At 36.4% G+C, this 57,671-nt stretch carries 60 protein-coding genes and 5 pseudogenes (1 of these 65 cut by a window edge); 48 read left to right on the plus strand and 17 right to left on the minus strand.

The window, feature by feature from the left end; all coding sequences use genetic code 11:
* The first annotated feature begins 23 nt into the window (after positions 1 to 23).
* Positions 24 to 1,097: a tartrate dehydrogenase gene (locus MHH87_RS07555; RefSeq protein WP_340748704.1), complete on the plus strand. Its 1,074-nt coding sequence runs from the start codon at positions 24 to 26 to the stop codon at positions 1,095 to 1,097.
* Positions 1,098 to 1,466: 369 nt separating this feature from the next.
* Complete coding sequence (locus MHH87_RS07560) at positions 1,467 to 2,549, plus strand: mechanosensitive ion channel family protein (protein ID WP_340748705.1); 1,083 nt, start codon at positions 1,467 to 1,469, stop codon at positions 2,547 to 2,549.
* Between the two features lie 74 nt (positions 2,550 to 2,623).
* On the opposite strand, the gene trhA is transcribed toward MHH87_RS07560, so the two are convergent.
* Positions 2,624 to 3,265 carry a PAQR family membrane homeostasis protein TrhA gene (gene trhA, locus MHH87_RS07565; protein WP_340748706.1) on the minus strand — a complete coding sequence of 214 codons (642 nt, stop codon included), beginning with the start codon at positions 3,263 to 3,265 and terminating at the stop codon, positions 2,624 to 2,626.
* 199 nt (positions 3,266 to 3,464) lie between these two features.
* Here trhA and MHH87_RS07570 point away from each other — a divergent pair, with 199 nt between their 5' ends.
* From MHH87_RS07570 to msrB, 5 genes are all read left to right on the plus strand, one after another.
* On the plus strand, positions 3,465 to 4,307 hold the full coding sequence (locus MHH87_RS07570) for a DegV family protein (RefSeq protein ID WP_340748707.1): 843 nt from the start codon (positions 3,465 to 3,467) through the stop codon (positions 4,305 to 4,307).
* Between the two features lie 171 nt (positions 4,308 to 4,478).
* A complete protein-coding gene (locus MHH87_RS07575; RefSeq protein ID WP_340748708.1) occupies positions 4,479 to 5,387 on the plus strand; it encodes a GDSL-type esterase/lipase family protein in 909 nt (302 codons plus the stop codon).
* 5 nt (positions 5,388 to 5,392) lie between these two features.
* Complete coding sequence (locus MHH87_RS07580; RefSeq protein ID WP_340748709.1) at positions 5,393 to 5,965, plus strand: YpmS family protein; 573 nt, start codon at positions 5,393 to 5,395, stop codon at positions 5,963 to 5,965.
* Positions 5,966 to 5,977: 12 nt separating this feature from the next.
* Entirely contained in the window at positions 5,978 to 6,508 is a 531-nt protein-coding gene (msrA, locus tag MHH87_RS07585) for a peptide-methionine (S)-S-oxide reductase MsrA (RefSeq protein WP_340748710.1), read from the plus strand.
* The gene (msrB, locus tag MHH87_RS07590; RefSeq protein WP_340748711.1) at positions 6,505 to 6,936 is read left to right on the plus strand and encodes a peptide-methionine (R)-S-oxide reductase MsrB; all 432 of its coding nucleotides are present in this window, start codon (positions 6,505 to 6,507) and stop codon (positions 6,934 to 6,936) included. The genes msrA and msrB overlap by 4 nt, the downstream gene beginning before the upstream one ends.
* 94 nt (positions 6,937 to 7,030) lie before the next feature.
* On the opposite strand, the pseudogene MHH87_RS18880 reads toward msrB, so the two are convergent.
* Together MHH87_RS18880 and MHH87_RS07595 are read right to left on the minus strand one after the other, a co-directional pair.
* Positions 7,031 to 7,228 (minus strand): annotated as a pseudogene (locus tag MHH87_RS18880) (hypothetical protein); the annotation flags it as partial.
* Between the two features lie 96 nt (positions 7,229 to 7,324).
* The gene (locus tag MHH87_RS07595; RefSeq protein WP_340748712.1) at positions 7,325 to 9,115 is read right to left on the minus strand and encodes a methyl-accepting chemotaxis protein; all 1,791 of its coding nucleotides are present in this window, start codon (positions 9,113 to 9,115) and stop codon (positions 7,325 to 7,327) included.
* A gap of 116 nt (positions 9,116 to 9,231) precedes the next feature.
* Here MHH87_RS07595 and MHH87_RS07600 point away from each other — a divergent pair, with 116 nt between their 5' ends.
* Together MHH87_RS07600 and deoD are read left to right on the plus strand one after the other, a co-directional pair.
* Complete coding sequence (locus MHH87_RS07600; RefSeq protein ID WP_340748713.1) at positions 9,232 to 9,456, plus strand: YozE family protein; 225 nt, start codon at positions 9,232 to 9,234, stop codon at positions 9,454 to 9,456.
* Positions 9,457 to 9,590: 134 nt separating this feature from the next.
* The gene (gene deoD / locus MHH87_RS07605) at positions 9,591 to 10,298 is read left to right on the plus strand and encodes a purine-nucleoside phosphorylase (RefSeq protein ID WP_340748714.1); all 708 of its coding nucleotides are present in this window, start codon (positions 9,591 to 9,593) and stop codon (positions 10,296 to 10,298) included.
* Between the two features lie 102 nt (positions 10,299 to 10,400).
* Here the strand turns inward: deoD and MHH87_RS18885 are convergent.
* Together MHH87_RS18885 and MHH87_RS07610 are read right to left on the minus strand one after the other, a co-directional pair.
* Positions 10,401 to 10,673: pseudogene (locus MHH87_RS18885) on the minus strand (site-specific integrase); the annotation flags it as partial.
* Positions 10,674 to 10,729: 56 nt separating this feature from the next.
* Complete coding sequence (locus MHH87_RS07610; protein WP_340748715.1) at positions 10,730 to 11,131, minus strand: tyrosine-type recombinase/integrase; 402 nt, start codon at positions 11,129 to 11,131, stop codon at positions 10,730 to 10,732.
* Positions 11,132 to 11,308: 177 nt separating this feature from the next.
* Between MHH87_RS07610 and MHH87_RS07615 the strand changes: the two genes are divergently transcribed.
* From MHH87_RS07615 to MHH87_RS07650, 8 genes are all read left to right on the plus strand, one after another.
* Complete coding sequence (locus tag MHH87_RS07615) at positions 11,309 to 11,536, plus strand: HNH endonuclease (RefSeq protein WP_340748716.1); 228 nt, start codon at positions 11,309 to 11,311, stop codon at positions 11,534 to 11,536.
* 559 nt (positions 11,537 to 12,095) lie between these two features.
* Positions 12,096 to 12,245, plus strand: coding sequence for a hypothetical protein (locus MHH87_RS07620; RefSeq protein ID WP_340748717.1), 150 nt, complete (start codon positions 12,096 to 12,098; stop codon positions 12,243 to 12,245).
* A 1,441-nt stretch (positions 12,246 to 13,686) separates the two neighbouring features.
* The gene (locus MHH87_RS07625; protein WP_340748718.1) at positions 13,687 to 13,833 is read left to right on the plus strand and encodes a hypothetical protein; all 147 of its coding nucleotides are present in this window, start codon (positions 13,687 to 13,689) and stop codon (positions 13,831 to 13,833) included.
* 841 nt (positions 13,834 to 14,674) lie between these two features.
* On the plus strand, positions 14,675 to 15,457 hold the full coding sequence (locus tag MHH87_RS07630) for an ABC transporter ATP-binding protein (RefSeq protein ID WP_340748719.1): 783 nt from the start codon (positions 14,675 to 14,677) through the stop codon (positions 15,455 to 15,457).
* Positions 15,458 to 15,460: 3 nt separating this feature from the next.
* Positions 15,461 to 16,267 carry an ABC transporter permease gene (locus tag MHH87_RS07635; RefSeq protein ID WP_340748720.1) on the plus strand — a complete coding sequence of 269 codons (807 nt, stop codon included), beginning with the start codon at positions 15,461 to 15,463 and terminating at the stop codon, positions 16,265 to 16,267.
* Complete coding sequence (locus MHH87_RS07640; protein WP_340748721.1) at positions 16,268 to 17,158, plus strand: ABC transporter permease; 891 nt, start codon at positions 16,268 to 16,270, stop codon at positions 17,156 to 17,158.
* 87 nt (positions 17,159 to 17,245) lie between these two features.
* Positions 17,246 to 18,298 (plus strand): ABC transporter substrate-binding protein, encoded by a 1,053-nt coding sequence (locus tag MHH87_RS07645; RefSeq protein ID WP_340748722.1) that lies wholly within the window; start codon positions 17,246 to 17,248, stop codon positions 18,296 to 18,298.
* 229 nt (positions 18,299 to 18,527) lie between these two features.
* Complete coding sequence (locus tag MHH87_RS07650) at positions 18,528 to 20,876, plus strand: bifunctional 2',3'-cyclic-nucleotide 2'-phosphodiesterase/3'-nucleotidase (protein ID WP_340748723.1); 2,349 nt, start codon at positions 18,528 to 18,530, stop codon at positions 20,874 to 20,876.
* Positions 20,877 to 20,975: 99 nt separating this feature from the next.
* On the opposite strand, the gene MHH87_RS07655 is transcribed toward MHH87_RS07650, so the two are convergent.
* The 4 genes from MHH87_RS07655 to MHH87_RS07670 all read right to left on the minus strand — a co-directional run bounded on the left by MHH87_RS07655 (position 20,976) and on the right by MHH87_RS07670 (position 23,018).
* The gene (locus tag MHH87_RS07655; protein ID WP_340748724.1) at positions 20,976 to 21,629 is read right to left on the minus strand and encodes a hypothetical protein; all 654 of its coding nucleotides are present in this window, start codon (positions 21,627 to 21,629) and stop codon (positions 20,976 to 20,978) included.
* A gap of 177 nt (positions 21,630 to 21,806) precedes the next feature.
* On the minus strand, positions 21,807 to 22,034 hold the full coding sequence (locus tag MHH87_RS07660; protein WP_340748725.1) for a hypothetical protein: 228 nt from the start codon (positions 22,032 to 22,034) through the stop codon (positions 21,807 to 21,809).
* A gap of 223 nt (positions 22,035 to 22,257) precedes the next feature.
* Positions 22,258 to 22,527, minus strand: coding sequence for an RNA polymerase sigma factor (locus MHH87_RS07665; protein WP_340748726.1), 270 nt, complete (start codon positions 22,525 to 22,527; stop codon positions 22,258 to 22,260).
* Positions 22,528 to 22,568: 41 nt separating this feature from the next.
* Entirely contained in the window at positions 22,569 to 23,018 is a 450-nt protein-coding gene (locus tag MHH87_RS07670; RefSeq protein WP_340748727.1) for a CPBP family intramembrane glutamic endopeptidase, read from the minus strand.
* Positions 23,019 to 23,479: 461 nt separating this feature from the next.
* Here MHH87_RS07670 and MHH87_RS07675 point away from each other — a divergent pair, with 461 nt between their 5' ends.
* Together MHH87_RS07675 and MHH87_RS07680 are read left to right on the plus strand one after the other, a co-directional pair.
* On the plus strand, positions 23,480 to 24,073 hold the full coding sequence (locus MHH87_RS07675) for a transglutaminase-like domain-containing protein (protein WP_340750927.1): 594 nt from the start codon (positions 23,480 to 23,482) through the stop codon (positions 24,071 to 24,073).
* On the plus strand, positions 24,070 to 24,519 hold the full coding sequence (locus MHH87_RS07680) for a VOC family protein (RefSeq protein WP_340748728.1): 450 nt from the start codon (positions 24,070 to 24,072) through the stop codon (positions 24,517 to 24,519). Before MHH87_RS07675 ends, MHH87_RS07680 begins: the two co-directional genes overlap by 4 nt.
* A 148-nt stretch (positions 24,520 to 24,667) precedes the next feature.
* Here MHH87_RS07680 and MHH87_RS07685 read toward each other — a convergent pair whose 3' ends face one another.
* Entirely contained in the window at positions 24,668 to 25,300 is a 633-nt protein-coding gene (locus MHH87_RS07685; protein ID WP_340750929.1) for a LysE family transporter, read from the minus strand.
* A gap of 432 nt (positions 25,301 to 25,732) precedes the next feature.
* Here MHH87_RS07685 and MHH87_RS07690 point away from each other — a divergent pair, with 432 nt between their 5' ends.
* The 18 genes and pseudogenes from MHH87_RS07690 to MHH87_RS18895 all read left to right on the plus strand — a co-directional run bounded on the left by MHH87_RS07690 (position 25,733) and on the right by MHH87_RS18895 (position 42,295).
* Entirely contained in the window at positions 25,733 to 26,209 is a 477-nt protein-coding gene (locus MHH87_RS07690) for an HXXEE domain-containing protein (RefSeq protein ID WP_340748729.1), read from the plus strand.
* A gap of 49 nt (positions 26,210 to 26,258) precedes the next feature.
* A complete protein-coding gene (locus MHH87_RS07695) occupies positions 26,259 to 26,732 on the plus strand; it encodes a hypothetical protein (RefSeq protein ID WP_340748730.1) in 474 nt (157 codons plus the stop codon).
* Positions 26,733 to 26,751: 19 nt separating this feature from the next.
* Positions 26,752 to 27,261: a DUF4275 family protein gene (locus MHH87_RS07700; protein ID WP_340748731.1), complete on the plus strand. Its 510-nt coding sequence runs from the start codon at positions 26,752 to 26,754 to the stop codon at positions 27,259 to 27,261.
* Positions 27,262 to 27,763: 502 nt separating this feature from the next.
* Positions 27,764 to 29,317 (plus strand): spore germination protein, encoded by a 1,554-nt coding sequence (locus MHH87_RS07705; protein ID WP_340748732.1) that lies wholly within the window; start codon positions 27,764 to 27,766, stop codon positions 29,315 to 29,317.
* Positions 29,318 to 29,448: 131 nt separating this feature from the next.
* Positions 29,449 to 30,633: a Ger(x)C family spore germination protein gene (locus MHH87_RS07710; protein WP_340748733.1), complete on the plus strand. Its 1,185-nt coding sequence runs from the start codon at positions 29,449 to 29,451 to the stop codon at positions 30,631 to 30,633.
* A gap of 285 nt (positions 30,634 to 30,918) precedes the next feature.
* Positions 30,919 to 32,016, plus strand: coding sequence for a GerAB/ArcD/ProY family transporter (locus MHH87_RS07715; protein ID WP_340748734.1), 1,098 nt, complete (start codon positions 30,919 to 30,921; stop codon positions 32,014 to 32,016).
* A gap of 883 nt (positions 32,017 to 32,899) precedes the next feature.
* Positions 32,900 to 33,124 (plus strand): hypothetical protein, encoded by a 225-nt coding sequence (locus tag MHH87_RS07720; RefSeq protein ID WP_340748735.1) that lies wholly within the window; start codon positions 32,900 to 32,902, stop codon positions 33,122 to 33,124.
* A 388-nt stretch (positions 33,125 to 33,512) separates the two neighbouring features.
* Positions 33,513 to 33,989, plus strand: a complete 477-nt coding sequence (locus MHH87_RS07725; RefSeq protein ID WP_340748736.1) for a hypothetical protein — start codon at positions 33,513 to 33,515, stop codon at positions 33,987 to 33,989.
* 300 nt (positions 33,990 to 34,289) lie between these two features.
* Positions 34,290 to 34,964 (plus strand): serine/threonine protein kinase, encoded by a 675-nt coding sequence (locus tag MHH87_RS07730; RefSeq protein WP_340748737.1) that lies wholly within the window; start codon positions 34,290 to 34,292, stop codon positions 34,962 to 34,964.
* Positions 34,965 to 35,256: 292 nt separating this feature from the next.
* Positions 35,257 to 36,219, plus strand: a complete 963-nt coding sequence (gene corA / locus MHH87_RS07735) for a magnesium/cobalt transporter CorA (RefSeq protein ID WP_340748738.1) — start codon at positions 35,257 to 35,259, stop codon at positions 36,217 to 36,219.
* 57 nt (positions 36,220 to 36,276) lie between these two features.
* Positions 36,277 to 36,441, plus strand: a complete 165-nt coding sequence (locus tag MHH87_RS07740) for a hypothetical protein (protein ID WP_340748739.1) — start codon at positions 36,277 to 36,279, stop codon at positions 36,439 to 36,441.
* Between the two features lie 107 nt (positions 36,442 to 36,548).
* Positions 36,549 to 36,917, plus strand: coding sequence for a winged helix-turn-helix domain-containing protein (locus tag MHH87_RS07745; protein ID WP_340748740.1), 369 nt, complete (start codon positions 36,549 to 36,551; stop codon positions 36,915 to 36,917).
* 69 nt (positions 36,918 to 36,986) lie between these two features.
* Positions 36,987 to 37,309, plus strand: a pseudogene (locus MHH87_RS18890) (IS630 family transposase).
* 367 nt (positions 37,310 to 37,676) lie between these two features.
* Positions 37,677 to 39,278, plus strand: a complete 1,602-nt coding sequence (locus MHH87_RS07750) for a spore germination protein (protein WP_340748741.1) — start codon at positions 37,677 to 37,679, stop codon at positions 39,276 to 39,278.
* 22 nt (positions 39,279 to 39,300) lie between these two features.
* Positions 39,301 to 40,491, plus strand: coding sequence for a Ger(x)C family spore germination protein (locus MHH87_RS07755; protein WP_340748742.1), 1,191 nt, complete (start codon positions 39,301 to 39,303; stop codon positions 40,489 to 40,491).
* A gap of 2 nt (positions 40,492 to 40,493) precedes the next feature.
* A complete protein-coding gene (locus MHH87_RS07760) occupies positions 40,494 to 40,727 on the plus strand; it encodes a hypothetical protein (RefSeq protein WP_340748743.1) in 234 nt (77 codons plus the stop codon).
* Between the two features lie 33 nt (positions 40,728 to 40,760).
* A complete protein-coding gene (locus MHH87_RS07765) occupies positions 40,761 to 41,879 on the plus strand; it encodes a GerAB/ArcD/ProY family transporter (protein ID WP_340748744.1) in 1,119 nt (372 codons plus the stop codon).
* Positions 41,880 to 42,025: 146 nt separating this feature from the next.
* A complete protein-coding gene (locus MHH87_RS18895) occupies positions 42,026 to 42,295 on the plus strand; it encodes a GNAT family N-acetyltransferase (RefSeq protein ID WP_445683118.1) in 270 nt (89 codons plus the stop codon).
* A 908-nt stretch (positions 42,296 to 43,203) separates the two neighbouring features.
* On the opposite strand, the pseudogene tnpC reads toward MHH87_RS18895, so the two are convergent.
* The 4 genes and pseudogenes from tnpC to MHH87_RS07785 all read right to left on the minus strand — a co-directional run.
* Positions 43,204 to 43,797, minus strand: a pseudogene (gene tnpC / locus MHH87_RS07775) (IS66 family transposase); the annotation flags it as partial.
* Positions 43,798 to 43,844: 47 nt separating this feature from the next.
* A pseudogene (tnpA, locus tag MHH87_RS18900) lies at positions 43,845 to 44,108 on the minus strand (IS66 family insertion sequence element accessory protein TnpA); the annotation flags it as partial.
* Between the two features lie 103 nt (positions 44,109 to 44,211).
* Positions 44,212 to 45,432, minus strand: coding sequence for an ISL3 family transposase (locus tag MHH87_RS07780; protein WP_340747992.1), 1,221 nt, complete (start codon positions 45,430 to 45,432; stop codon positions 44,212 to 44,214).
* 695 nt (positions 45,433 to 46,127) lie between these two features.
* Positions 46,128 to 46,322, minus strand: a complete 195-nt coding sequence (locus MHH87_RS07785; RefSeq protein ID WP_340748745.1) for a hypothetical protein — start codon at positions 46,320 to 46,322, stop codon at positions 46,128 to 46,130.
* A gap of 265 nt (positions 46,323 to 46,587) precedes the next feature.
* Here MHH87_RS07785 and MHH87_RS07790 point away from each other — a divergent pair, with 265 nt between their 5' ends.
* On the plus strand, positions 46,588 to 46,932 hold the full coding sequence (locus MHH87_RS07790) for a hypothetical protein (RefSeq protein WP_340748746.1): 345 nt from the start codon (positions 46,588 to 46,590) through the stop codon (positions 46,930 to 46,932).
* 488 nt (positions 46,933 to 47,420) lie between these two features.
* Entirely contained in the window at positions 47,421 to 48,764 is a 1,344-nt protein-coding gene (locus MHH87_RS07795; protein ID WP_340748747.1) for a TraB/GumN family protein, read from the plus strand.
* A gap of 199 nt (positions 48,765 to 48,963) precedes the next feature.
* Here MHH87_RS07795 and MHH87_RS07800 read toward each other — a convergent pair whose 3' ends face one another.
* Entirely contained in the window at positions 48,964 to 49,545 is a 582-nt protein-coding gene (locus tag MHH87_RS07800; RefSeq protein WP_340748748.1) for a DJ-1/PfpI family protein, read from the minus strand.
* 144 nt (positions 49,546 to 49,689) lie between these two features.
* Between MHH87_RS07800 and MHH87_RS07805 the strand changes: the two genes are divergently transcribed.
* Positions 49,690 to 50,106: an Lrp/AsnC family transcriptional regulator gene (locus tag MHH87_RS07805; protein ID WP_340748749.1), complete on the plus strand. Its 417-nt coding sequence runs from the start codon at positions 49,690 to 49,692 to the stop codon at positions 50,104 to 50,106.
* 404 nt (positions 50,107 to 50,510) lie between these two features.
* A complete protein-coding gene (locus MHH87_RS07810) occupies positions 50,511 to 50,951 on the plus strand; it encodes a GNAT family N-acetyltransferase (RefSeq protein WP_340748750.1) in 441 nt (146 codons plus the stop codon).
* Between the two features lie 19 nt (positions 50,952 to 50,970).
* Here MHH87_RS07810 and MHH87_RS07815 read toward each other — a convergent pair whose 3' ends face one another.
* Both MHH87_RS07815 and MHH87_RS07820 read right to left on the minus strand, forming a co-directional pair.
* Positions 50,971 to 51,369, minus strand: a complete 399-nt coding sequence (locus MHH87_RS07815) for a hypothetical protein (RefSeq protein WP_340748751.1) — start codon at positions 51,367 to 51,369, stop codon at positions 50,971 to 50,973.
* A gap of 1 nt (position 51,370) precedes the next feature.
* Positions 51,371 to 51,568: a helix-turn-helix transcriptional regulator gene (locus tag MHH87_RS07820; protein WP_340748752.1), complete on the minus strand. Its 198-nt coding sequence runs from the start codon at positions 51,566 to 51,568 to the stop codon at positions 51,371 to 51,373.
* Positions 51,569 to 51,699: 131 nt separating this feature from the next.
* On the opposite strand from MHH87_RS07820, the gene MHH87_RS07825 reads away from it, so the two are divergent.
* The 7 genes from MHH87_RS07825 to MHH87_RS07855 form a co-directional block, all read left to right on the plus strand.
* Positions 51,700 to 52,410, plus strand: a complete 711-nt coding sequence (locus MHH87_RS07825) for a hypothetical protein (RefSeq protein WP_340748753.1) — start codon at positions 51,700 to 51,702, stop codon at positions 52,408 to 52,410.
* Between the two features lie 49 nt (positions 52,411 to 52,459).
* A complete protein-coding gene (locus MHH87_RS07830) occupies positions 52,460 to 54,307 on the plus strand; it encodes a serine hydrolase domain-containing protein (protein ID WP_340748754.1) in 1,848 nt (615 codons plus the stop codon).
* A 98-nt stretch (positions 54,308 to 54,405) separates the two neighbouring features.
* Positions 54,406 to 54,684 (plus strand): YesK family protein, encoded by a 279-nt coding sequence (locus MHH87_RS07835; RefSeq protein ID WP_340748755.1) that lies wholly within the window; start codon positions 54,406 to 54,408, stop codon positions 54,682 to 54,684.
* A 272-nt stretch (positions 54,685 to 54,956) separates the two neighbouring features.
* Positions 54,957 to 55,745 (plus strand): lipid II flippase Amj family protein, encoded by a 789-nt coding sequence (locus MHH87_RS07840; protein WP_445683119.1) that lies wholly within the window; start codon positions 54,957 to 54,959, stop codon positions 55,743 to 55,745.
* Positions 55,746 to 55,857: 112 nt separating this feature from the next.
* Positions 55,858 to 56,634 carry an SMI1/KNR4 family protein gene (locus tag MHH87_RS07845; RefSeq protein WP_340748757.1) on the plus strand — a complete coding sequence of 259 codons (777 nt, stop codon included), beginning with the start codon at positions 55,858 to 55,860 and terminating at the stop codon, positions 56,632 to 56,634.
* A gap of 264 nt (positions 56,635 to 56,898) precedes the next feature.
* Positions 56,899 to 57,609: an ABC transporter ATP-binding protein gene (locus MHH87_RS07850; protein ID WP_340748758.1), complete on the plus strand. Its 711-nt coding sequence runs from the start codon at positions 56,899 to 56,901 to the stop codon at positions 57,607 to 57,609.
* Positions 57,606 to 57,671 carry the beginning of an ABC transporter permease gene (locus MHH87_RS07855; protein WP_340748759.1) on the plus strand. Its footprint extends 690 nt past the window's final position, so the window shows 66 of its 756 coding nt (coding positions 1–66); it begins with the start codon at positions 57,606 to 57,608; its stop codon lies off the right edge, out of view. Before MHH87_RS07850 ends, MHH87_RS07855 begins: the two co-directional genes overlap by 4 nt.

The raw sequence follows: 57,671 nt of genomic DNA on the forward strand, positions 1-57,671 counted from the left end.
TCTTATTATAAAGGAGACCAACGATGCATACATATAAAATTGCCGTCATACCAGGGGACGGAATCGGGAAAGAGGTAGTACCAGCTGCGATCGAAGTACTAGATGCAGTTGCAAAAATGGACGGAACATTTCAGTTTGAATGGACGGAATTTCCATGGGGCTGTGACTACTATTCAACGCATGGGGAAATGATGCCAAAGAACGGCATAGATACATTGAAACAATTCGACCAAATTTTTCTTGGTGCAGTTGGCATGCCAGAGCTTGTTCCAGATCACATTTCTTTATGGGGTCTACTCATTAAAATTCGTCGTGAAATGAAACAGTCTATTAATGTTCGACCAGCTAAGCTATTAAAAGGGTTAGAATCGCCGCTGAAACACCCGAATAACTTTGATATTACAGTTGTTCGTGAAAATTCAGAAGGAGAGTATTCGGAAAGTGGCGGTCGAATTCATCAAGGCGATGATGAAATTGCGCTGCAAAATGCGATCTTCACACGTAAAGCAACAGAGCGTGCGATGCGCTATGCATTTGAACTGGCAAAAAATTCACACGGCCATGTAACGAGTGCGACGAAATCAAATGGGCTTACCTATTCAATGCCGTTTTGGGATGAAGTTTTTTCCGTGGTGAAGCAGGATTATCCGGATATTGATACAACGGTAAACCATATTGATGCCCTTGCTGCATTTTTTGTGATGAAGCCGGATACCTTTGATGTCATTGTCGCATCCAACTTGTTTGGGGATATTTTAACGGATCTTGGGGGTGCAATTATGGGTAGCATCGGGATAGCGCCAGCTGCAAACTTAAATATTGAGCGCGAGTATCCGTCAATGTTTGAACCGGTACATGGCTCAGCACCGGATCTTGCAGGACAAGGACTTGCAAACCCAATTGGTCAAATTTGGACAGGTAAAATGATGCTAGATTTCTTAGGCCATCATGAGGCAGGTGCCCGGGTTATGAATGCAATTGAAGCGACACTTGAGCGGGGCATTAAAACAGGTGATATCGGTGGCACAGCAACACTAGTAGATGTGAAAGTAGCAATTTTACAGTATCTTCAAACACATGAGGAAGTTACGCTATAATGTATAGAAAAAATCCACGAAATGAAGGCGGTCTCTCATGCGGGAGGCCACTGCCCGTGAAAAAGCGAGTGCCAGAGCACGAATGCCCTATCATTATTTAGCAGATATTTATTGGAATTCTTAGTAGAAATCCTCTTTTTCAGTGCCCTCGGAAAGACGCCGTCTAAGTCACCAATATTCGAAAATAAAATCATTATTGCTGAAGTTGTGGAACAATTTATCGAGTAATAATTTTATTTTAGATTCTCATTTAAGGTGAAACTTAAATGGTGTTTTTTTCGTTTATTTAGTAAATAATTGAGAATTTAGTGCTTTGGTGCTATGATTCAATTCGACAACTTTGAATAAACGAAGAAGGGAAGTAACTGTATGTTAGACTCAATTCGCTGGCTCATTCCGAATGTGAAGGAACCAACGATGATGGATGTTGCCATTTGCCTAGTTATTATTATTGTAGGCTGGTTAGTACAACACTATGTAATTAAAAAAATAATTAACTGGAACGTAAAGCATCTTGAAAAAAAAGCAAATCCTTTTTATGCGCGCGTTATAGAACAGTTTAGCCGTTCAATTCGCTATGCTTTTTTTATGGTTGTTATATTTTTTAGTCTGTCATTTTTAATTGAAGTATCACTGTTCTCTAGTCCGAAAACGCAAAACTTATTTATTTCGTTTATGGTATTTTACGTGTTTAAGGGTATTCATGATTTGCTGACGTATTATACGAAAAATCCGAGTAGCTTTTATAGCATTAGTAAAGATCAAGATCTGCTGACACCATTTTTCCTACGTATTTCAAAAGTAATCGTTATGCTCATTGCATTATTTACCATTGCCTCGTTATGGAACTTTAATCTAAATGGATTTTTGACGGGGATTGGGTTAACGGGTGTGGCATTAGCGTTTGGTATACGGGATACGCTTGGGCATGTATTTGGTGGGCTGAGTGTTGCCCTTGATAAGCCATTCCAAATAGGTGATTGGGTAGCAACGGAGGATTTTAAAATCGAAGGCTTTATTGAAGATATTAACCTGCGCAGTACGCTCATCCAAACAGGCGATAAAGGCTTAGTGTACGTGCCGAACTCGTATTTAGTGAACCGCCCGCTGTACAATTTAAGTAAGCGTACAAAACGTAAATGCGAACTGTTTTTTTATGTGTCAACGGAAAATAGTGAGGATGCTGTGCGAAAAATTTGCGAGGAGATTCGCGAGCAAATTTATTTACATAAGAAAACAGATAAAGACATAATCTACGTCAATATCGATGAAATGCGTCTGAGCTCATTTCGTATGTTAATTCGTTTTTACGTTGTAACAAATGATATGGGTGAAATGCTCGAAGTCAAACAAGATATTTTATTTGCGATGAATCAAATATTAGAGGATGCACAAATCTTAGTTGCTGAACACGAAAAAGAGCTTTGGGTTCATCAAGAAATTGTAAAGTAATAGGTAAAAAATGCTCGTAGTATAATGAGTGAAGGTATAAAAAATAGAGGCACCCAATATGGATGTCTCTATTTTCATAAGTAATTGACAACGCAGCCAACCATACAGCCGCAACCAGCAAGTACGAATAAGTGCCAAATCGCATGATTGTACGGCAGGCGTGTCCACGCATAAAAAATGGAACCAAATGTAAAGAATAGCCCACCAGCAAGTAATAGTGTAAAGCCATCAAACTGTAGGAAACTATACAAAGGCTTAATGGCAAGTATAATCAACCAGCCCATTACAATGTAAAGTATGAGTGAGAACGTTTCAAAGCGGTGAATAAATAAACATTTAAACACAATGCCAAATAGCGCAATAACCCAAATCAGGCATAGCAGTACAATTCCAAGCGTACCAGCAATTGCAATTAGTAGGAACGGCGTGTAAGTTCCTGCAATTAATATATAAATAGACGAGTGATCTAAAATCGAGAAAAAATTCTTATATTTAGCTGGCATACTATGTAGTAAAGTTGACATTAAAAATAATAAAATAAGTGAAGCACCGAAAATCGAGAACGATACGATTTGTATTGTAGATTCATTACGTACAGCCATAATAATCATTAATATGCAAACCGGAATACTTAGTAAAAAACCAATCCCGTGAGTAATCGCGTTCCATAATTCTTCTTTCCAATTTTTATAATCAAATGCTTCGTGATCAAACATGAGCATTCACTCCCTTCAATGTCTTAACTATACTAGAATATTAAAAATGCATATACTGTCATTTGTCATATTGTTGTACTACAATATGTCATATCGGTTTAAATGACATGAGAATGTACAGAGAATGACAATTGTCATATTGGTAAACGAATGTATTTTACTTATAATAAACAGAAGATATATAAAGGATGTGTCGACTTTGGGGCGAATTCATATTGTAACGGACTCAACTTGTGATTTAACAAAAGAAGAAATTGAAAAAAATAGTATCCATGTTGTTCCATTAACAATTCAAATTGATGGCAATACATATGTGGATGGTGTGGACGTTGAGCCAGATTCGTTTTTGGAATTAATGCGTGGGGCTAATGAACTACCAAAAAGCTCGCAACCAGCACCTGGGAAGTTTAAAGAGCTTTATGAGGAACTAGGGAAAGACGGCGACCAAATCATTTCGATCCATATGACAGGTGGCATGAGTGGTACTGTGCAATCCGCGCGTCAAGCTGCAGATATGGCGGATGCAAACGTAACGGTAATCGATTCTCGTTATATTGCATTTGCGCTAGCGTTCCAAATTCGTGAAGCGATTAAGCTTCGGGATGCAGGTGCAACAGTTGAAGATATCGTTGCTCGTCTCGATGAAGTTCGCGCAAACTCACGATTATTTGTTATTTTAGATACACTTGAAAATATGGTTAAAGGCGGACGAATCGGGAAAGGTAAAGCGATGTTTGGTTCTTTATTGAATATCAAACCGATTGGGAGCTTAGATACTGGGGCATATACACCAATAGCAAAAGTTCGTAGCCATAAGCAAGTAGTAAAGTATTTATTTAACCAATTTTTAGAAGACACAGCTGGTAAAACGGTGAAAGCTGTAGGAATTTCTCATGCAAATGGTCTAACTACAATGGGTAACCCATTAATAGAGCTGGTTCAAGAATCTGGCTTTGCCAATGTAGAAATTGCTTTCACATCACCGGTTATTAGTACACATACAGGTGAAGGTGCAATAGGCTTTATGTACTTTGCTGAATAAATAAACGGCTAGCCATCTGTTTCTCGGTAGCAAAAAAGTATGTTTCTCGACTTTTTCGACTACAATGAGAAATAGATGGTTTTTTCTGTTTAAAACGGGCGTAAGTGTCTTTTCTTTCACATCCATTAACTTTATAATTAATGTTAGATAAAATTCGAAGGAGAAAGTAATATGAAGCTTTATACAATATTCTTTATAAGCTGTTTATTACTTTTCGGATGTTCCATAACGGTTGATGAGCCACAAGCTCCAACAGAGAAACAGTTAGTTGGGCAAGAAGTAACCCCTTCATTATTGGTTGACGAGGAAACCGCTTCTGTTGAGGAAGAAAGCTCATCGATAGTACAAATACTTGAAACTATTTTTCAGCTGGAGTGGGCTTCGAAAAAGAGTGTAGATGCCAAAGAAGTTTCGTATTTAGCACTAGGGGATTCATTGACACGTGGAATTGGTGATGAAAAAAACAAGTACGGGTATACCAATCGTTTAGTCGAACAACTCGAAAAGTGGCCAAATGTTAAAGAAATAAATTTAGATAATCGTGGAAAACGTGGTCGCCGTAGTGACCAGTTACTTGCTTTGCTAGAGAAGGGGCATTATGATGAAGCACTTGCAAACGCGGATCTGATTACTATAACAATAGGTGGAAATGATGTCATGAAAGTTGTGAAATCCGACCTATTTGACTTGAAAAAAGAAATGTTTGATAAAGAGTTAATTTCCTTTCAAGCACGTTACTTAAAGATTTTCGAGGCAATCCGTTTTCGGAATCCGAATGTTCCAATAGTTGCGATAGGTTTTTACAACCCGTTTTCCATCATTGTCGATGAAGTGACGCCGTTTAAACCAATTATTCATGAGTGGAATATGGAAATACAAAAGCTTGCAGAAGCGGACGGCAATGCATGCTTTATCCCTATAGAAGATTTATTTGATTCAAATGCAGATATGGTCTATCATACAGATTTCTTCCACCCGAATAGTAATGGCTATGAACGGATGACAGAACGCATCGTTGAAACGATGAAAACATGCAAAATTGAAGAAATGTCAGCCGGTTTGATAGGATTTGAGGAGTGAAAAAAATGAATAAATGGAAAGTCGCCTTTTTTATACTAGCAGGTACGATTCTATTCGCGATTGCAGCGTTGCTTTACTTGGCGACTTCACCCGTACAGCAAGAGCCTTTGCAACAGCAAGTCGAAGCAGAAGGCAATGTGCTTACTGTTCAGACAACTGCACAAGAGTTTGAAGCAATTGCAAAACAATATCTAGGGGCCGCAATGAATAAAACGCCACTGCCTGTGGAAATCGAAGTAGAAGATAAAATTTATTTATATAGTGAATTAACGATTTTTTCGATAGATGTGCCGATTAAAATGGATTTTGATCCCATCGTCGATAATGGCAATATTCGATTAAAGCAAACAGCGGTCCATGTTGGGAAACTGAATATTCAACCGCAAACAGTTCTAAAATTAATGAATGATGCCATAGATTTCCCGAATTGGATTACGGTGCGGCCGAATGATGAAGAAATTTTCGTCGATTTATCTCGCATTAATATTGCATCGGGTTCTCGTGTTCGCGCCAAGGAAATTGATTTAGCAAACGACAATATTCTACTTGAAATCATCGTACCAGCAGACGCTAAATAAGGAGGTTTTACAATGACAAAGGAACGCGCAACATTTGCAGGAGGTTGCTTCTGGTGTATGGTGAAGCCCTTTGACGAGCAGCCAGGCATTGACAGTGTGCTTTCAGGCTACACAGGTGGTCATGTCGAAAATCCTACATACGAGCAAGTATGCAGTGAGACAACAGGTCATTTGGAAGCAGTGCAAATTATGTTTAATTCGGAAATTTACCCATATGAAAAGTTAGTCGAGCTGTACTGGACGTTAATTGACCCAACCGATGCGGGCGGACAGTTTTATGACCGCGGTGAATCATACACAGCGGCTATTTTTTATCACGATGAACAGCAACGTCTGACAGCGGAGGCTTCAAAGGAGAAGCTCAATGCAAGTGGGAAATTTAAATCCCCAGTTGCCGTTAAAATTTTACCTGCGAAGCCGTTTTATCCAGCGGAAGACTACCATCAGCATTACTATAAGAAAAATCCAGCACACTATAACCGCTATTCTATCGGTTCGGGACGCGCAGCATTTATTGAAAATCATTGGGGTGGTCAATCATGAACAAAGAAGAACGTTTAAAACAACTAACAGAAATGCAGTACTACGTAACACAGGAGAAGGGTACTGAGCCCCCGCATCGCAACGAGTTTGATCAGCATTTTGAAGAGGGCATTTACGTAGATATCGTATCGGGTAAGCCGTTATTTAGCTCGAAAGACAAATTTGATGCAGGATGCGGATGGCCAAGCTTTTCGAAGCCAATCGATGCACCGGAAGTAATGGAGCACTTTGATACGTCTCACGGCATGCGACGCGTTGAAGTTCGCAGTAAAACAGCCGACTCTCACCTTGGTCACGTATTCCCAGACGGTCCGCGTGAGTTAGGTGGCCTGCGCTACTGTATTAATTCAGCAGCGCTACGTTTTGTACCAGTCTCGAAACTTGATGAAGAAGGCTATGTAGACTATTTAGCGCAGTTCGAGGAATAGTATATTTAGTAGAACCTACTAATATGGGGGTACTGAAAAACTTACATTTTTATACTGACGAATCTTTTGCGGTTAAAAATTAGGCATTTCTTGTTCAAATTTGAACAGGTAGTGCCTTATTTCTGTTCTCTATTCCGTACTCTTTTTCATTTAGCAACTTCAATATTCGTTTCAGATTGACAGCGAATATCGTTGTAGCACTTTGAATTTCCATGCCAAATAGACTAGCGGCCGATGTCGTATCATCCCCGTGTCCGTTTTTCACTTCACTATTAATCGCTACTACTTTATGAACTTTTTCAGTGGCCTCCGTGTTTTTGCCCGATTTTTCTTATGGTGAGAACAAAAAAATACCGCCCTTCATAAGAAAGGCGGTTACAATCCATGACTAAATCTTAAACTCACTTACAACACTGCGTAAATCGTCAGCTTGTTTAGCAAGCTCAACAGCGGATGCGTTAATTTCTTGCATGGAAGCAGACCCTTGCATTGCAGCAGAAGCGCTTGTTTCTGTGTTCGTTGCTGTATTTTCAGCAATCGTACTTACTTCTACAAAGGAAGTGGTAACATCTTTACTATAGCCTAATGTCGCTTCGATTTGATCAACCATATTCGCTAAAATTGAAGACGTTTCTTCCGTTTGCGTTAAAATGTTTTCAAGCGAATTTGTTGTTGCATTCGTTATTTCGACACCGCGTATAACGGTCTGCACACCTTCTTTGTTCTGTGCAATGATTGATTGTACTTCAGACTGAATCGCAGAAACAATGCCGGTTACCTCGCTAGCAGCGGTTTGCGATTTTTCAGCAAGCTTCCGGACTTCATCTGCTACGACTGCAAACCCACGACCATGTTCACCAGCACGCGCTGCTTCGATGGCGGCGTTAAGTGCAAGTAAATTTGTTTGCTCAGAAATTGCGGTAATCGTGCTGATAATGGACGTTATTTCCCCTGACTTTTGGCCAAGTGACTCAACGGTTGCAGAAGTATTGGCCATCGTTTTTTCAATAGCGAGCATGACATTTGACGATTGTGTCACCGAGTTACTGCCCGCGTACGCCAAGGATTTCATTTCATTTGCTGAAACATGAACGTCATATGCTTTTTCATTTAATACGTGCATAGCTTGTTCAAGATGGTGCATTTTTTCGGTAGCATTCGACATGCTTTTCATAATATGTGTGCTGTCAATAGCAATATCCATCGTTGAGTTCGCGATGGCATCAATTGTACGGGCGTTCTCATCGGCAAGTGCCATTAATTCTTGTGAGCTACCGGACACATTTTCAGCTAAGTTCGAAACGCGCTTCACAAGTTTAGAAATTGACTGGATTAGCACATTTGTTGATGCGGCAATTTGTGCAAACTCATCCTTCGTTTTGACCTCCACGCGGCGTGTCAAGTCTCCACCAGCTTGGGCAATATCTAAAATTGAAGAATTAATCGATTCCGTATTGCGCTTGATCGATTTAGAAAGCACATATCCAAGAGAGACGGTTAAGGCGACAGCAATAAGAGACAGGATAAGGAAGGAAATTTTAGAAGCGAGTGCGAAAGCCTCTAACTCAAGAATCGTTTTCTCATTATGCGTTTCTAATAAACCAATTATCGCATCAGTATTATCGTCAATATAATTTTTTATATTTTGACTATTGCTATGTTCTAGTAATTTACTTGCATATTCAAAGCCAAAGTCTTGGCGAACTTCAAGGACATTTTGAGAATAGGACAGATAGCTCTTGTAAAAATGCTGAATCAAACCAAGTGTTTTTAATTCCTCCTCGCGTCCGTCTAAAATAACTGCTAAAGAGCTAATATTGTCGTTAATTTTAGATTTCATCTCTTCGTAAGAAACAAGAGCATTGTCTTGCGCAGTTATAATAAAGGTTTGCTCGTAACTAGATAATTTTGCAATATCGCTCGCCAAACTATTAATTTGGATTTGCTCCTGTAAGTTTTTATCCGCAAATTCTCGTAAACTTGTTTGCAAGTTTGTTATATTTATGTACGATAAAACTTGCATAGCGATAATAATCGCAAGTAAAATGCTCAAAACAATAATAATACGACCGCGTATTAATTGAGTGAAATTAGACTTAAGCACCTTTGAATTGGACGTTTTTTTTGTGGCTTCATTCTTATGATTATTATTTTTTTCTGGATATCGTTTATTTTTCATGCCAATATTCACGGTAGTCACCAACTTTCTGAAAAATCAATGTTTTATCATCTTACTACATTTACTAAGCAATTCACACAATATATTGGTAATATTTTATAAAAGGGGAAATTATATTGAAAAAATCATTTTATCATTATGTACTTACATTTAGAGGGGGAGAATGGTCTGATCAAAAATCTCGTTTTTCAGAGGCGGTGTTTATAGATCCTGCTTTTCCAAAAATTTCATCTTCCTTTGATGAGCTTTCTAGTTATATTGAAATGCAAGCTGATGAATATTTAACAACTACTGCCTTCGATGAGCTTTGGGAACTTTATTCAGTGAAATATGGTTTATAGAGCTAGTCTCAGTGTTACTTCTACTTAAATTCACAAAAAAGTCGAATTATTGCTCGCATGACGTCTAACCATTGCATAACTATTCGAAACCAAGTATTATTTGATATGAAATAAATTGAAAAGAGGGACTTATTATGAGCATTCATATTAACGCAAAACAAGGTGAAATCGCTGATATCGTATTATTACCTGGAGATCCACTACGCGCGAAATTCATCGCTGAAAATTTTTTAGAAGATGTAACACAATATAACGAAGTTCGAAACATTTTTGGCTATACAGGTACATATAAGGGTCGTCGTGTATCTGTACAAGGAACAGGTATGGGCGTGCCGTCATTTAGCATTTATGCAACAGAATTAATGCAAGAATATGGCGTTCAAAAATTAATCCGCGTTGGTACTTGCGGCGCAATCCAAAAGGACGTTAAAGTTCGTGACGTCATTTTAGCGCAATCATCTTCAACAGATTCAAACATGAACCGCATAATTTTTGGCGGTAATATCGACTTTGCGCCAACTGCTGACTTCGATTTACTACTTAAAGCATACAACACAGGTATGACAGCTGGATTGAACTTAAAAGTAGGTAACATCTTTACTGCAGACATGTTCTACTCTGACGAACACCAAAACGAAAAATTAGCTCAGTACGGTGTATTAGCTATAGAAATGGAAACAGCGGCACTTTACACACTAGCTGCTAAATTTGGCCGCAAAGCGCTATCAGTATTAACAGTATCTGACCACATCATTACAGGTGAAGTTACAACTTCTGAAGAGCGTCAAACGACTTTCCATGACATGATGATTGTTGCGTTAGAAGCAGCGATCCAAGACTAAGCACGGTAAGGGTTTGTGGTTTGGAAGAAATTTCAAAGGGACTATAACCTTTCAAATGTCCGTCTAATGCCTACTAGACAAGTAATTGTTTAGTGGGCTTTTTTAGTTGAATGAATCGAATAAAGAGGTTGCATTTTGCTTCTGTTCCATTGTGACGTGAGAATAAGTGTTAAGTGTTTCTCGTATGTTGGTATGACCAAGCTGTTCTTGAATGACTTTAATGTTTACTCCTTTAGCGAGCATATAAGAGGCGAATGTATGTCGCAAACCATGAAGGGTAATTGAAGGGAGATTGTGTTGTTTAACAATATCGCTCCATTGTTTACTCATACGGTCAGGATGGTTAGGATGACCATTGTCCTTAGAGAACAGGAAGTAAAGAGGTTGCTCTTTACCATCGAGAAGTGGATTGAACTTGTCCCTAAGTTTGTCTAGCTTCTTTTTCTTTTGCGCAAATCGTAAGCTTGTAGCTCCTGCATAAGCGACTTAGGAGCGTGTACAATTCGATTCTCGCCTGTTTTAGTTGAATCTAAGAAGAAACGGTTTGTTAGCTTGTCATACTGTAATGTGCGCTCTACGAGGATTGTATGATGCTCAAAGTCCAATGATTCAAAACGTAATCCTGCAATCTCTGTCATACGCAAACCACAGAACAAAGCATTTTTGATTTTTAGTTGGTGCTTAATGTGAAGCTTCGGTAATACATCTAGTAGGTGCTGAATTTGAGATTCAGTATAGAAGTTGATACGCTTTGATTTAGCACGCTTAAGTTTTACAGCTTTGTCACATGGGTTGGAATCAACGTAACCCCATTCAATTGCCTTATTGAACATGCTTTTTAAGAGTACGAACTTCTCCGCTAATGAACCTGCCTTTTGTTCATTGAAGAAATGATTGATTTAATTATAATTGATTTTTGAGAGCAACATATGACCAAAATACGCTGTTATACGCTATGGAAGGTAAGGTATTACTTTAGCAAACAATACGAAAGAGATTCTCGAAATAGAATGTTAGCGATTAAAAAACATGGTTTGGATTGTTATGCCTGTGGTTTTAACTTTAAAGAGGTTTATGGAGAACTTGGAAAAGATTTCATTGAAGAAGCAGTTGAGTTTAACCCTGAAACTGATTTGATAACTTTGTATGCCAATTGTTATCGAATGATACATAAAAGAAAAGATAAGATTTTAAGTGTCGATGAACTCAAAGGTTTAATAAGAAAACAAGATAATTAAAAAATAGACAATTTAAGTGCTACTGTAAATGTCAGTAAGTCATACAGAGCGATACAGGACTTTTAATTTCTAATGTAAAGGTATGCCCCACTTTAACAGGGATTCAGTAAAGGTCTGAGAGTGGTAACGTGTTCCAAGTACACGCATGGAAGGGGCTATGTTTTATATCGAAGTGGATAACAGTTAGGGATAAACACAGTCATACCAATGTCTAACGTAGTTTATTAAGCACTCAATCAGTGATAAACGTACAACTATTCATATGTTAAAAATAAAACTCCCTTTTAGTTATTTATGACAAGTAACTATAAGGGGGGTCTTATTGTTTGGGTCAAAATTAGCTATTTGATTGCCGACTTTAAAATGAATCAGCAATTCAAGATCGAATAGATAAGTATAATGAATACCATTTGGCGATGAATTATTTTATTAAGCTTTTAATGTTTTACGGAAATATTCAAGGTTAGCAGTACACTAATAAGGATTACTTCAGTAAAATAGGGTATATTTTATTTGTTGAATAGATTCTCTTTAAAGACAAGAAAAGTAGGTGAACAAAGTGGGGAAATATCAATTGGATACCAAGGGTCAGGTAGCTGTGACAAAGTATCATGAAAAACACAAGCCTGCCAAATTTGATAAAAAGCAGCAACTTGAAAAAATACGTGCAGAGTATTTGAAAAAGAAGCAACAACAAACAGATAAATAAAAGGAAGATATATCTTCAAAATTATCAAAAATAGACCAATGGCAAAAGGCTATTTTAGAATTAGTGACGGTATGACACTTGTTTAAGTATTTAATATATTATAATTTGAATATTTAAAGAGGATTAAAGTAAAATTATTCTTTTACCTAAATGCATCTAGTTAATACTAGGTGTATTTTGTTTGTTTTTTTAGGTAGATGTTATGTTTTTCACATATTATATTGCTGCTTTTATTACAGAATTCGTAAATTTAGTTATGTTGTGCTAGATTACTAAAAAGGGACTTTTAATAATCTATTCAGGAGGAGAGCATTGATGGCTGATAATAAGTATATTGAATGGATTCCCAATGTACAATATTAAGTTCAACTACTTCTTGATAAGAAGCTTTAATAGTCAAGTCATCATCTCCCTGCGCCTAAAATAACTGAAAATTTAATCTATTTAGAATCATAACACAAAAAAGTTTGAGTTGGTAGATAAATGGGAAAGTGTAATAAAAACGAATTGTTGTTATCTAAAATCGAGTCAATAGCCTTTAAATACCATAGAAGCTTGTTCACTAATTATCCACGAAGAAACACAGGGGGAAACCTGTATAGATTGCTCTATTGGTATTAAGTCATAAAGTAATAATGTACAGGTCAAAATGTATCGTCATGTAAACTGTGTGATTAAGTGCAGATCATTACATGGAGAAACTAAGGTCTTTACGATAGTGGATGCGATTACATTAATCGACTGTTTGATGTAAGAAAAATTCATTTCATTTGTTTTGAAAAACTCTTATCGAATATTGAATAAATTATCCAAAAAGGCAAAGGTAAGGCAACAATATATGCTCTCTGATTTGCAGGTACATAGTTATGTGATTAAGTTTATATAATTACATGCAGGAACTAAGGTTTTAGCGTGAGGTTTAACGACTTAACGCATGATACTCATTACTAAAATATATGACTGATAATGATTATGAATTTATGAAAAGGTTGACTATCGAGATCGTGTTCAGGAAGTCATTGATCACCGGATTTCGGGAAATTAAATAGTAAGCTATTTGAAAAATAAGTACAATAATATAGCATAGTCAAATTGGGCCGATTCTGTACGTTTATAGAGTCAGCTCTATTTTTTTGCTTTACTTTCTAAGAGATAGATTAGCATATTAAACAGCCCATTTTCGTACAATGAACAGCTAGATAATTTCTTACATACACTCTCAATTGACTATCATAATAAAGTTGGACTACAAAAAGTAGTTTAAGCATAGAATGTAGCAACTGTTCAAGGAGCTCCCTTAGATTAACTGGCTGAAGAATTCTGAAGAAGCCTTTAAAAAGGGTAACTAAAGTGATTAGTATGATGGCCTGAGTAAAAAACGAATAGTAGTGACGCACCTATTGTTGGTGTATAAGTCATATACAAATTAGGAGGATCTGTCATGTTAAAAGTGCTTAAAGCAATTGATGATTTCTTTTTCAAAATAGATGATGAAACAGAAGTAGATGATAAGAAATGGTTTTATGTGCCGATGATCAGCATGCTGGTCATCGTTGTATTAACATTCTGTTTTAAGGCGCTTGCTTAACCAATTTGGGTGACAAGAATTGGCCCATCTTATTAGACTCAAGTGAATTTAGGTCAGGTAAAGGCTTAATTCTTTGTGCACCAAGCTTTTAGATGCCCTTCATTTTCCCATGTAATATTCGAGCCTATTTCAATAGAATTAAACTTACGATCAAAACACGTCTTAATAGAACGTTTCATTGACGCAACTAAATTATTTTTTTTGACTGATAAAGAAGATTCATTATGCAGGGTATAAGGTTGAAATTTGCAGCGCTAATTGTAATGTTTGTGAAAAATGAGGTAACAATAGAAACAAAACCAACTGAAAACCTACTTCTGAATTCCAATTCGGAAGTAGGTTTTTTTACGTTCTGACACACACAAATTTCGAAATACATAACGCTAATAAGGCAGAAATATATTCGAATGGAAAGAAATATAAAAATATTTAAGTAAAATCTCAATTGTAAACATTGTTTTATAATTTTCATTCATGTATTTACATACATATAGATAAACTACTAATTTTGGAATTTATCTATTTAAGCTATCCTCAGTGAGTTAATTAGGTGGCGTTTTTGATAGAAAACAGGACAAAAGAATTTAATTAAGTAACAATTTTTATATTTTTAATAGAAGAAACACTAATTCGTTTGTGGTGCAGTGTTTTGAATAACATTTAACACTAGAAACTTATGGGAATTCCGAAGTAATAATAGTTTTATCAGTAATCATTTAGGTTTTTTTCTAATATATATCATAAATGAAACATATATATTCATGTTAAGAATTGTTTTAAGAAAAAATTGTAATTATTGAACAGCTTTTCTAACAATTATATCGGAAAGGGGAAATTTTTCATGTTAGTAGCTAAAGTAAGTACTCCAGAAATTGAAATTGAACATGTGAGCATGCGGTACCAAACAGATGCAAATGAAGTATTAGCACTTGAAGATGTGACTGTTAATATCCAAAAGGGCGAGTTTGTATCGCTGCTTGGACCATCAGGCTGTGGGAAAACAACCTTGCTTCGAATTATGGCCGATTTGATTCAACCAACAAATGGAACCGTTAAAGTAGCAGGAGAAACGGCAAAAGAAGCAAGATTAGCACAAAAATATGGCATCGTGTTTCAAAGTCCAGTTCTATATGATTGGCGAAAAGTGAAAAAGAATATAACGCTACCGTTAGAAATGATGGGGGTAAACAAGGCTGAAAGAGAAAGCCGCGTGGATCACTTATTAGAATTAGTAGGCTTATCCAACTTTAAGGATAAATATCCGTGGCAATTAAGTGGAGGGATGCAGCAGCGAGTTTCAATCGCAAGAGCTCTCGCAATAGAGCCGGAGATTTTACTGATGGATGAACCGTTCTCGGCATTAGATGAATTTTCTCGTGAACGTTTAAATGAAGAATTATTATCCATCTGGAGCAAGGTTGGCAATACAGTTGTTTTTGTCACCCATAGTATTACGGAAGCTGTATTTTTGTCAGATCGAGTATTTGTACTATCTCCGCATCCTGGCAGGTTATCTGCAGTGGTTGAGATTCCGTTACCTCGTCCAAGAAGAAAAGAGATGAGAAATAGTCCGGAATTTTATCAGCTAATATCAGATATTCGCAACAGCTTTGAAGGAGTGTAGCCTATGAGGAAGCATTTAGTTCTTAATCGTTACACACCGACATTGATATGGATTATTGGACTTTTGATTATGTGGCAATTTATATCCTGGTTTTTACTCAATGTCTTACAAGTTCCTTTAGCGCAATCGAAAGTGCCGTATATACATGAATTAGTTATGACGTTCACTGAATATGCAGGAACGCTTTTTTCGGAAGGCTCGGTCACGATAACGAATGCAGCGATAGGCTTTGCTTTAGGGGCAGTAGCAGGTATTATTTTAGCTATTTTGATGAGTTTATCAAAATGGATCGAGCAATTAGCGTTCCCTTACGCTGTCGCTTCACAAATGATCCCGATTTTAGGACTGGCACCGATTGTTTACGGAATTGTTCGTGATGATCAAGTATCCAGAGTCATCATAGCTGCGTATATGACGTTTTTCCCGGTGGCGTTAAATATGTTAAGAGGGTTGCGAAGCGCGGATCCATCAGCAGTGGAACTCATGTATTCATATGCAGCCAAGCCTTGGACAATTTATTGGAAGCTCCGTTTTCCTCAAGCATTACCGAGTCTGTTTAGTGGCCTAAAGATTGCAGCGCCTTTAGCTGTTACAGGAGCTATTTTAGTAGAGTTAATGGGTGCAACAAATGGGATCGGAGTCATTATGCTGCGCAATCTTTATTACGGTCCTTCTCATAATTATATGTTTTGGCTGACAGTAATCGCGGGTGCTTTGCTTGGGATTTTAAGTTATCTTTTCATTAGTTTGATCGAGCGTCTCGTTACCCCATGGCAACCAGAGTTTCGTAAGTCAGGAGGAGATGATTAAATGGAAGGGAAATCGGTAGAAAATAACAAAAGTTGGGTAAAGCAACCTGTTGAAATAGACAATCAGCTTACAACGCCACAATTAAAAACGGTCCTCTCCAACAATGACCGAAAGCGTAAGAGGTTTGTACGGGGTTTTCAAAAAGTCCTTCTTCCATCATTAGCAGGGATATTGTTTATCTTATTGTGGGAGTTTCAAGTTTTCCATAGTATTTTCCAACTAAGAACGTATCAATTACCAATACCATCCGCCATTTTAGAAGCTGTTCGAGAAAACAGTAGCACACTTCTCTCCTATGCAGGTTATACGTTTACTGAAGCGTTGTTAGGAATGCTCTTAGGGTCATCGCTCGGTTTTTTATTCGCCTTAATTGCAACGTCTTGGCCTAAATGGGGGAAAGGCGGTTTAGTTGTAGTTGTTGCCTTAAATGCAGTTCCGATTGTCGCATTGGCCCCTATTATGAATCTTTGGTTTAGCGATGGAATCGGTTCGAGGGTTGCGATTGTTACGGTTACAACGATGGCAGCGATGGCGATTAATGCGCATAAAGGGATGATGAATGTGAATCCTTTGGCATTGGATTTAATGCATTCCTATGCTGCAAATAAAATCGAAGTATTTCGTTATTTGAGAATAGCAAATAGCCTTCCTTATGTTTTTACAGCGTTAAAAATCAATACGACGGCAAGTATGATTGGTGCAATTGTCGGCGAATTTTTCTTTTCTTCAAGAGGTCTAGGTTATCTGCTTTCAAACTCGATTAAAGTAGCCAAGATGCCGTTAGGGTGGGCGTGTATTTTAATAGCTTCAATTGCAGGTGTGCTTTTTTATCTTTTAGTGGAAGGATTAGAAAAAGTATTTTTGAAATGGCATGCTTCTAAGAGAACTTAATAGGTATTCGGATTTTTGAGAATCTATCATTTGATAATTCTTGAAGATCATAATATAGCAAAAATTAAAGTTAGAGGGGGATAACAAATGAAGAAGAAATTTGGTAATATTCATCGTTTATTTTTGTTGACTGTGCTGTTAATTGGTTCGATACTGGCAGGGTGTAGTGATGATTCCACTTCTTCCTCTGGTGGAACAACTTCAGACGGAGAGTTGACGCCAGTTACATTACAGTTGAAATGGGTACCACAAGCACAGTTTGCAGGGTATTTTGTTGCACAGGCAAAAGGATATTATGAGGAAGAGGGACTGGACGTAACAATTGTGCCAGGTGGTCCGGATATTGTTTCAGAGCAACAGGTTGCCAGTGGTGCAGCCGATATCGGGGTTAACTGGGTAGCGAGTTTGTTGCCGCACCAAGAACAAGGAATGCCATTAGTTCAAATTGCACAAATCTATCAAAAAAGTGGATTATTACTCGTATCGAAAAAAGATTCAGGCATTATGACGGGGGCAGATTTAGCGGGTAAAAAAGTTGGTAACTGGATGGGCGGTAATGAATTCGAGATTTTAGCTTTATTTGATAAATATGGATTAGATCCGAATGGTGGTTTAGAATTTACCAAACAAGGATTTACGATGGATCAATTTTTAGCAGGTGAGTTAGATGCGGCATCTGCAATGATCTATAACGAATATCCTGTTGTACTTGAACAAGGTATTCCGGAAAGTGACTTAAATGTAATCGATATGAATGATGAAGGCGTTGCGATGCTTGAGGATAATCTGTTTGCTAACGCAGATTGGCTTGCTGATAATAAAGAAGTTGCAGCAAAGTTTGTGCGTGCATCAATAAAAGGATGGCAGTCAGCAATTGAAGACCCAGAAGGAGCAGTCGATATTATTATGGCTGAATCAGAGGAAGGCAGTAGTACGAGAGAACATCAATTAACGATGATGAAAGAAGTATCGAAACTTGTTGTTCCTGAAGGCTTCGATCCTGCAAATATCGGCGTTATTGATGAAGCGATGTTCCAACAAACGGCTGACATTGCTCACCAATTTGGCGTAATTAAAAAACCAGCAAATATTAAAGAAGCCTATACAAATGAAATCATGGATATGGTGTTGAAAAAGTAGCAGCTACGTATCAATTAATATGTTACAAGATAGGAGTCTCGTTAAGAGTACGCATTTACTCTGGAGACTTCTTTTTATTTTGCTTCATATGGCTATAAAAATGGTTGAAATTTTGTAAACTACTTTTAATCTATATTTAACTTCAATTAAATTCAATATATTTACATATTTCATATATTTTTGGTAATATTGAGGTGTTCGATAAGATGAATAAGAAGGAGAAATGCTCATGTGGAAAAAAGTTTCAGCGTCGGCACTTGCTTTATCTCTTGCGGTTGGAGGATACGCGGGTGTACAGGCCAAAGCAGCAGAAAATGATGAAGTGACACGTGGTGAATATGTTAAAACATTGATTGAGGCAATGGGGGTTAAGTTAGGCACAGGTGCGTCTGTACCATTTAAAGATGTTCCAGATTCATTGAAACCTTATATTGAAAAAGCAGTGGAGCTAAAACTGATTACAGGAAAATCTCCAACAATTTTTGCACCAGATGAAAAAATTTCTCGTCAGCATGCATTTGTGATCATTGCCAGAGGATTACAAGATGGCAAACCTTATTCAGAAGATGTTTTAAAAACGTTTAATGATAGTCAACAAATCGGAAAAGCTTATCGCAGTCAAATTGCAAAATTAGTAGAATTAGGTTTTTTCAAGGAAGAGAATAATATTTATCCTACAAACTTCGTAACAAAAAAAGACATGGACCAATTTTTGCAAGACTACTTAAAGTCATTTAGTCCTGTAGAAGCCAATACAACGGTGTCATTGCGCATTTTAGGTACTACGGACATCCATACAAATCTAGTGAACTATGATTATTATAAAGATACAGTTTCTAATAGTTTAGGGTTTGCGAAAACAGCGACACTCATTAAGCAAGCACGTTCAGAAAATAACAATACAGTATTATTTGATAATGGTGATACGATTCAAGGAACACCACTTGGGTCATACAAACAAGCAGTAAACAAGCTGAAAGACGGGGAAGAGCATCCGTCTATCAAGGCAATGGAGTTGCTAAAATACGATGCCGCAACTTTTGGGAACCATGAATTTAACTATGGCTTGGAATTTTTAGATGAAGTCGTTGATGATGCGGATTTCCCATTCATTAATGCCAATATTCGTAATGCGCAAACCAAAGAATTAAAGTATACGCCATATGTAATTATTGATAAAGAAGTAGTGGATTCAGATGGCAATAAAACAACGCTTAAAGTGGGGGTAACAGGTATTGTTCCACCACAAATTTTAAAATGGGACAAGTCACATCTACTAGGCAAAGTGACAGTAGACGATTCAGTACAGGCTGTAGAAGCGATCGTTCCGCAAATGGAAAAAGAGGGTGCGGATGTCATTGTTGTTCTTTCCCATTCAGGTCTTGGCGATACAAAGCATGAAGTGGGCGAAGAAGATGTCACGTATTTATTAACAAAAGTGAAGGGTGTCGACGCGATTGTTACAGGACATGCCCATCAAGTATTCCCAGGAAAAGTGGATGCGTCTTTAACCGGTGTTGATGTGGAAAATGGCACAATCAATGGCGTGCCAGTCGTGATGCCAGGTAAATTTGGTAGTCACTTAGCAGTTATTGACTTAGAGCTTGTGAAAAATGGCGATAACTGGGATGTGCAAAAAGGTAAAGGGGAAGTCCGTGCAATTGCAAAAGATGCATCGGATGTCGATCAATCCGTAGTGGATGCTGTGAAAGAAGCACATGAAGGAACAATCAAATATGTGCGTCAAGCAGTTGGGACAACAACAGCGGATATTCATAGTTACTTCTCGCAAGTACAAGATGATCCATCCATCCAAATCGTCACAAATGCACAAACTGTTTATGTAAAAGATAAATTAAAAGGTACAGCCAATGAAAAACTACCGGTTCTATCAGCAGGTGCACCATTTAAAGCAGGTACAAGAAGCGATCCAGAATATTATACATTTGTACCAAAGGGCGAACTAGCAATTAAAAACGTTGCAGATCTTTATTTATATGACAATACAATGGCTATCGTCAAAGTAACAGGAGCGGATGTTAAAGAATGGCTTGAAATGTCTGCTGGTCAATTCAATCAAATCGACGCAACGAAAACAGGTGAACAGCAGCTTATTAATACAGAGTTCCGTTCATACAACTATGACGTGATTGACGGTGTCACATATGAAATTGATGTGACGCAACCAGCAAAATACGATCCAAGCGGTACCGTCATTAATGAAAAAGCTTCACGCATACTCAATTTACAATTCGATGGTAAACCAATTGACGCAAAGCAAGAATTTATCGTTGCCACAAATAACTATCGTGCAAACGGTACATTCCCTGGAGTGCGTAACGCAACGGCCGTGGAAGTTTATCCAGATGAAAACCGCCAAGCGATTATCGACTACATTTTAGCAGAAAAAACAATTGACCCATCTGCAGACGGTAACTGGAAATTCGCAAAATTACCAGTAGGTGTACAAGTTATATTCGAATCATCGAAAAAAGCAGTCGGTGTTATCCCTGCAAATGGCAACATCCAATATGTAGGTGAAGGCACTGATGGGTTCGGGAAATATTCATTGAAATAGAGCTAATTAAAAAATGAACGAAGAAATGGCTAGTTTCTTCGTTCATTTTTTTTCTACCAATGTCTTCGTGAAATTCTTAGTGGATACAAAAGATAACGTTTATTTAGTCAAATACTCAAAATGCTTCAAATACTTATCTGACACTTCAACCCCTAATTCATCAAGATCTGCTTTGGCTTCTTCTATTAGAATTTTCACTTGTGCTTTTGTAGTATCATCTAAATTCGCAAATTTCTCCCCTTTACCTTGATGCTTAGGTAATTCAACACCTAATTTAGTTAATTTTTTATCCGCTTCCTCTTTGGTTAAAGCGCCTTTTTTCACTTGTTGCATAATCTCATGTACTTTTGCTTTTGTCTTTTTATCTAGGTTTTCGTACTTGTCAGGATGTTTGGGTAATTCTACGCCGAGTTTCGCTAATTCCGCTGCTGCTTCTTCGTGTGAAAGGGTCCCGTCTTTCATTTTATGCATGATTTCATGTGCTTTCTCCTTGGCTTCTTCATCTAGATTAGCGAATATCTCATCTTTCCCATTATGCGGTGTCACACCAAGCTTCGCTAATTCGGATTTTAAATTTGTAAAAATATCATCCACTTTTTCCTGTGTTTTAGCGTCCAATTTTTCGTAATCTTCGACGATATGGATGTCCTTATAAACCGTTATCGCAAAGGTAGAAACAGCAGCACTACCAATTAATCCGATTGATAATACACTTGATAATACATAAGTTAAAAGTTTATTTCGGTTGTTCATCGATTTGTTCACTCCCTAAAAGTTAAATTTGCTACCTTCATGCTCGTCAATTATTATGTCCACTTTACAAAAATAAAAAAGTGACGAAATATGTCACTTTTTACAGGAAGATATTTGATTGTATGTTCAATCAATTTTGACATAATCAACTTTTGAATGAAAATAAAAGCAGGGAGGTTACCTTTTTTTACTCTTCGCAAGCTCTTTTGCTGTTAATAATGGCTTTTTCACTACTACTTTTTCAAAAATCACCTGGACATGGTATTTGTTTTCATCAATTTGAACAACGCTTACAACTTTACCTTTTCGGCCTTTAATTTTTATATCTTGGTCGACAGCGGGAACAGAATTTAAAGATTGAGTTAAGACTACGGTTTTATTCTCATAAAAATGAACAGCATTCATCTTCTACAAGCTCCTTTTTTTAAAAGATAGAACGAATTTTCATCAATTTATGATAGATAATTTCAATATAGAACAGTCAAAAGGCGATAACATACTATTTATTAAAAGCTTGGGAGAAAATTTTAAAAAAGGTAATTAGAAAGTACCGACTAAATAGCTAAGCCGACACATTCTGAAAAAGGGTGTATCGGCTTTTTCGAGTTCCCTAAAAAAGGGTAGTTCACTACTGGATTAATTCATTTGCTAAAACTTGCGGCTCTTTTAAATTATGTAGCCCCTCGTAAGCTCGAATGACTGATTGCTGAAAAACATGGACAGCATCGTTTTCATTTTGTACATATATGAGTGCAATGCGGTAGAGCTGGTCTTGCAATGGATTGATTAATTCATAAAATGCTTGTTCATCCTGTTTCTGCGACTGGTAAACGAGCTCGATTTGCGAATTAGTGATAAAAAAAAGCCTCCTTCCAACCATTAGACTTGGGTAAATCAAATTTCGATTCAAATATTTGGGAATTATTATCAAAAAAACCACTAAGTCAATTTGATTAGTGGTTTGTGTTTTGATGTGTAGTAACAAATACAGAAAATGAGAACGAGAAAGCAAACAAGCAACTTTACTAATTCTTGTTCAGACACCGAAACAGTCATCCGAAGTCCATCACTTAAATAAAAAACATTGAGTGGTCCGTGTACAATTGTGGCAGGCAAGACAGAACCACTTTTTTCACGGAACAGACAGATGACTAATGACAAAATGAACAAAAGAGCGAAGTAAATGAGTGTTACTGGAACCACTTGATCATAGGGCTTATAAAGGAGCGCAATTGGTAAATGCCAGATTGACCAAATAGCGCTAATGATAAATGATGTTGCTGAAAAATTAAATACTTTTCTCAAATAATAGTAAATATTCCCGCGCCAAACGAATTCTTCTAAAAGGGCCGAAACTGTGCTCAATTTTAGGCCAATTGCAATGAGCAAAAATAGGTCCTCGAAGCGATTGACTAAAAAACTTTCATCAGATGTGTAGAAAAATATGTGCAGGACTACTCCCATAAAAATAGGTAAAATTGTCCCTGAAAAATTGAAGACCATGAAGTTTTACTGAGCGTAAATGTATGTAGTATTTGTTTTTTTAATAGTATTTTTTGCACGAAAAAAAAGCCCAATAAAGAAATCCCCATGGATAATCCAATAAATGATCGTCCATTTTCTAGCTCCATGAGGACAAGATGAAAAATAACTGTCATCACGAAAATGGTTGCTATTGTATAAAAGGTGGAATGTTTTTGAATACCCGATCCCTCCTTAATTTTCTATCAGTGAAATTTATGGTAGAATATTACATAAATGGTGTAACATTTTGAGAGGGGGTATCGATTTTGTACCAAGCTAAATCACCAATCGGACTTTATTTAATCGAAACACCCGAAGTGAATTTTATGCATCCTGTTATTCAGCGTTTAGCTAGACAATTATTTAATAATAAGCAGTCCGCTACCGAGAAGATAGAGGTTGCGTTTCATTATGTACGGGATGACATTCAACATTCCTGGGATATTCAAAATAAAGTAGTGACGTGTAGTGCAGCGGATGTAGCAGAAGTTGGACATGGCATTTGCTATGCGAAATCGAATTTACTCTCGGCACTGCTACGTTCACAAGGCATTCCGACAGGCTTTTGTTATCAACGATTAATGCTATTTGATACCCCTGACAAAGGGTATTGCCTCCATGCGTTAAATGCGGTCTATATTGCAGAGGAAGATCGCTGGATTCGACTTGATGCAAGAGGAAATAAGCCATGCGTCAATGCACAATTTTCACTTGTAAAAGAGCAATTAGCATTTTCTATTACTATTGATTTAGATGAAGTGGAGTATAAAACGATTTATGCAGTGCCTCTTGAAGATACTATCCAAGTGCTTCGCAGCAATGTAGATGCGCTTTATATGTATAGAAATCGCTTGCCAGCAGCAATAATTGAAGAGCAGTCTTTACCCGTACGGAAAAAAGCAAAGGGGGAAAATAAGTGAACCGTTTAAATTTAGTAACATTAGGTGTGAAAAATCTTTCGAAATCTATTGAGTTTTACCTAGAAATACTAGGATTTGATGTATATAGTTATGGTGAAGAAGGCTCTCCATCCGTGGCCTTTTTTAATAATGAAGGCACAAAAATTTCGCTGTATCCATTAGAAGGATTAGTAAAAGATATTAATGAGGTAACTCCACCTTCCATGCAAACTGGTTTCTCAGGCATTACATTTGCCTATAACGCAAAGTCTGAAGAGGAAGTAGATGACATTTTTAAACACTTACAAAGCCATTCTGTTACTATTTCAAAGCTACCACAAAAAGTATTTTGGGGAGGATATAGTGGTTATTTTCAAGATCCGGACGGGTACTATTGGGAAGTTGCCTACGGAGAATCATGGGAATTTGATGAACAAAATATGTTAGTCATCAAGCCGAATGAATAAGTTGTTCTATATTAGAAAGACACAACTCGTCCAAAATAGGGCGAGTTGATATTCTTACTTATGCGGATGTGAAAGTTATTCTTTCTTACCCGCTAAATAATAAAACCGGACTTCTTTAAAAGAAATCCGGTTTTTACCTTACGTACTATTATAAAAGTTGCTGAATCCCAATAATAAACTCATAGACAAAATAGCATGCAAAGCTAAGTAGCAAGACGCCAGCAGCTACAGTTAGCCACTTAATCATATTACGGTTCAATGCTTTCCGTGTGATTGAAATGATTGTCAAAAGTAATAAATCATGTAGCAAGATGCCACTTAAAATGCCAGCAGCTACGATGTAAAAGCTATTTGCCGTACCATCCGCATACGATTTCGCTAATACAACCCCAAATACATTCACCCAAAAGACAAGATTTCCAGGAGAGATTGCCACAAGCAAGCCATTTTTAAACGAGCTGAAAAATGATTTGGTCACCTTTTCACCGGATAAAGTAATGTCATGATCCGCATTTTTAATCGAATCGATCCCTAAATAAACTAAAAATCCAGCACCAATCAACCACATCGGCATTTGTATAATCGGTAGCGCTAAAATCGATGCGAGTCCAATCGATAACGTGAAAATCAACATTACATCGACTGTCAAGCCACCAAGACCAACCGCCCAGCCATGAATAAAGCCATTTTTTAAACCTTGTTTCGTCATTTCTACTGTAATTGCTCCGACCGGCATCGCAATAGCTAGCCCTACAAGTACATAAGTAATATACAAGCTCAAAGAAACACTTCTTCCATTCAATAGATGTCCTCTTACGTCCGTTTTATATACAAATTATAGCAATTTTTTTATTAATTTCAATAGGGTTAGATGGATTTGCAATTTTAAGTGGGGTCCTTATAAAGAAAAACACTGGAATGAAACTTCATTTTTTTAAGCGAAGACGTCTTTTCCTTATTATATATACACATAAATACAATTGTGCCCAATGTTAATTATTATGGTCCCAATACAATTAGCTCTGAATAATGGGAACAAATTAAGAGAAAGATATTTTCGTTTAAAGATACAAATGAAAAACAACTTTTGGGTTTTTTTGTCGACTGAAATAAAAAAATGGGTAATAAAGGAAACTTTTTTGTTCTTTTTTCGTAGTAAGTAATAACAGGAATGGTGGAAGGAATTTTAGAAATTGCAAAGGAGGATATGTACATGGAATATTTCGTCATATGCTTTTGCTTAGCCATTACGCTGCACAATATTGAAGAAGCTATTTGGTTGCCTGAATGGTCACAGCAAGCTACCAAATTTCAGAAGTCCGTAACGCCAGGAGAATTTCGTTTTGCAGTTATTATTATTACAGTTTTCGCTTATTTGGCCGCATTTACGTTTTTATTTGTACCTCAATCAAATATAGCAAAGTGGACGTTTATTGGATTTTTAGGCTCAATGATAATAAATGCAATCTTTCCCCATCTATTAGCTACGATTGTGATGAAAACATACGCACCTGGCCTGATTACAGGACTGTTGCTCAACATTCCTATCAATTCAATGATCCTTTTTCAACTATTTGAAAGCCAGGTAATTGAATATAAAGAGTTAATCATTTCTACTGTTGTAGTAGGAGGCTGTTTATTGGCACTGATTCCGCTATTGTTCAAGATAGGTAGGAAAGTGAGCTATTGAATTAGCGGTGAATTTGTTAATGAGCACAGTATAAATAAGGTGGTGTATTATGATGAAATTGACTAAAAGGGTAGCCATAATTGTCATGGGGATTCTATGTATTGTACTGTTAACAAAAATTCTGAAGAAGGATTTATGGAGTGTAAACGCTGAATTATTTAAGGAAGAATTTTTATCAATTAGCCAATCTGTTGAAACCGTAAATTTGTTAAATATAACTCCATTTGAATGGGATAGGGCCTATTCCTTTAACCCCTATACACCTGAAGATTTGATTTATGAAACAGTAGGGTATAAATGGGATAATATTAGTGAAACCGTTAATGAAGGAATGAATCAAATCGTATTTTTGAACGATGAAAAAGTTGTTTGCTACATATACGGGTATCCAGAAAATAATGGTTATGGTCTAGCTTTTATAACTGAAAATTATACTGAAGTTGCTTCGATCCTGAATGTAAAGGATGAGTTGGATTTTCACGTAACGAGAAGTGAAAGTGTGATCTATTTACGAAATGATTAAACAAGAGAGTGGGTGTCAAATGACGAACATTAAAGAGGAATTATATCAACTTATTCAGGAACTACCTGAAAAAGAGTTGGCAAACCTTTTGTTTTATGCTGAGCATTTAAAGAAAGACTTTTTGTACAGAGAATTCTTACAAGCCAAAGGGGTAGTTATTACAGAATTGTATGGGGAAGGTGATGACATTAAAGGTCATTGGGAGGCAGCATTTACTAGTGGCATAAGTGAGGACAAGAAAAAGGAAATTTACCTGGCTCAATTTCTATGGCATGTCTTTAGCTATGAGGAAGTACCCTGTTTGCAGAGGGAAGATGCAATGGCAGCCTTAGATGAACTTACCAAAACAGAATTTTATGTGTTTTATCAAAATCGTCCACTCGTAACAAAATTTGAACATGCTGATAAAGTTAAAGCGATTGATTTCAAAGACCAACAAGACATTTATATTGTAGATGTCAATTTCAACTGGACGTATGTCAATACACATGAAGACCAGTGCGGGCCGTATTTTTATCAGTTAATCTAGAACGAGAGAATGATATGCTAGAAACTTTTCAAGAAATGATGACGCCACTTTTTATAGCTATAAATAGCCTAGTCAACTAGTTCAACTGGGTGAATGACGTCTGTATTTCACAGGCGTCATTTTTAATTTGATTCAATTGCCCGCAATAATGATTATAGTATGTCATATAACTCTGTACTTTCTGTCTAACCTCCTCAAACATTAGACGTTGTATTTTCCCACGTTCACTTTCCTCAATACAAAACGTTTAAATTCATCTGTATGCGTAGTTGCTTTTTCACTAAGAGCATTTACATAAGGGTTGCATCGGAGCTTTTCTTATTGTTTTTTAGTGAATGACTTTTTTGATATTTTAATTGGTTCGAATAGTCCGTATAAAATTTTTTTATCGTTCTATTTTATTTAAAGTAGACTAATATACTTGCATATACAACCTACGTTTAATTTTTGAAAATTGATGCATACTTCTGTTAGAGCAATAAAAAATTGAGGTGACGTTACAATGAGTAATACCAAAAAATTAAACGCAGATTCTAGCGATCAAAAAAATGCTCTATTATTGCATACAAGTCTTCAAGAAAATCTTCAAGAAATAAAAAAAACAGTCGGTAATAGTAATGATGTCATTATCAGAATGTTGAATATCGGTAAATCAAAAGAACAATTAATTGGAATTATTTACACTGATGGTTTAGCAGACAAGTCAGTAATAACGGATTTTATCATGGATTCTTTGGTGCTAGATATAGAAAGCTCCTCCACCAACAGCTCACAACAGGCCCTTGAGTTTTTAAAAGACTACTGCTTAACAGTTGGAGACGTCATAGATATAACGGACTTCAACGTTTTATACAGTTCTATTTTCAGTGGTGAAACGGTCATCTTGCTTGAGGGAAACACAAAGGGTATATCTGCTAGCACTCAACATTCCAAGGATAGAGCTATTACCGATCCCACTACTGAAACAGTTATTCGCGGACCTCGGGAATCATTTACTGAAACATTACGGACGAATACAGCTTTAATTCGTCGTAAAATAAAAAACCCTAACCTTTGGATGAAATCGAAAGTTATTGGAAGATATACAAAAACTGATGTTTGTATTATGTATATTAATGGAGTTGCAAACGACAAAATCGTTAAAGAAGTTATGACACGTCTCGATCGAATTGACATTGATGGAATACTAGAGAGCGGTTATATAGAAGAACTAATACAAGACACTACATTCACACCTTTCCCAACTGTCTATAACACGGAACGCCCAGATGTTATTGCCGCAGAATTATTGGAAGGAAAAGTAGCTATCTTAGTAGATGGTACACCGTTTGTTCTCATAGTACCTGCTCCATTTTCTTCATTCATACAAGCGGCAGAAGATCATTATCAACGTTCCGATGTGAGTAGTCTTATTCGAATCATGCGTTACACGGGCATTGGCATTGCCTTATTAGGGCCTTCATTTTATGTAGCAATTACTACTTTCCATCAGGAAATGCTGCCAACATCCATGCTGATTAGTCTTGCATCTCAACGTGAAGGGGTACCATTCCCAGCAATCGCAGAAGCTTTAATAATGGAAATTGCCTTTGAAATTTTAAGAGAAGCTGGTCTTCGGATGCCTAGGACGATTGGTCCAGCAGTTTCCATTGTAGGAACCTTAGTTATTGGACAGGCAGCAGTAGAGGCTGGAATGGTTTCTGCTGTTATGGTTATCGTCGTCTCGCTAACCGCTATTTGTAGTTTTTTGTTTCCATCTTATGCACTCTCGAATACGTTTAGGCTATTGCGGTTTCCATTAATGGGCTTAGCAGCTATGTTCGGTTTATTTGGTGTCATGATTGGATTAATAGCCTTGATCCTTCATCTTTGTAGCCTTCGTACGTTTGGCGTACCGTATATGAGCCCGTTTGCACCGCTTATTCCATCGGAGCAAAAGGATTCAATTCTTCGTTTTCCACGTTGGGCTTTACTAAGTCGCTCTCGTTTAATCGCTCCAAATAATACGACACGAGGACATAACCCGTTAGATAAACCAACAAAAGCAAGAAAATGATGTTTTAGTGGATAAGAAAGTATAACTTTCTCATCCACATAAGTAAGGACATTAACTCGCCCAATTTTTGCGAGTTGTATCTTTCTAATCAAATTTGCTTCCTAAAAGGAGGGCTTCATCTGAAAAAAAAAATGGTACTAGTTTCATTTCTTACGTTTACTTTATTTATTTGTGGATGTGGGAGCAAGCGTGAATTAAACGAGCTCGCTATTGTTCTTGCCATGGGGATTGATAAGGTAGAAGAAGGTTATGAAGTATCACTGCAAGTTGTAAATCCAAATGAAGTCTCTTCCAAGCAAGGAGGTAGTGGGCGAGCACCGGTTGTTACCTATTATGCGAAAGGTAAAAGTATATTTGAAGCAATAAGACGCTCGACTACAATTACTCCAAGAAAACCCTACTTCGCTCATATTCAAATCCTTATTTTGGGGGAAGAATTAGCGAAGGAAGGAATTAGCGAATCCCTCGACTTTTTTTTAAGAGACAATGAGCTTCGAAGTGATTTTTTTGTAATTGTATCGGATGAAACGACTGCAAGAGAGGTTTTGGGCATATTTACCCCTTTAGAAAAAATTCCCGCAAACAAACTGTTTAGCTCTCTTGAAGTTTCGGGAAAGTCATGGGCACCTTCTACATCTGTTCATGTACATGACTTAGTAAATGAACTTAGTACAAAAGAAAAAAATTCAATTTTACCTAATATTAGTATATTGGGGGATGCTGCACTAGGAATGAATCAGAGTAACGTAGAAAAAATTGAACCTCCAGCAAAATTAAAATACACGGGATTAGCGGTAATTAAACAGGATAAATTAGCCGGCATACTGACTGAAGACGAAAGCAAAGGCTATAACTATTTAAAAAATAATGTAAAAAGCACAGTAGCGGTAATTTCCTGTCCTGAAGAAGGAGAGTTAGCAATGGAAATTTCAAGTGTTAAAACTAAACTGAAGGGAAAAGTGAAAAATGGATTCCCATCGATTGATGTAAAAATTAGGGTGGAACAAAATGTCGGAGAAGTAAATTGCTCGATTGACCTTACAAAAAAGAAGACGAGAGACTATATCAATAATAAGACAACAGAACAAATCAAAAAAAATATAGAGGAAACGCTTGTTACCTTTCAAAATGACTATCAAATCGATGTATTGGGGTTTGGGGAAGCTATTCGTCGAGCCGATCATAAAGCATGGAATAAAATGAAGGAGGAGTGGGTAGAATTATTTCCAAATGTGGAGGTAAATGTTTCTGTGGATGTAAAAACAACTGGAACTGGGACAAAAGTAAATTCCATCTTACATGAGGAGAAGGAGTAGATTATGATAGGAATTTTAGGAGTATTAGTCGTCTCTATTTCCATCCTCCTTATAGAACTCCCCAATCTTCGCGCAGAGAATAACAGGAAAGATATGTTCATTTTTTGGAGTTTAATGCTATTTTCTACGGGACTAGGTTTAGCGGTTACTCTTCAACTTAAAATACCTAACCCAACAGATTGGATTTCCTTTATTTATAGACCATTAAGCGATTTATTCATTCGAACTTTTATGTAGAAAATCAGTTAGTTGGGATAATATTACAGCGAAAGAGGTGAGGAAACAGTGAATAATATTGTTATTAGCGCTAGGCAATTCACAATACTTGTAGTTTTCTTCACAGTTGGTACAAGTCTATTATTCATTCCTGCGCTTGTTGTGGGTGTGGTTATGCAGGATGCTTGGATAACTTGTATATTATCAGTACTAATAAGTTTACTACTAGTAAAATTGTATATCGCAGTAGGGAATATAGCACCAAATATGTCCCTAGTTGAGATAAATGAAAAGGTATTAGGGAAGTGGCTAGGAAGTTTTGTATCTGTCACTTTTATTTTTTTCACCTTCATTACAGCCGGAGAGCTTGTATCGTTTGTCAGTAGTTTTATGAATATAGAAATCATGCATGATTCACCTGCGTATCCATTTAGTATACTTTTTGGATTAGTTGTTATCATGGCGATCAGTTTAGGATTAGAAACCTTTGCTCGTTCAGCAGAAATTTTGTTTGTTGTATTTATTTTTTTGTTTGTTGCATTTATTCTATTAATTTCTCCCCAAATAAGGGTTGAAAACATCCAACCTGTATTAGAGCATGGGCCAAAGTCTATGCTGTTTAGTAGCTTACTTTTTTTAAGTATTTGTTCACTCCCCATGGTTTCATTGTTAATGATATTCCCTGTTTCAATTAGGGAACGAAAGGAAGCGGAAAAGGGATTTTATATAGGTACAATAATAGGTGGGGGAATATTAACAATCATTGTAACTTTATGTATTTTAGTGTTAAACCCAAAATACACAGCAAACTCTAGATACCCAGGTTACGACATAGCTAAGCTCATTTCAATCGGAAATTTTATAGAGCGGATTGAGGTTATTATGGCTTTTATGTGGATAATTACTATATTTTTCAAAACGCTATTATATTTTTATGCATCGGTCATTGGCTTATCGAGGTTACTAAAAGTAAAAAATAATCGTGTTCTTACATTGCCTCTTGGATTTATATTAATTCTTCTAGCTCAATTTGTTCATCCTGAAATAATCCATTTGGACATATATAACAAGGAGACTTGGTTCCCTTTAGTTACTACTTTCGGTCTTTTTCTTCCATTATTGCTATTACTTGTGGCTAAAATAAGGAAAATTGGTGGCGTTAAATAATCCGTAGTTGTTTCTTGCATTTTTCCAATGGGCACTTAAATAGTTGATTTCTACTAAGAATTCTGCAAAGCATAGGCTAAATAGTGATAGGTTATTGGTGCTCTGGCACTCGTTTTCCGCGGACGGTGGCGAGCCTATTCGGAAGGGTCTCACCGGTATCGCTTTTTCCGCATTAGTGTCGCGCGGCCGCAGCACTATTGGTTGCTGAATATAATAACGTAGAAGCATAAAAATACGATGAAAAAATACGGTTGCGGGGTTTTTCAGTGCCCTCGTATTTCACAGGAGTCATTCTTTTTTTGATTTTATTGCCCACTATAATGAATAATGTATGTCATAAAACTTTATAGTTCTTGTTTAACCTTTTCAAATGTTCTACATGATTTACACTCCGTCTTATCTTTCATAAAACCAAAAAGGATTCTTTGGAAGCGTTATCCAAAAGGTCCAATTTATAACTAGGGGTTGATTTCCGTTCTGGCTGGACGCTTTTCAGGGGGAGTTCGATGAGCCGCTTCGTTTGGTTTTCGAATCTTTAATACTAGAGCAGTTTAGTAATAGATTAGAAGGATGTATAAATAATTTATTACAAGTGGTGATACATAATGGAAATGATATTGAGGATATGTAGTTTCTTAACTACAATAGCAATTGCTTTGATAATTTGGAAATCTCCATCCGCGTTGGAAGAAGAAAAATCTTCAAAGAAAAGGAACAGAATAGTTTGGTGCTTATAGGGGTTGACATAATTTTATTTGGATTAAAGCTGCTAATTTAATTGAAACACTGGATAAACCGTTAGTGAATTTTATTAAAAAAAGCGTACTTTTTCGCTAAAGGGCTTGTTGATGAAAGAAGAATTGACTTTATTGGGGCTATATAGTTGAAGAAAATTTTAATTATAGTCATTATCCCTATAGCTATATTTTTGGTAGGTTATTTTTCAATTATCGTATATGCACATAGTAAGCTAAATAATGCGAAGGAAAAAATAATCGAGAATAACCCTGAAATTACTAAAGTAGAGTATATAAATAGTAGTGGACATTGGTTGACGGAGAAATTTCGGAAAAAGATTTATTGGAATAATTCAACTCAAGTTTTATGAAGTAATTTATGCGGGAAACAAAATTCGGGAAAATAAGTAAATTATTACAGATTAGAACCATTACCCAACAAGAAATTATACTTACTTGAACTATCTCTATGAAAACCCGAAAGAAAATGAACACTTCATTGAGAAAAAATTGTTTATTCTCCTTCAAAGTCCTGTCCTTGAAATTTAAGCAGTTAATAGGTAACTTTGCTAATCATTAAAAAAAAAGCAAACGTATTCCAAAGGGCGTTGGGGGTTGTTTCTATTATTAGGAAAGACGATGAGATAGTATATTAGACAGATATGTTTTTTGGTGAAAACTGATGTGAACTATTTTTACAAAAAGAGCGTGTATTTGGAAATGTCCTTTTTCATTTTGTGCTAACGGAAGGAATACAATATGATACTTTTAAATGGTGTCAGTGGGTTTATTGGTAATGCAGCTTTTGATACCGACCTAGAAGTTATTGGTGCTGAATGTAAAAAACATTGCTATTCAATTATCGATAATCTAGGTGGTGAGGTTTTAACTTGGAATGAGCTAGAAGTAGGCCGAAATTATTACTATGTGCAAGTAAAGGTTTTCGATGAGTGTTTGTATATCCTGCTCAATGCGATGTATCCATTTATTGCTATTTCTTCTTCAGCTGCACCAGGCGGCCTAGATTATATTGATCATGAGCAGTTATGGAAGGGATTTAGTTTGCATTATCATGTTCTCCGTGCAGATGAGTTAAATGAATTGTTAGTGATAAAGGAAGTGAAGGACACAAATTTTGTAGAAAACAACCATCAATTAAGTGAAGCAGAATTTTATAACATAAAATATTGGCGCCCTAAAACGGTTGGGGACATTGTATTTAACTATTGGGATTAATATCATTTCAAGCATTTTATAAACAAGAAGCTAATATTTGTGAAATAACGTATTAAGGCAAGTAGCGTTATGGGGGAAGATTCAGATCTCAAATCTTTAATACTAGGGTAAAATTTAAGATTTTGACAATCAATTAACGGTTTCTTTCTACAAGTTCTACTTACAGGTAAAAAGTACTCAAAAAAGAGACTAAAGGAAAAAGTACCTTAAAGCCAAACAATTAACATTAGAAATAAGAGATGTTTCTAGTACTTGTGAAATAATTTGGTTTTACTCAACGATGAAGAAGGGAGAGCTAATATGGAAAACGACTGGGAAGTAGCTCTTGATTCTCTTTCTAAAATTACTGTTTTTTCAAATCCAAATAACGAGCCTGTAACGATTAGTGGTGACGCTGATGATTTGAAGTGTATAGGTATGGGGACAGATGCGGCCGTTTTTCAATTTCTTAACGCTCCGGCTTATGCATTTAAAATATTTGCTAAGGACAAAGTAGCTAAAGTACAAGTTGAAGCAAATGTTTATCATGTATTAGGAGATTCACCTTTCTTTTCAACTTGTTTTGCTTCATATGACGAATATCTCGTTTTAAGCTATGAGGAAGGGAAAACGCTCTTTGACTGCATACTACAAGGTATTCACATTCCTGAACAGGTTGTAAAGGACGTGGAAGATGCAAGAGAATATGTTCGAAGCAAGGGACTCAATCCACGTGATATCCATTTGAAAAATATTTTACTACAAAACGGAAGAGCAAAAATACTTGATGTCTCGGAATACTCACTGCCAGGTAATGATTTTCGATGGGAGCATCTTAAAAAGGGATATGAAGAATACTATCCTTTAATAGATGGGAATTCTGTTCCATTTTGGTTGGTAGAAACGACTCGAAAGTGGTATAACCAGCGGAGTAAGTATTTTTTTTCATATGAGGAGTTTATAAAAATTGTTTTAAATCTTTTGCATAAGAAATAGTCCCAACGATTCAAAGTATTTATGGATGAGTTGAAGAAAATTGGTTTCTTTAAAATTAGTTGCGTAACATCTAATAGAGAGGTTGTTCAGCTATCATGAAAGAACGAAGAAACCTTTCATTCTCTGTGGAGAAGCGCTGATTTTTGCGCATCATGGAAGGCTAACGGTGTGCATCGATCTAACAATGATTAATGCTTCTTTTCGTTGAACTTCTTTAACTAACGCTGCAGATTAGACATAAAAGATAGCGTATAATCATTATAGAAGTAACTATTAAGAAGGTGTAAATACTATGATAAATTTCATTGGAATTACAAATGAAAATCGTTTAGAAAAAGATATTTCCATAAATAATGTAGATTTTTCTTCATACAAATGGTTCTGGGTTGATTTTAATGAACCAACAGATGAAGAGGTAAAACATTTAGTTGATACTTTTCAATTTCATCCGCTTGCTATTGAAGATTGTTTACAGAAACTTCAACGTCCAAAGTTGGACTATTACTCTGATCATACTTTTTTTGTTACACATATTATTCAAGAAGTAAAAAAAGAAATTATTAAAGAAGAACTAAATTTTTTTGTGGGAGAAAATTTTTTAGTTACTTTCCATAGCGTTCCAGCAATAGAAATAACTAAAGTTTGGAATAGTTTTTTGTCTCAGAAAAGCATGGAGAAATGGGATACCTTTTATGTGTTTTATCAAATTTTGGACGAAGTTGTAGATAACTATTTTCCGCTAATTTATAAAATTGAGGATGAATTAGATAAAATCGAAGCGAATACTCAGAAAAATTCAATGAATCATCTAATGAACGAATTATTTGAAATTAGAAATATGTTATTAAAACTCTTGCATACAATTAATCCAATGCGTGATCTGCTTTATCGAATGTTAAATTCACATAATTTAAATTTAAATCGTATAGTTGAGAGAAGAGAGTATTTTTCTAATATTTACGATCACCTTTTAAAGCTGTCAGAAATGGTCATGTCAAATAGAGAAGTAACTGCTGACATAAGGGATAGTTATCTCTCATTAAATTCACATCAAACAAATAATGTTATGAAAATCCTTACAATAATAACTTCTGTTTTTGTCCCTTTAACTTTTATTGCAGGGATTTATGGAATGAACTTTGAAAATATGCCTGAATTATCGTGGAAATACGGGTATTTTATGTCTTTAGGATTGATGGCGACAATTGGGGTTTCAATGGTTCTTTGGTTTAAGAGAAAAGGTTGGTTTAAATAAAAAATTCTTATCAAATTTAAGGAATGCGACACTAATAATATTAAGGAGATGATAATTGTGGTAGAAGTAAGTGACTTCCTTGTACTTGAAACTGATAGATTGGTTTTAAGACAAGTAACAACAGATGATGCGAAAAGTATTTTGGCATATTTAGAATACCATAAGAAGAAAAAATCTATTATTACTGACTTTACTGCTTTTCATAACAATTTCATTTGTTAAAACTAAAAAGATTCGATTTTTTTCGTAAGCGCCAAATACAACACACCTTCTACTAAATCAAATGACATGAGACAATCATGACAATTAATTTAGTAGAAGGTTTTTTTATGAAACGATCAGAACGCCGCCTTTTATGGCAGTCTCGTATTCAAGCTTTGCAAACGAGTGGTGAATCGAACGTTGCCACGGGTCGTCCGAAGTTTTTAACACCTGAACAAGAGCAACAGGTATATCAAACAGTTGTCGAACTCAAGCCTGTGGATGTTGGTTTTCCCACGGAAATGAATTGGACAGCACCGTTAGTTTGCAAATGGATTCAACAAACGTTTCAAGTCAAGTACTCCGACCGCGGTACACGTGATTTACTCTATCGCCTAATAAGCTATACGAGACCAACCTATACACTAGAAAAAACCGATGTAGCCAAACAGGAAGCGTTCAAAGAAGCATTTGAAACAGTAAAAAAAGCCCCTTAACGGACAGTTAGACCGAATTTTGTTTGAAGATGAGTCCATGATTCGCGATTATCAAGCGATTTCGAACACTTGGTTTGCGAAAGGAAAACAAAAAAGATTCCTACATACGGTCGTCATCAAGGCGTGAAACTGATTGGTGTACTAGATTATGAAACAGGCGAAGTATTTTGCATACAGGAGGAACAGTATACAGCCGTTGAATTCCTAGCCTTTCTTAAAAAAATTGTGGCGAAATACCCGGCGAACGGATTGAGATGGTATTAGATAATGCCCGTATTCATCATGCGAAGCTGCTTCAGCCGTTTCTAGACGCGTATCGAGATGTCTTGACACTGATGTTCCTGCCTCCGTATAGCCCGGATTTGAATATAATTGAGGCTTTATGGAAATAGCTGAAGGCAACAGTTATTCGAAATGTATTTTTTCATAACGTTCAACAAATACGTAAAGTGGTTTAGGAATTTATTCGCCAGATCAATAAAATGCCTGAGATTACGGTAGAGAATCTTTGTCTGAAACAATAAATATTTATCGCCGTATGTATAGTGTGATTTATTAAATCAGAACAAATTGTATGTGTTTTCAGACTTTTTTGTTAAAAGGAGTTTCCTCATGCTAAAGAAAATGAGAATCTATATCTCATCAACATGCTTAATAGAGACGTTAACGGATCAAGCGATATTTTCCTAATTGGCAAAGTAATAAACAAAATTATATATAAGTACGCAAAAAAAAAACAAACAGTAAGTGAGGTAGTCTATGGGTTTTTTTAAAAAGAAAAGTAATTCTAAAATACATTCCAATTCTATTTCAACTAGCCAAATGATGAAGACAAGTTCAACAATTGAATTAAAAACAAATCTTCAAGAAAATTTACAAATAATAAAAGATTCCCTTGGAAAAAGCTCGGATATTATCATTCGAGAAATTCGAATTGGAAAAGAAGAAACTATTAAAGCCGGTATTATCTATACAGATGGATTAACCGATACAACCTCATTACAAAATTTCATTTTGGAAACGCTCATGCTAGATATCAAAGGGACCGAATTACAGAAAAAGCTATCTCCTGAACAAAATCTTATTAGCGTATTAAAAGATTTTGCCATGACAGTAGGAGAAATTAAAGAACTAACTAATTTTGAAGTGCTTTTTACTGGACTTTTATCTGGGGATACGATTATTTTAATCGATGGATATGCCCAAGGTTTAATCATTTCCAATAGGCATTGGGTTGAGCGTGGAGTAACGGAAGCAACAGCCCAGGTGGTAGTAAGAGGACCCCGCGAAGGATTCTCCGAAAATTTGCGTGTAAATACCGCCTTAGTTCGTAGAAGACTGAAAGACCCAAATCTTTGGATGGAATCAAAAGTTATTGGAAAACGCACGAAAACGAATGTTGTCATTATGTATATCAACGGAATTGCAAATGACAAAATAGTGAAAGAAGTCCGTTTGCGTTTGGATAAAATAGATATTGATGGAATTCTTGAAAGTGGAAATATCGAGGAATTGATTGAGGATGCACCATATTCACCTTTTCCAACCATATTCAATACGGAACGTTCGGATGTAGTAGCTGCAGCATTATTGGAAGGACGCATAGCCATTTTGGTAGATGGAACACCATTTGTCCTAATTGTTCCAACATTATTTGTTCAATTTTTTCAATCTTCAGAAGATTACTATCAACGTGCGGGTATTGCGAGTCTGGTTCGACTTCTTCGGTTTTTTGCATTCACGATTGCCTTGCTTGCACCTGCCTTATTTATTGCGGTCACAACTATTAATCATGTAATGCTACCTCCTGCACTCCTTATTAGTCTGGCAGCCCAACGAGAAGGTGTCCCATTTCCGGCATTTGTTGAAGCAATCGTAATGGAAGTCACCTTTGAAATCTTGCGTGAAGCAGGCTTAAGAATGCCACGAAGCATCGGTTCAGCCATGTCTATTGTAGGGGCATTTGTAATTGGAACAGCAGCGGTAGAAGCAGGCATGATCTCTGCTGCGATGGTAATCGTGGTTTCAATAACCGCCATTTCTAGTTTCGTTTCTCCAACTTACGACTTAGCTATCTCTGCCAGGATACTACGCTTTGGGTTTATGGCAATAGCTGCTGCTTTTGGTTTAGTAGGAATAACGATTGGTTTAATTGCTCTACTTCTGCATTTATGCAGTTTGCGTTCTTTTGGAGTGCCTTATATGTCTCCGATAGCTCCATTTAATCTTTCTGATCAAAAGGATACGTTTATTCGCTTGCCTAGATGGAAAATGTTTACTCGACCTCGTCTAATCAATCAACAAAATATCGTTAGGCAACAAGATTCAGCCTCTGCAAAACCAGAACCATCAAAAAAATAAGGAGTATGAAGGGGTTTAAACGATGAAAAAGTGCATGTTTGTTCTCCTGATTCTCAGCCCCTTTCTTACGGGGTGTTGGGACCGAAGGGAATTAAATGAGCTTGGCATTATGCTGGCAATAGGAATCGATAAAGTAGAAGATGAATACCAATTAACTGCTCAAGTGGTTGTACCTGCGGAAATAACCTCGAAAACAAGTACTGGGCGTACACCAGTCACCCTGTTTCAGGAGAAAGGAGAAACAATATATGAAGCCTTACGAAAAATTACAAAGAACTCGCCTCGAAAAATATATCCTGGACATCTTCAAATGCTTGTGCTTGGTGAGGATTTAGCTGAAGAAGGCATAGCCGAATCCTTAGATTTTCTGTCAAGAGATTGGGAATTTCGAACTGATTTCTATGTTGTTATTGCTAAGGATATGACCGCAGGGGAAGTCCTAAATGTCAGAACAACGATTGAAAATATACCCGCCACTAAAATGTTTAACACGCTTAAAACGTCAGAAGCTTCCTGGGCTTCAACGAACGGCGTTGTATTAGATGAGTTAATAGCCGATCTTACAAGAGATGGAAAGGAAGCCGTATTAACAGGGGTTCTAGTAACAGGGGAACAAGAAATAGGATCAAGCAAACAGAATGTGGAATCGATTACTCCATCTGCGCGAATTGTATATGATGAATTAGCGTTATTTAAAAAAGATAAACTGGTGGGCTGGTTAACTGAACGAGAAAGCAAAGGGTATAATTACATCGTCAACGAAGTGCAAAATGCTGTAATTGCTATATCTTGTCCTGAAGAGGGGAAAGCCACTATAGAGATTATTCATTTTGATTCTAAAATGAAAGGCAAAATAAACAAAGGTAAGCCTGAAGTGGATGTCAATATTAAAGTAAAAGCAAATGTTGGGGAAGTAGAGTGTCAAATTAATCTTGATGACCAAGAAACAATTGTTGAGCTAGAGAAGAATACTGAAAAAAAGATGGAAGAGACCATTAATCTGAGCATTGAAACGGTACAAAAACAATATAAGTCAGACATATTTGGATTTGGTGAAGCCATTCATCGATCTAATCCGAAAGAATGGAAAAAGATTAAAGAGCGGTGGGATGAGGAATTCCCTGAGATGACAGCGAATGTTAAAGTAGACGTAAAAATTTCGCATACGGGTTCAGTAGGTAATTCCTTCTTAGAAGATATAGGGGTTGAATAATCATGATAAAAAGTATAGGAATACTCCTAATTGCAGCAGCCATTCTGTGGATTGAAGTTCCACCTCTCTTGGAAAAAAAATATAAAAAAGAGTTACTTGTGTTTTCAATTCTTCTTGCAATTGGGGTAGGTCTAAGTATTACACTTGGATTTAAAAAACCTATTCCAAATCCATTTGATTTACTCACTTTTATTTTTAAACCGCTTGATGACGTTATTACTCTTTTGTTGAAATAAAAGAACAGTGTAGAGGGGAAGGTATGATATGAAATGATGCAAGACGTTAAAATAAATTCATACCAATTTCTAGTTTTAGTTATTTTATTTACGATTGGTACGAGCATCTTAACTGTACCATCAGGATTAGCAGCCGAAGCGAAGCAAGACGCCTGGATTGCCGCTATAATTGGTACGGGAATCGGGTTATTGGTCGTATGGCTATTAATCACTATAGCTCTTTGGTTCCCTCACCTCACCTATGTCCAAATCATTGAAAAACTATTGGGAAAATGGGTAGGTAAAGCCTTTTCTGCTTTGTTTGTACTCACGGCTCTTCTTTATGCTTCAGAACTTTTGTATTATTTTGGGCTATTCCTAAACATCCATATGATGCCAAGTACTCCAATGGTAGTCCTTAATCTTCTTTTGGCGGGAATTGTGGTGATGGGAGTCCGTCTTGGTTTGGAAACCTTCGCTCGTACTGCAGAAATCTTAGTTGTCGTTTTCTTCGTCATTTTTTTCATTTTAGTGGTGTTTATTTCACCTGAAATAAAGTTTGAAAACATACAGCCAGTATATGAGATGGGGACAAAAAAGATCGTTCAATCATCCTTTTTTTATGTCATAGTATCTTCAGTAAATTCTGTATTTTTACTAATGATTTTTCCTTCCTTTATTAACAAAATGAAACAAGTTAAAAAATCTTTTTTAATTGGAAACTTAATAGGCGGCATCGTCATCATCGTTATTACATTTTTGAGTGTTACGGTATTAGGTGTTGAGAAAACTGCAGGAGAGATTTATCCAAGCTATGAATTGACCAAAAGGATAAATATCGGGAATTTTGTACAGCGTATTGAGGGATTAATGGCTTCACTTTGGATTATCACCCTCTATTTTAAGACGACCCTTTATTTTTACGCTTCCGTTTTAGGGATGGCACAAATTCTGAATTTGAAAGATTACCGCCCTTTAACATTACCGTTAGGCATGATTGCCGTTGTCCTATCTCTCGTGATTTATCCTAATGTCATCTACCAACAACATTGGGACAGTACAACGGGTAATTCCTTAACATTATCAATCGGACTTTTTTTACCTCTTTTGTTGGTAGTCGTATATGCAATACGAAAAAGAACGAAAAAGAACGAAATAGAAAGAAACGAATAGATGATTATTTTGAAAAATCTATAGATAAGCCTTACCATGTGGCTAAAAACATACAGATAGAAACTCTATTATATATAGAGAATGTAGATTTGAAAAAATATGCACCTTAATAGATGGACATTCGGCTGTGTTAATTGACACGGTTTTTGGTCAGGGCTATTTCACTTCCTACCTGGAGAGATATATATAGTAGTTTTATTCCAAAAGGTATACAGGATAAAGTTTTAAAGGATGCTTCCTCTAATGAGGAGATGAATAAACACTTTAAATCCTCTCTAAATATGGTTGCTGAAAATAACGAAGAGATTATGGGATATGCTTTTTTCTCAGGAAATTTATCTGATAAGAAAGTGTTCTTAGAGTCCTTATATGTTCATCCTAGCCACCAAGGAAAAGGATTGGAAAACATCTATTGATAACTGGACTTGCAAAACTCTAAATGAACTTAAACAGTAAGAGTAATATTTATTGATACTAACTTATTGTGTTTTCTTTAAATCTTGTAGCTGTAAGGTAGGAAATGTTCTGGTTTATTATTGGGTAATTATGGTTTACATAACAATCATTTAAAGGACTAGGGATATTGAACGGGGGGAACTCTTGTTAAATATCCCTATTTTGATCACTACATGTGTTAAAAAACTTAATTCAGTTGACTCCAACATTTGCTACTTATGATAAGCGCTGTTTTGGCAATCATAATTTATGGAGGTGAAGAAGAATGGCAAACGAAAATAAAAACAATGCTTCAATTGAACGTAAGCGTCAAATAGCGCCCACCTGTTCATTCAGGGGGCGCTATTGTTATAGTTTCTATATAGTTTTTTTAGGAATATGGCAGCTGATCGGAATTTCGTCCGACAAAGGCATAAGCGCATCTAGCTGATTTTCTTTGGCTGTTTCAACGATACTGTAAATAATAGCGCTCGCTTTAGCGCCTCTTGAAAAAGTTGAAAACATCCAAGCTTTTCGGTTATGTGTTTAAGTACATAATCGTAATTATGTGCTGAAGTGAGTTATGTTCTCACTATTGAATATTCTTGTTATATAGCTTGAGTTTTCTTTTGTTTTTCAGCACATAAACAATATAAAGACAGTATTTGTAACCGAATTTCACATGTTTAAATTTGCCCATAATAAAGGGATTCATGTTATTTTTCAAATGAATTGAACTTGATTTCTAAATTCCATCACATTAGAACTTGCTTATATATGTATTCTAAAGGGACTGAAGATTTAAGTTAAGTGCTGAATTTATTCGATTATTACTGGAATAAATAGTGAAGAATGTATTTCACAACATAAACAGTGTCAGCACATAATTTCTTCCCATCAAAAACGGTTTAATGGAACGTTCCCCTCGGTTGTTATCTAGCTCTAGACGACCATCTTTTAAAAATACCTCGAGTTTCTTCCATTGATTTAAACAATAGGTGATGGCTTCACCTAACTTCGTTTTAGGTGCCACGCGAGCCTTTTCTGTTTTTAACCATACTAAAAAAGTATCAAGTACAGGTTTACTGTGGTCAAGATGTTCTTGATAACGAATTTCTGGTGTACATTCATCCATTTTATTGATTTTTTTATCCAGCGCAAATAATTGATTACAGAATTGTAGACCGTTTTTAGCGGCACAGGGTTGCTCTGTATTTTGGAGGTTTTCCGGCAATGATTTCAGTGCCTCATTGAATTTTCTACGCGCATGCGCCCAGCACCCCACCAGTTCTACCTTCTGTAAATTATGGTAGCCTGTATAACCATCGACATGAAGGTAACCAGAAAATCCATTTAGAAATGCCTTTGGATGTTTCCCGGCACGTGTCGTTTGATAATCATACAAGACAATTCCTGGCACATCTCTTCCCGTCCGGTATAACCACATAAACGACTTACTTGTAGCGGCACGACCTGAAGAATTTTACGCAAAGCAGCTTCTTCAAAGTCAGACGGACATTCAATGGAAATACCATTCAGTTTTATCATAATGGGAACGGTCTTGGGCGCAGCCGTTTCTTGAAGGTCAACAGGTAACCATTGTACTGGCTGTGTTGTTTGCGTTCGTGATTTACGTAACCACTGATACATACTGTGAACAGGGACATCCTGTTTAGCGCACCAAGTGGCAACGTTCGATTCACCACTCGTTTGAAAAGCTTGAATACGAGACTGCCATAAAAGGTGGCGTTCTGATCGTTTCATTAAAAAACCTCCGACTAAATTAATTGTCATGATTGTCTCATGTCATTTGATTTAGTAGAAGGTGTGTTGTATTTGACGCTTACTTTTTTCGGTTCTTTGTCAATAGTTGGGGTGGGGATACAATTCTCCACCCTTATCCTATTTCATTGCCGACTGTTTTGTATTGATGTGTTAATAAAATTTTGGCGCGTAATCGATCAAATCGACGGTAGCCAAAAGCATTGCGTTTAATTACTTTTGTTAAATTATTTAAACCTTCTACGAAGCCATTTGAATAGTTAAATGTAAAAGAGTTGAGGATTTCTGTTTGCCAATTTTGAAGGGTTTTCACACTGCGTTGAAACTCCGGAATATCAGCTTCTTCTACCGCTTCATAAAACTTCAGAAGGAATTCCTTCGTTTCCTTTAGTTTCTCTGCACCATTCTCTTTCGCCAGTTCAAACCATTCTCGAAACTGTTCCTTTAACTGATAAGCCAATTTTAATTCTGCTGAAAAGCTGAAATAGCGTTTTAAATACCACTGGTCTTTCTCAGTTACATCCTTAGGTTTCTTAAAAAATACATGACGCTTCTTCTTTACTTTCTTACGATCGTAATCATTCCATTCCTTCTGAATACGTACTCGAACACGATCGATTGCCCAATAAATATAGCGAACAAAGTGAAAGCGATCCGCAATGATAATTGGGTTATCCAGCGCTTCTTGAACTGCTGCTTTAAATGAATGACTCATATCCATAACGACCATTTCAACATTTGCCCCATGCTCACGCAAATAGGCTTTAATGGTTTCTTTTTTCCGGTCCGGTAAAATATCAATAGGTTCTTTTGTCACTGCATCGGCAATAATTAGTTGAAACTTTTCCCCACCTGCATTGCCTTTGAATTCATCAATGGCAATCACCTTTGGCAAGGCTGTTTCTCCCTTAATTTTTCCAGGAACAATCCGATCAAATCTGCGAATGATGGTACTAACCGATGCCCCATATTGGTGCGCAATCTCAGTGAAGGTTTTGGCTTTCACTGAACGGATTTGAGCCATTTGATTCCACTCATTAGAATAGCGTTGATAGGGCGAAACAACTTGATTCTTCTCCGCAAAACGCTTCCCGCACGTACAAGCATAACGGCGTTTACGATAAAATAAAGTCGTCATTCGTTCTGCCATTTTTAAATGTTTTACCTTAGTCCAACGATAATCGTGCACACGGCGTGTATCTTCTCCACAGTTTGGACAAACCTGCGTCGTTATGGGCATTTCAAAATGAATCAGATACTGCCCTCCACGCACCTCTGTCTTTAAAATAATCGCGTCTTCAAATCCTGGTAAACTTATGTTAGAATGCATGTACACGTAACCCCCATCTTATCTTTTGTTCAGCAACTAAAGTATAAGACATTTGGGTGTTACGTGTCTTTTTTTACCCTCAAATTGTAGTCATACCCCAACATTTAGTATAGAACCCTTTTTTCAACTGGATTTCCTATTTATGTATAGTAGTAGCAAAGCAAAAAAACCCGGAAATAAGATTCCGGGTTTGATTACCACTTGCATTTATTCCTCCATGACACACTGCCTCGCTTCCGCATTGGATCTTAAGATTTACCTAAGACAACCGTACGTTAGCTTTATTCAGTATTGACGGTCCTTCAGAGCTATTGATCATTCGCACTCATCGGGTTAACCCTCCTAGTCACATTGGATTCAAAGTGAAATCTTTACTAGTATAGATCAAATATTATTTTTCATACATATTATTTTTTGAGCAATCAGAATTTCCTTTTGTGCAAATTAGAATAAATTAGAACTATATAACTCGCCTAAAATAGGGCGAGTTGATGTCCTTATCCACTACTACACGGATATTAAAGAAATTCCAGTTCACAAGAACCGCCAGTATAAAAAAATAAGAAATTATAAAAATGCATTAAAGGAACTGTTCCCTAAGTGCTTTTTTACTTCATTTATTTAGAGTGAATTTCCGTAATCGTTCATCTGTTAGACGGACTACGTTACCTTGGGGATGGATTCCCGATTGTGTCCGTTTATTAGACACCCATTTTTCTATGGGTATTGCTTGTTTTTTTCGTTTGTTGGCTTTTCATTTTTTTTGTTGAAAGGTCAGCATTCTTTTTTCCTTTATTAGTTGAGGACAGGTTCTTTTTGCTTTCAAGCTGCTGCTTTACTGCCTCTTGCAGGCTGATTTTCTTTTTTTGTGGTGCGGATTGGTTATTCTCGTTCATAGGAAATTCCTCCTTATTGAATATGATTATTAGTCCAGTATAATCTATTTTCTCTCATTTGTGAAACATTGCACCTAAACTAACGTAAGCTATAGTTCAATAGAGCAGTCATTTATTTAAATAACGTCAGCATTTTTGATGAATATGCAACAATTGATTTTCTTTAACGTGATCAAAGAGTATTTTAGATGAAAGGCGGTAACAATATGTTTTCTTTGCATTTTTGGGGGGATATAGGTCATACCTTCTTAACGGAGGGGATTATATGTTAAAAAGGATATTGATTACTGCAGGAATACTTATAGTCGGAAAAGTCTCATTTAGCCTGTTAAATAAGCCTTTAGAAGTTAATACTGCTGATGTAAATAAAGAGAAACATGAACCTCTAGTTACTAAAGAAGAGCAAAGTATCGCTAAATTGAAAGAAAAACTTCATGAGAAATTCGTGGGGGTTGATGTAAAAACAACTTTAAAGAAAGAATTGGTGTTACAAGTTGAAGGAGATGAAGAATATTTTAATTCTGTAAAAAAGGATATGGCGTCCATTGCAAAAAGTGTAATTGAAACCTCCCCATTAAAAGACTATACAGTTATTTTTGAGAGAGGGTAATTTTAGCCGATGCATGATGAAAATATAATTATAGGAAAAGAACCCCACCAAGATCTCATTTTAATGAAAAAAAGGATATTAAGATGTTCGTGAATGTGCGTATTGTAAGGAATACCGAAATGTTTTTTTCGGTATTCCACTAAGGCGAATTCGGTCTCATAAGATTTATAATTTAGTATACACCCAGTTAATTATGTAGAAAAATGGAAATGCCCTTACGTTTTTCTCTATCTATGTAATGTGCTAGTGGCCATGGGTTTCGTTGGTAGGTGCTCTAGCATTGTTTTTTGATTGCTATCAAGTGGGAGTGGAGGGAATTTTGAAGAAGTCAATATTTATCTACGGAAAGGAACACTTAGAAAATAGTAGTTGCATAATAATTATCGTTTTTTTACTTTTAAGCGGAATCACAGGTCTTTGTGCTAAAGTAAAGCTCCAAAATCTGTATCACAGTTATTTGTAACGAAATATCGAAAGGGGAATGAATGATGAAAAGAATATATAAACAGATGATTGCTGCAATGCTCGGGATGCTGCTGATGTTGTCAACGGTTGTTCCGACAATCCAAGCAGAAACTAGCACACCAGATATTAGCGGCTGGGCAATCGAGACGCTAAACGAAGGTGAAAAATACGGTATTTTCCCAATTCAATGGTATTATGAAGGATTCAGAAGTGAAGTGTCGATTGAAAGAGTAAATGAACTAATAGACTTAACAGAGCAGAAAATTGCGGCATTACAACTTCAAGAAAACAAAGAATACAAGCCAGTAAGTGTAAAAAAGGACACAACAAGAGGCGATATCGTCAATCGACTGTACAATATTGTTGCACGCTATGATTTACCTGTAGGCAACGATGCAGTAGCCTATATGACAGAACGAAACATCTTAAGAGGTTCTAGCAATCGATTGGAATTAGAAAAGAAGGCAACAACGCAACATGCAGTCGTCTTAGCTGTTCGATTCATTAAGGATACATACGAACAAGTAGGGCAAGGTTCTAAAGGTGTGGCTTGGGTTGTAAAAGATGATGATACACTGGTTTACTTATTAGGATCCATTCACATTGGAACACCGGACCTATATCCGTTCAATGAAAAATTATTAACAGCGTTTGACGAATCGGATGCGCTATTAGTAGAGGCGAATATGCTTGATCAAGAAGGTCTTGAATACTTTGCCAAAAAAGCGATGTATGTAGACAAAACAACACTGCAAGACGCAGTTAGCGCAGAAACCTATGCAAAAATTAAAAAGGTTGCAGAACTATACAAGCTACCAATGGATCAATTAGTAATGCAAAAACCATGGATGCTATCAAATGTTTTATCATTGCTAGCAATGGACGATTCCTTTGGCATGACTGCAGAGGAAATGTCGATGCATGGCATTGATATGTACTTTTTATTAAATGCAATGCTTCAAGAAAAACCGGTCATTGAATTAGAAGGAATAAAAGCTCAAGTGGATATGTTTGAATCATTATCACCTGAAGCACAAGAACAGTCTTTAGTAGATGTGATAGATAGCATTTTAGAGCCATCTGCAGAAAATGAATATGATCTGATGCAGGATTGGTTTAGCAGTTGGAAGAAGGGCGACATAGTAGCTTTTGCTGAGAGTTTCCAAGAGATGGAAGGGGAAGCTTCAGAATTTAATGAAATGCTCTTTGGTTTACGAGATGAACAAATGGCACAGAAAATTATTTCATTATTAAAGGATAAAGAAGGCACGTACTTCGTTGTCGTAGGAGCTGGCCACTTCTTAATCGAAAAAAGTATCCGTTATCATTTAGAAAAGAATGGATACAATGTTGCGCCGTTTTATTAATTAACCATATAGAAGCGCAGCCATTTCGCATCATAAAATGTGCGAAATGGCTTTGTTTTTGAGGGGAAAGTGAAATAGCAAAATGTAACTGAATATGTGATAGATTCTGCCACAAAACTATAATTTATGGGAATGTAGAATTTTTATAACGATTATGTTTTTCGGATTTATATAGTGTTGCACCTTTCCTTTAGAACAATTAATACCCCATTACATCTTTGACTTTCTCTGCATTCGTTTTAGAAGTCAGCATCTCTAAAAACATGAATACAACTTCCATCGCTGTGCCAGGATTCGATGACGTAATCACATTTTCATCCACAACAATCCTATTAGTTGAAACCCGTACCCCATACGTCGCTAATTGCGCTAATCTTTTACTTGTTGGATGATTATACGTAGTTGCCTTGCGATTGGCTAATATACCGCTATGTGCGAGAGCTAAAGAAGCTACACAAATTGAAGCGATTGGCTTTTTATGTGTATTGAAATGTTGGATTATTTCTTGAAATTCTTTGCTAAATGCATCTTGATAAAAGTTCGCCTCTTCAAATCCACCAGGAATCGCTAATGCATCAAACTTATTTAAATCAATATCTTTAAATTGCATTTCTGGTGTGACTGTAAAATTCCAAGTGGCTTGTAGCTGTGGATGAAGTCCAACTGAAATGACTGCGGTAGAACCATCACCTTCTATCTGATTCCATCCGAGAACGTCAGTAAAAACACTTGCCTCGTATGCTTCAAAACCATTTGCCAGTAATAATAAAATTTTCTTCATAGGTGATTCCCCTTATTTCTTTATTTAGCTTAAGTTTAATGAATTTTTATAACTTGATGAATGGCGTGAAACTCGTATTTCATTGAATTTACTTTCGTTTTTATGGATAATTCATATAAAGACTTAATTTAATAAGGAGAAATTATGGATAAAATTGATTTTGAAATTTTAAAACAACTAGAGCAAAATGCTAAAATGACGACAAAAGAAGTCGCTGCACATGTACATCTATCTGCACCTGCTGTGGCTGAACGAATAAAAAAACTCGAAGAACAACAAATTATTACGGGCTATAAAACTCTGATTGACCTAAGAAAGCTCGATCGTTCAATTGTTGCACTTGTGCTATTTAAATCAAATGACTGTAGAAAATTGGCGGAATTTTGTTACAATCACCCTGATGTACTTGAATGCTACCGAGTTGCAGGTGAAATTAGCTATATCGCAAAGGTAGCAACGCAATCTGTTGAAACTTTAGAAAATTTTATTGATCAATCTATGCTATACGGCACCCCATCTACAAACATTGTACTGTCTGGACAGAAAAATACGATATTGTAAAAGACTGTCCCGTTAGTCCTCACAATCATCCTGCCAGTGTTAAAGAAAGGCGATTCAAATGCATTTATTGTGTACATCCCAACGAGTGGAAATGCCCCACTAGATTTAAATAACACTATAGTTACCTTTGCCGGCTTTACAAGGAATGGGGAAGAAGAGAAGGCATTCGAAATTTCCGGTGCTTTTCATCAGCTGGTGGATTGATGATTCCATAAAACCAAACGAAAAATTACATAAGAAATAGCTTGGAATTAAATTTCTTATGCGATTCCAAAATATTTGTATCATGGTTCTTCAGACTTTCCGTTTTAATAGTATTGATTCTTTCATTCAATACATAGAATGGAAGTTTATAATTATTGTGAGTTCTAAAATTTGGATATTAACTAGGAGGAGTTCAGACTATGAAAATTAAACAAGCAACAGCGGCCGATCTTACTGTAGTAGCAACATTATTCAATGATTACCGCCAGTTTTATGAGCAGAAAAGTGATCTGGAGGCAGCAGAGGCATTAATTTTGGCGCGTATGGAAAAAAAGGAATCGGTCATTTATGTAGCGATGGAGGATGAGCGACCACTTGGTTTTGTCCAGCTCTATCCGACATTTTCTTCAGTGGGCATGCAACGCGCGTTTATTTTAAATGATCTCTTTGTCGCTCAGGATGCCCGCAAGCAAGGGGTGGCACATGCATTAATTGAGCAGTGCTATTCATACTGTGAGGAGAACAATGCCCGCTATATTACACTAGAAACAGCGGAAACGAATATTAGTGCACAAAAGCTCTATGAAAAAATGGACATGGAGATGGATCTTAGCGTTAGACATTATAGTAAATATTTCTGAAAAAAACGCCAAAGTCATATTAAATGATTTTGGCGTATATGATCATGGTTATTGGTAACGAAATCGTAATGACACTCCCAATAACAATGACTGTTTGGAAGGACGTTAAAACAAATCCGATAAATGAAAAATTAAAGCTAATTAATACCAATATCGTTGCAAACAAAACGAAATAATTAATGAACATCGCTTTATAAATAATCGTTTTTGACCGCTCATCTTTCGGAAAAAGATGTGGAGCTAAATAGGCAAACATTAATTGGTTTAGGCCCAATGCAAGTAGCATAATGGAATGTGGATATCTGCCCGCCATCACATCCGAACTTATTGTATAAATTGCAATGGCTGTGCAAATAATCCCTGAAAATACATAGATAAACCGGTTTGTTTGGGCTTCAGTTGAACGCTTCTTTGTCATGCTACTCTCCCTCATAAATAAAAATATCTTCAATTGTGCAATGAAAAACAAGCGCTAATTTAAACGCCAGCTGAATCGACGGATTGTAGCGTCCCTTCTCCAATGAAATGATCGTTTGCCGTGATACCCCGAGGTGTTCCGCAAGTTCATCCTGCGTAAAATCGTACTTCGCGCGTAAGTCTTTAATATTATTTTTCAATTTATCACCTACTAAAAGTAAAGTTAGCTTTACGTGTAGTTAACTTTACATTGGAAGTGTTTAGGAATCAAGTGTAATTTACAATTAATTTCCAAAAATCGGTATAATGACAATAAGGGAGTTGTTATTACATGAAAAAATTCTTTCTCTTTGCATGTATGTTGTTTTTTCTTGTTGGCTGTTCTGAAAAAATGACGAACGTATTGAAGAGCTGCCCAGATGCAGAAATAGATTGGGTGGATGTGTTAATGATTGGTGAAATCCAGTATGAGCATCATTATCCTGACAGAGCGGATGAAGCAGCACCAGTAGTGATAGAAGCGGGGAATGAAATCGGCCGTGTGACATATCGAATGGCGGATCGTGCATGTAGTAATCACAAGATGAAAAACGGAGACGCTACGTTTTTAACAGAAGGTACACCAATTTTTGAGGTGAACGGCTACCCAGCAAGTTTACTTGTATCAGCAAATAACAAAGTTTATGTAGCTACGCACAATCAGAATGCTGAATCGGCTAGTGACTTATATCCCTTCAAAAACCTTGTAAGTAATATATATTTCCAAAGCTTAGAGGACGGTAGCCGAATTTTTACATTCCCGGAAAGTGCGAAAGAGCAATTTATAGATGCATGGGATGAATTAGCACTAGAAGACCGTGAAGAGTTAATTAACAAGGGACAACTCGAAGGAACACGTGTATTTCTAGCGTTTGAGCTACACAACGGAGTGACGTTTAGACAGCTATACTGGGCGGATACGAATACCTTTCACACTGGGGTCATTGGTAATAAGCATCTAAAGGATATTATTACGCAAGAATTAAACAACATGAAAAAGTAAAGGCCTGTCAAAACGGTGAATTTTGCTCGAAATATGAGGGAGAGATTATATGAGAAAAATAACGTTCATTATGTTATTTGTGATGTTGTTTTGCAATGTACCAGCTGTTTTGGCCATGCAGGCAAGGACACCTTCAGGGATTCCTTATACTGAACTAATAGAGCATGTGGATGAATATGCAGCCAAATATATTGGTACAACAACAGCTGGAGCATCAGTATTGATGGTGAAAGATGGAGAAATTATTTTGAATACGTCCTATGGCTATGCGGATGTCGAAAATAAAGTGAAAATTACACCCGAAACAGTTTTTGAATGGGGTTCTGTCACGAAGCTCCTTGTCTGGACGAGTGTGATGCAGCTTGTCGAGCAAGGGAAACTAGATTTAGAGGAAGATATTCGCGCCTATTTACCAGATGGATTTTTCACAAAATTGCACTATGATAAGCCCATTACCATGCTAAACCTCATGCACCACAATGCTGGTTGGGAGGATAAATATACAGACTTATTCTATTTATCAGCGGAGGATTTAAAACCTTTGGAGGAAATGCTGCATATTGCCGAACCGTATCAGGTACACGAACCAGGAGAGGTTGTCGCCTATTCGAACTATGGGGTGGCACTAGCAGGGTATATTGTGGAACAGCTCTCGGGTCAACCGTATTATGACTATGTAAATAAACATATATTTAATGTTTTGGAGATGACGGATACAACGATTCATCCTTCACAAAAAGATAATATTAAAGTAGCCACCAAAAGAGAAGAAATTTATGGGTATCGTGTCGATAGCAAGGAGGAATTTAGCGTTTCGAAAAATGAACGTGCTTATATTGGTTTGTATCCTGCAGGTAGTGCCATCAGTACAATAGAAGATGCGTCAAAATTTATGTTGGCACTAATGCCGGAAGCGGGTACAAAGAGCCCTTTATTTCAAAACAAAAGCACCTTAGATGAAATGCTCACTACTAGTGATTTCTACGGGAATGGCTTGCCACGAAATGCGCATGGATTTTGGGAAGGTATGTATGCAGTAGATGTGTTAGAACATGCAGGGAATACGGATAGTTTTTCAAGTAACTTTACTTTTTCAGTGGATGAGAATTTGGGCGTTATTGTGATGACAAATCAAATGGGCGAAGCAGGGTTAAGTTATGGATTACCAACACTTTTGTATGGTGAGTATACAACACCGAATGGCAATCAAGTGCTTCCAGATACGCAGGTGATTGAAGGGAATTACAGTGTAGCAAGACAAACATATAAAGGTTTCACAAAGTTGTACGGTTTGCTGACGATGTGGAAAATTCAAGCAGAAGATTCTAATGCTTTTAATGTTTTTGGGATGACTTTTGAACAAGTCTCCCCTTACATTTATCAATCTTCGAATGAATATAATTTATACCTTCATTTTATAATGAATGACAGTAAAGCGGAGATGGTATCAATGCCGACAAGTGATCTTCTACCTGTATCAAGGAATACGAGCATCTTTAGCGTTCTTAGTGTAATCGCGTTGTCTATAAGTGTCCTGTATACTTTAATTACTTTACTAATCATGTTAATAAATGCTATAAAAAATCGGTTCAAAAAAGTTGATATTACTGTGATGAAGGAGTGGCAAATGCTTTTTACTTTAGCTGGTCTCGTTCCGCTTGTTAATTTCATCATGCTTGCTAACAGAACATTAAATTATGCTTCCTATGCAACGCTTAAAATTCATTTTTGGGTGAATTACGCTTATATCGCCGTAGTGGTAATTAGTCTTTTTGCGATTATGGTGCAATGGAAGAAAACAAAGACTACGCGTAGACAGAAATTCGGTACTGTACTTTCTTGTGTTTCGGCACTACTCCTTGTAGCTTTAATTATCGGTTGGGAGCTTTACTATTAGAGAAGTTTTAGTTGATGATTGGAAATTCCATCAAGGTGAAAATATATTTACGTTCCGATATAATAACAGTTCTAGGGCAGTAGTAGAAAGGGGACAAAATGGAAGGATTTGAAATTCCCATTTTTATTAGCTTGATAGTTGCTGTATTTTTAGTTCTAATTTTGATGCTTTTGGAAAGAAATAAATATGGGAAATACATTAGTAGAGTGATAATTGGGTTATTGTTGTTTAGTATAGGTACGATTGTTGTTAGCTTATTTATTGGTGGTTGGACTGGAATGGGATATGGCATAATGGGTCTTTTCATCCTTATTGGTACAATTTTAGGTAGTGTCATATTTGGTTTAACAAAATGGCTCTTAAAACGAGGGCACTGAAAAATTCTATTAAGTAGTTTAGCCAGTTCTTGGGCGATGTGTCGTTTAAGAACTGGCTTTTTTTGTTTTTTGTAGCCCGTTAAAATGCACCATTGAAATTTATTCAATAGCTCAACTTAACTGAACTACAAAACAATGCTCTAATCGGTAATTTTTATGGGTTATACTAATAATTGGAACTTTTAACCAAGTTATTTCGTAGTAATAAGTACTATTAAAATAAAAATAAAGTAGGTCATGCCATTTTGGGATTTTTTACAGGTCAATTATTGGTGATTGCATTATTCATACTAATCATACATTCCATTGAAACTCTAGCTTATTCCGTAAGACTATCTGGGGCGCGAGTGAAATTATTAGCTTCAGCCTTGTCATTGTTTAATTTGATGGTCATGATTTCGAGGCTGGCGAATATGATGCAGCAGCCTTTTACCGGCAGTTTAATTGATAATGCGCCAAAAGAAAACGCATTGGAATTTGTAGAAAACCAGTATCGAATTTTAATTGGATCAGCTACATTGGGAACAGTGCTTGGGTTACTGTTACTCCCAACTTTTATTGCTATTTTTTCGAGGGCGATTATTCATTTATCAGAAGAACGCGGCTCTATTCCTGCATTAGTGAAAAAAGGGTTTACATGGGAATATATAAAACGTGCGAAGAAGCATATTCATTTGCCGAGACTTTCGTATTTAAAGGATATGAGTTGGAGAGATATACCAGTAAAATTATTCTGCATTAATATACTAATTACAGCTATTTATACAATTGGTGTTTTAGCCGCGATCTATGCAGCCTTGTTGGTACCAGAAAGAGCAACAACCGCTGTGATGGCGTCAGGATTAGTGAATGGGATTGCTACAATATTATTAATTATTTTTATAGATCCTAAGCTCTCAATACTTGCCGATGATGTGATCAATCAAAAGGGGAGCTACTTTAGTCTAAAAAGTGCCTCTATTATGATGGTGACGTCGCGTTTGTTGGGAACGCTATTAGCTCAAGCATTATTTATCCCAGGCGCAAAGTATATTGCCTGGCTAACACAATTCATAGTGTAGATATGTAAGGAAATGGAGTTTTAAAATATGGAATGTGTATTTTTAACTTAAGAGCAAGGGCATTTTACTACAATAATAACGTCAAGAAGATTAATATTTTGGAGGGCATATCATGAAAAGTATTTGGCAAGAAGACAATGATTATTACAAGCTGGAACCGTTATTAAATGCAATGGTAGCTAGTGCAGAAGAAAAACTGAATGTGAAATTACCTAATTCATACATAAAGATTCTTAAACAACAGAACGGTGGTTGTATTAAATATGATGCTTACCCATCTACAGTTCCAACCTCGTGGGCGGATGACCATGTTCACATAAATCATAATTTAGGCATAGGTGAAAAAAACAGCATATTAGAAAGCGAGTATCTCATACAAGAATGGGAGTTACCGAGAAATATAGTCTTACTATCTGGTGATGGGCATTCATGGATTGCTTTAGATTATCGAAAAACCAATGAAAATCCTCAAGTGATTTACATTGATTGTGAAGCGAATCAACAAGTAAAGTTAGCAAACTCTTTTGATGAATTTTTGCAAGGCTTATATGTAGCAGCAGAAATTGTTGAAGAGAATGGCGAAGTTTATGTTGAAAGGGAATGGACTCAAGAAGAAGTTGAGATAGCATTATCATCAAACGATAATGAAAAGATTATTAGAGCTTTTAACTATCTCTATGCCAATCCAAATATTAATGACTATTCACCTGTTGTTGAACACGGCTTACTGGACCTTCTGCAACATGCTGATGAAAAAATAAAAATGATAGCAGCCACATATGCAACTCATTTCAATGAAAAAAAGCAATTGTCTTCGGAATTTGTTGGAAAAATGATTGCAATCCTTCGAAGTGATGTGGAGTTAGAAGGTTATTTACCAATGTTTTGAAGATAAAAAATTCGTTAACGCAGAGTTGTATTTCCTGCTGTAATCGCCTAACAATTATAAATTCTGACATCCTATGAAATTATGAATTTTAATTAACTGAAAAAAGTGGTTGACTAAATTTTCCTATGCACATATACTCAACGTTAAGTATATAATATTGAGTAAGTGAAGGCTGTTGAAAACATCTCGTATTTAGAGTGTTTTATTTTTTACACCAATAATCAATGTTGAATATATAACGTTAATCAAATAGGGGGTAGGAAATTGAGGAATTGTTTAATTCATGTGAAGGATCTAGAAAAAAGTTTCGGTGCTAAAAAAGCTGTCGACAATATTTCATTTCAAATTTATGAAGGAGAAGTCGTTGTAATTATTGGTCCGAACGGTGCAGGGAAAACAACTACACTGAATATGATTTTAGGATTAGAGCAGAAAACAACAGGTGAAATTAATTTCTGGACTGAACACTACAAATCGTTAATCGGTGTGCAGCTTCAATCTACACCATTTTTCCCCGATTTAACCGCAAAGGAAAATTTACAACTATTTGCTTGCTTTTATCGGAAAAAATTAACTAAAGAAGAAATAACGGCACTCTTTCAGTTATGTTCACTAGCGGATGTTCAGAATACGGAAGTAACGAAGCTTTCGGGTGGGCAACAAAAGAGGCTTTCTATCGCTTTAGCAATCGTGCACCAGCCATCGCTTATTTTTCTGGATGAACCAACAGCCGCGCTTGATCCACGCTCAAGACAGGAAATTCATCAAACAATAGTAAACATTAAAAACGAAGGGAAAACGGTTGTTTTAACATCTCATGATATGGATGAGGCAAGTAAACTAGCAGATCGCGTGCTGTTCTTTTATAAAGGAGCCATTATTGCGGAAGGCTCGATTGATGAACTATTCGACAAATATGACATGAACAATTTAGAGGAGCTGTATATGTTTTTAACGAAGGAGGAATTGAATTGACAACGATTTTTACATTGATGTTGAAGCATACTTTATCCGATAAAATCTCGCTTTTTTACGCG

It is taken from the genome of Solibacillus sp. FSL H8-0538, from assembly GCF_038003525.1.
GTDB lineage: Bacteria > Bacillota > Bacilli > Bacillales_A > Planococcaceae > JBBOPI01.

What these genes read in the sequence shown, in the direction of transcription:
- MHH87_RS07555 (WP_340748704.1), top strand. Translation starts at nt 24, where the DNA reads ATGCATACATATAAAATTGCCGTCATACCAGGGGACGGAATCGGGAAA.
- MHH87_RS07560 (WP_340748705.1), top strand. Translation starts at nt 1,467, where the DNA reads ATGTTAGACTCAATTCGCTGGCTCATTCCGAATGTGAAGGAACCAACG.
- trhA (WP_340748706.1), bottom strand. Translation starts at nt 3,265, where the DNA reads ATGTTTGATCACGAAGCATTTGATTATAAAAATTGGAAAGAAGAATTA.
- MHH87_RS07575 (WP_340748708.1), top strand. Translation starts at nt 4,479, where the DNA reads ATGAAGCTTTATACAATATTCTTTATAAGCTGTTTATTACTTTTCGGA.
- MHH87_RS07580 (WP_340748709.1), top strand. Translation starts at nt 5,393, where the DNA reads ATGAATAAATGGAAAGTCGCCTTTTTTATACTAGCAGGTACGATTCTA.
- msrA (WP_340748710.1), top strand. Translation starts at nt 5,978, where the DNA reads ATGACAAAGGAACGCGCAACATTTGCAGGAGGTTGCTTCTGGTGTATG.
- msrB (WP_340748711.1), top strand. Translation starts at nt 6,505, where the DNA reads ATGAACAAAGAAGAACGTTTAAAACAACTAACAGAAATGCAGTACTAC.
- MHH87_RS07595 (WP_340748712.1), bottom strand. Translation starts at nt 9,115, where the DNA reads ATGAAAAATAAACGATATCCAGAAAAAAATAATAATCATAAGAATGAA.
- deoD (WP_340748714.1), top strand. Translation starts at nt 9,591, where the DNA reads ATGAGCATTCATATTAACGCAAAACAAGGTGAAATCGCTGATATCGTA.
- MHH87_RS07610 (WP_340748715.1), bottom strand. Translation starts at nt 11,131, where the DNA reads ATGTTCAATAAGGCAATTGAATGGGGTTACGTTGATTCCAACCCATGT.
- MHH87_RS07615 (WP_340748716.1), top strand. Translation starts at nt 11,309, where the DNA reads ATGTTAGCGATTAAAAAACATGGTTTGGATTGTTATGCCTGTGGTTTT.
- MHH87_RS07625 (WP_340748718.1), top strand. Translation starts at nt 13,687, where the DNA reads ATGTTAAAAGTGCTTAAAGCAATTGATGATTTCTTTTTCAAAATAGAT.
- MHH87_RS07630 (WP_340748719.1), top strand. Translation starts at nt 14,675, where the DNA reads ATGTTAGTAGCTAAAGTAAGTACTCCAGAAATTGAAATTGAACATGTG.
- MHH87_RS07635 (WP_340748720.1), top strand. Translation starts at nt 15,461, where the DNA reads ATGAGGAAGCATTTAGTTCTTAATCGTTACACACCGACATTGATATGG.
- MHH87_RS07640 (WP_340748721.1), top strand. Translation starts at nt 16,268, where the DNA reads ATGGAAGGGAAATCGGTAGAAAATAACAAAAGTTGGGTAAAGCAACCT.
- MHH87_RS07645 (WP_340748722.1), top strand. Translation starts at nt 17,246, where the DNA reads ATGAAGAAGAAATTTGGTAATATTCATCGTTTATTTTTGTTGACTGTG.
- MHH87_RS07650 (WP_340748723.1), top strand. Translation starts at nt 18,528, where the DNA reads ATGTGGAAAAAAGTTTCAGCGTCGGCACTTGCTTTATCTCTTGCGGTT.
- MHH87_RS07655 (WP_340748724.1), bottom strand. Translation starts at nt 21,629, where the DNA reads ATGAACAACCGAAATAAACTTTTAACTTATGTATTATCAAGTGTATTA.
- MHH87_RS07660 (WP_340748725.1), bottom strand. Translation starts at nt 22,034, where the DNA reads ATGAATGCTGTTCATTTTTATGAGAATAAAACCGTAGTCTTAACTCAA.
- MHH87_RS07675 (WP_340750927.1), top strand. Translation starts at nt 23,480, where the DNA reads ATGCATCCTGTTATTCAGCGTTTAGCTAGACAATTATTTAATAATAAG.
- MHH87_RS07690 (WP_340748729.1), top strand. Translation starts at nt 25,733, where the DNA reads ATGGAATATTTCGTCATATGCTTTTGCTTAGCCATTACGCTGCACAAT.
- MHH87_RS07695 (WP_340748730.1), top strand. Translation starts at nt 26,259, where the DNA reads ATGATGAAATTGACTAAAAGGGTAGCCATAATTGTCATGGGGATTCTA.
- MHH87_RS07700 (WP_340748731.1), top strand. Translation starts at nt 26,752, where the DNA reads ATGACGAACATTAAAGAGGAATTATATCAACTTATTCAGGAACTACCT.
- MHH87_RS07705 (WP_340748732.1), top strand. Translation starts at nt 27,764, where the DNA reads ATGAGTAATACCAAAAAATTAAACGCAGATTCTAGCGATCAAAAAAAT.
- MHH87_RS07710 (WP_340748733.1), top strand. Translation starts at nt 29,449, where the DNA reads ATGGTACTAGTTTCATTTCTTACGTTTACTTTATTTATTTGTGGATGT.
- MHH87_RS07725 (WP_340748736.1), top strand. Translation starts at nt 33,513, where the DNA reads ATGATACTTTTAAATGGTGTCAGTGGGTTTATTGGTAATGCAGCTTTT.
- MHH87_RS07730 (WP_340748737.1), top strand. Translation starts at nt 34,290, where the DNA reads ATGGAAAACGACTGGGAAGTAGCTCTTGATTCTCTTTCTAAAATTACT.
- corA (WP_340748738.1), top strand. Translation starts at nt 35,257, where the DNA reads ATGATAAATTTCATTGGAATTACAAATGAAAATCGTTTAGAAAAAGAT.
- MHH87_RS07745 (WP_340748740.1), top strand. Translation starts at nt 36,549, where the DNA reads ATGAAACGATCAGAACGCCGCCTTTTATGGCAGTCTCGTATTCAAGCT.
- MHH87_RS07750 (WP_340748741.1), top strand. Translation starts at nt 37,677, where the DNA reads ATGGGTTTTTTTAAAAAGAAAAGTAATTCTAAAATACATTCCAATTCT.
- MHH87_RS07755 (WP_340748742.1), top strand. Translation starts at nt 39,301, where the DNA reads ATGAAAAAGTGCATGTTTGTTCTCCTGATTCTCAGCCCCTTTCTTACG.
- MHH87_RS07760 (WP_340748743.1), top strand. Translation starts at nt 40,494, where the DNA reads ATGATAAAAAGTATAGGAATACTCCTAATTGCAGCAGCCATTCTGTGG.
- MHH87_RS07765 (WP_340748744.1), top strand. Translation starts at nt 40,761, where the DNA reads ATGATGCAAGACGTTAAAATAAATTCATACCAATTTCTAGTTTTAGTT.
- MHH87_RS07785 (WP_340748745.1), bottom strand. Translation starts at nt 46,322, where the DNA reads ATGAACGAGAATAACCAATCCGCACCACAAAAAAAGAAAATCAGCCTG.
- MHH87_RS07790 (WP_340748746.1), top strand. Translation starts at nt 46,588, where the DNA reads ATGTTAAAAAGGATATTGATTACTGCAGGAATACTTATAGTCGGAAAA.
- MHH87_RS07795 (WP_340748747.1), top strand. Translation starts at nt 47,421, where the DNA reads ATGAAAAGAATATATAAACAGATGATTGCTGCAATGCTCGGGATGCTG.
- MHH87_RS07800 (WP_340748748.1), bottom strand. Translation starts at nt 49,545, where the DNA reads ATGAAGAAAATTTTATTATTACTGGCAAATGGTTTTGAAGCATACGAG.
- MHH87_RS07805 (WP_340748749.1), top strand. Translation starts at nt 49,690, where the DNA reads ATGGATAAAATTGATTTTGAAATTTTAAAACAACTAGAGCAAAATGCT.
- MHH87_RS07810 (WP_340748750.1), top strand. Translation starts at nt 50,511, where the DNA reads ATGAAAATTAAACAAGCAACAGCGGCCGATCTTACTGTAGTAGCAACA.
- MHH87_RS07815 (WP_340748751.1), bottom strand. Translation starts at nt 51,369, where the DNA reads ATGACAAAGAAGCGTTCAACTGAAGCCCAAACAAACCGGTTTATCTAT.
- MHH87_RS07825 (WP_340748753.1), top strand. Translation starts at nt 51,700, where the DNA reads ATGAAAAAATTCTTTCTCTTTGCATGTATGTTGTTTTTTCTTGTTGGC.
- MHH87_RS07830 (WP_340748754.1), top strand. Translation starts at nt 52,460, where the DNA reads ATGAGAAAAATAACGTTCATTATGTTATTTGTGATGTTGTTTTGCAAT.
- MHH87_RS07835 (WP_340748755.1), top strand. Translation starts at nt 54,406, where the DNA reads ATGGAAGGATTTGAAATTCCCATTTTTATTAGCTTGATAGTTGCTGTA.
- MHH87_RS07845 (WP_340748757.1), top strand. Translation starts at nt 55,858, where the DNA reads ATGAAAAGTATTTGGCAAGAAGACAATGATTATTACAAGCTGGAACCG.